Genomic DNA, 57,671 nt, shown 5'->3' with positions numbered 1-57,671 from the left:
TCCGGTATCGCTCCGTTCTACTCAGATAAATATGCAAAAATCGGTTTCCAGGTAAACGAGTTGTTCGACGATGAGCACCTGAAAGAGAAACTGAAATCCGTATGCGAAACCAAGAACATTCTGCTCGAGCATCTGTATCACAAACCGCAGTTAAATCCGGATGAGATCTATGCAGAGCTGATGGAATACAAAAAAATGGTTGAGCCATACGTATGCGATACTTCCGCATTCCTGTGGAACGCGATTCAGGAAGGCAAGGAGATCCTGCTTGAGGGTCAGCTTGGTTCCTTAAAAGACCCGGATCACGGAATTTACCCGATGGTAACTTCTTCTTCCACACTGGCCGGCTACGGCGCAGTAGGAGCAGGTGTTCCGCCATATGAAATCAAGAAAATCGTAACCGTATGCAAAGCTTACTCCAGCGCAGTAGGAGCAGGTGCTTTCGTTTCCGAGATCTTCGGCGATGAGGCAGATGAGCTCAGAAGACGCGGCGGAGACGGCGGAGAGTTCGGTGCAACCACAGGCCGCCCGAGACGTATGGGATGGTTCGACTGTGTTGCTTCCCGTTACGGCTGCAGAATGCAGGGTACCACCGATGTAGCGTTCACCGTACTTGACGTACTTGGCTATCTGGATGAGATTCCGGTCTGCACAGCATACGAAGTAGACGGAAAAGAAATCCACGATTTCCCGAACACCAGCATTCTTGAGAAAGCAAAACCGGTGCTGAAAACGCTTCCGGGCTGGAAATGCGATATCCGCGGCATCAAGAAATATGAGGATCTGCCGGAAAACTGCAGAAACTACATCGAGTTTGTAGAGAAAGAAATCGGATTCCCGATCACCATGATCTCCAACGGGCCGGGAAGAGACGATATCATTTACCGCAACAAATAATTCAGGCGGTTTTTAGAGGATTTTTATGAAAAAAGCAGGACAGCTTCTCGCAGTTCTGACAGCGGCTTCCGTGCTGCTGTCGGGCTGTGAGAAGTTAAAAGATGTGACAACGACATCTGTCTATGTGAGCAAAAATGGTGTTGTGACAGAAGCTATTGTGGAAGATTACAGCAAAGACGATGATTACACGGAAGACGAACTGAAGGTCTTTGTGGAGGATGACATCAAAAAATTCACAGAGGAGCGCGGCGATGCGGATTCCGTGAAGCTGGAAAAATGCCAGATCAAAGAGGACAAGGTGGAGATCCGGATGGAATACGGAGATTACCAGTCTTACGCGGATTATCACGGAGCAGAATTTTTCGCAGGCACGCTGGATGAGGCAGAAGAAGCGGGATATGATTTTTCCGCTTCCTTTGTCGATTCTAAAGGCAATGAGGTTTCAGTCGAAGATGCGGTCAAAGGCGTTAAGCATGTACGCGTGATTGTCTGCGAGGAGCCGCTGGAAATCGTAACGGAAGATCCGGTGCTCTGCGTTTCCGGTACAGCCGTGATCAAAGGAAAAAACACGGTGGATACGGCCGGCGAGTGGACCACAAAGTCCACAGAGAGTGATTCTGCGTCATCATCAGAGCAGACTAAGACAGAAGAAACAGAGCAGGAATATGAGCAGGACGTTCTTCTTGCCAGTCCTGTTATTGTTGTTTATGGTAAGTAAACAAATAAAATAGAGGAGTAACTAACTATGGAAAAGACAATGGACAAAATTGTGGCAGTAGCAAAATCCAGAGGTTTTGTATATCCGGGTTCCGAAATTTACGGCGGCCTGGCAAATACCTGGGATTACGGCCCGCTCGGTGTTGAGCTGAAAAACAACGTGAAAAAAGCATGGTGGCAGAAATTCGTGATGGAGAGCCCGCACAACGTAGGTGTTGACTGCGCGATCCTGATGAACCCGCAGACATGGGTAGCTTCCGGTCATCTCGGCGGATTTTCCGATCCTCTGATGGACTGTAAAGAGTGCCACGAGCGTTTCCGTGCAGACAAGCTGATCGAAGACTTCTGCGAGGAAAAAGGCATTGAAATCGAAGGCGGCAGTGTAGACGCATGGTCCCAGGAAGAGATGAAGAACTTCATCGAGGAGCATCAGATTCCGTGTCCGTCCTGCGGAAAACATAATTTTACCGATATCCGTCAGTTCAACCTGATGTTCAAAACCTTCCAGGGTGTTACAGAGGATGCGAAGAACACCGTATATCTTCGTCCGGAGACTGCACAGGGTATCTTCGTAAACTTCAAAAACGTACAGCGTACTTCCAGAAAGAAAATTCCGTTCGGAATCGGTCAGATCGGTAAATCTTTCCGTAACGAGATTACACCGGGTAACTTCACCTTCCGTACCCGTGAGTTCGAGCAGATGGAGCTGGAGTTCTTCTGCGAGCCTGGCACCGATCTTGACTGGTTCCAGTACTGGAGAGGCTTCTGCATCAACTGGCTGAAGAGCCTCGGCATGAAAGACGAAGAGATGCGTGCAAGAGACCATTCTCCGGAAGAGCTGTGCTTCTACAGCAAGGGAACAACCGATATCGAGTTCCTGTTCCCGTTCGGATGGGGCGAGCTGTGGGGAATCGCAGACCGTACCGATTACGACCTGACTCAGCATCAGAATGTATCCGGACAGGATATGACCTATTTCGATCCAGAGAAGAACGAGAAATACATCCCGTATGTTATCGAGCCGTCTCTTGGTGCTGACCGTGTCGTTCTGGCATTCCTGTGCAGCGCTTATGACGAGGAAGTTCTCGACGCAGAGAAGAATGATGTTCGTACCGTGATGCATTTCCATCCGGCACTGGCACCGGTAAAAATCGGTGTGCTTCCGCTTTCCAAGAAGCTGAACGAGGGCGCTGAGAAAGTCTTTGCAGAGCTGTCCAAGAAATACAACTGCGAGTTTGATGACCGTGGAAATATCGGAAAACGGTATCGCCGTCAGGATGAGATCGGTACTCCGTACTGCATCACCTACGACTTCGATTCCGAGACCGATGGTGCTGTTACCGTCCGTGACCGTGACACCATGGAGCAGGAGAGAATTAAAATTGAGGATCTCGATGCTTACTTTGCAGATAAATTTACTTTCTAATCTGGCTTTTTAGTCCGGAAAAAGAGTAGAAAAAAAGGATTCCCACTCGAGGGAATCCTTTTTTGTATACTTTGTATTACTCAATAATCGTACCTGTTTTTCCCTGGAATCCGGCGAGTGCGGAATCAATGGAAGTGATGACTGCGGTACGGCCGATGCCTTTCTCGAGGAAAGAAACAGCTGCTTCCATCTTCGGCAGCATGGAGTTTTCTCCGAACTGGCCTTCTGCGATGTATTTCTTCGCGTCAGCAACGGTGATGTGCTCCAGCGGTTTTTCGTCCGGGGTACCGTAGTTGATGGAAACGTTTTCCACGCTGGTCAGGATCATCAGCATGTCTGCGTTCAGCATTTCTGCCATCAGGCCGCTGGTGAGGTCTTTTTCGATGACTGCGGATGCACCCTTTAACTCTTCATTCTGTGGGAGAACCGGGATTCCGCCGCCGCCTGCTGCGATGACAACCTGTCCGGCATCGAGAAGAAGACGGATGGAGTCGATCTCTACGATATCCTGCGGCTTCGGAGCAGCAACGATTCGGCGGTAGCCGTCCTCGGTTTTCGTTACGTAGTTTCCTTTTTCTTCCTCTGCGTCAGCCTCCTCTTTGGTAAGCGTACGGCCGATCAGTTTGACCGGATTGTTGAAGGCATCGTCGTACGGATCTACTTCAACCTGTGTAAGAATCGTGGATGTGGTTTTGAAGATTCCCCTGCGGAGAAGCTCAGCACGGATGGCGTTCTGCAGGTCGTAGCCGATGTAGCCTTCGCTCATAGCGGAGCAGACAGACATCGGGGCTGCGCTGTAGTCGGTGTGCATTTTGCCGAATTCATTCATCGCCATGTGGATCATGCCGACCTGCGGCGCATTGCTGTGGGTGATGACAACATCAGCGCCGGCAGCAACGAGATCTGCGATTACTTTTGCGGAACGTTTTACGGCTGCTTTCTGTTCCGGCAGCGTCGTTCCAAGAGCTTTGTGTCCCAGTGCAACAACTATTTTTTTTCTTTTCATTGGAAGATACCTCTCTTTGCAGTTCATAGATTTTGATACGAAAAAACCAGGCATCAATATAGAACTATTATAAAGTTTATGGAGGCAAAAATCAAGAAGAAACCGACATTGCGCACATTGAAATGTTTTTCGGACTATGGTATTCTATAAAAGTATCTGAGTCGTAGGGATTTGAAACGTGAAAGGGAGGTCCCGGCATGAAAAACATGCGCACGTTACAAAAACGGATCGCATATCAGCTCCAGCAGGGCAGTCTGGATGCGGAAGTTACAGGAATCACATGCGACAGCAGAAAAGTACAGCCGCAGAACGTGTTTGTCTGCATCCGCGGAAACAGGATGGACGGGCACGTATATGCAGAAGAAGCAGTCGAGAGGGGCGCTGCTGTTCTGGTTGCGGAGCGGGAACTGGAAGGGATTCCGGAAAAGGTAACCGTACTCGTAGTAAAGGACAGCAGAGAAGCACTCGCACAGCTTTCCTGTGCCTGGGAGGACGATCCGGCGCAGCACCTTGTGACAATCGGAGTGACCGGCACGAAGGGAAAGACGACGACTGCATATATGATTTACGAAATCCTGCGAAAAGCAGGGATACGCGCAGGACTCATCGGAACGATCGAGACGAGGATCGGGGAAAAAAGCATTCCGTCAGAAAATACAACGCCGGAGCCTGTTGTGCTGCAGAAGCTGTTTTCTGAAATGATGCGGGAGGGCTGCACCCATGTTGTGATGGAGGTTTCCTCGCAGGCGGAAAAACAGCACCGGTGTGATGGAATTACGTTTGATTACGGTGTGTTCACCAACATTGGAAACGACCACATCGGCGCCGGGGAGCATGCATCGTTTGCAGAATATCTGTCCTGCAAAAAGAAGCTGCTTCGCACCTGCAGAACCGGAATTGTAAACCGGGATGACAAAAGGTTTCCGGAGATCATAAGGCAGAGCACCTGCCGTCTGGTGACATTCGGATGCAGGGAAAAAGCTGATTTTATGGCAGCAGATGCAGCACTCGATCAGGCGCCCGGCGTGCTCGGTGTCTCATACCGGGTGCAGGGCGCAGCGGATTTTCCGGTACGGGTAGATCTGCCGGGTCTGTTTTCCGTTTCCAACTCGCTTGCCGCCATTGCGGTCTGCGCGCAGATGGGAATCCCGGAAAAGGCGATGCAGGAGGCACTTTCCGCAGTCCGCGTCCGTGGGCGGTGTGAGGCAGTTCCGGTGTATCCGGAAATGACGCTTCTCATTGACTACGCACACAATGCGATGAGCCTCGAAAGCCTGTTAAAGACACTGCGGAAGTACCATCCGAAGCGCCTGATCTGTCTCTTCGGCTGCGGCGGAAACCGCGCGCGGGACCGGAGATTCCAGATGGGAGAGGTGTCGGGGCGTCTGGCGGATCTGACCGTCATCACCTCGGACAATCCGCGGGATGAGGAACCACAGGCGATTCTGGACGATATCCGGACGGGAATCGGGAAAACAGAAGGCGCTTTCGTTGAGATTGCAGACCGTAAGGAGGCGATCCGGTATGTGATCGAAAACCGGCAGCCGGGCGATCTCGTGGTGCTCGCGGGAAAAGGCCACGAAACGTATCAGATCCGGAAGGGGAAACGGTACGAGATGGATGAGCGCGTGCTGATCCGGGAAATACTGGAAGAAAGTAAGGGGAATGTATGAGCAGCGTTTACGCTGATGTAATCGTAGACATCACAAATGAAAAACTGGACCGGACCTTTCAGTACAAGGTTCCGCCGGAACTGACAGGGGAGATCAGTCCGGGAACGGCGGTACAGATTCCGTTTGGAAACGGAAACCGCACGATCACCGGCTATGTGCTTTCCGTCGGAAACGAGCCGAAATATCCGCAGGACCGGATGAAGGCCATCCTCGCGGTACAAAAGGATGCGGCGACCGTAGAGACGAAGCTCATCGCGCTCGCCGCGTGGATGCGTCATACGTACGGATCGACGATGATCCAGGCGTTAAAGACGGTGCTTCCAGTCAAAGTAAAGGCGCGCGGGAAAGAAACCCGCGAAATTGCGCTTCTTGCAGATCCTGCGAGATGTGAGGAGCTGCTGGAAAACTACAGAAAGAAAAATTATAAAGCGAGAATCCGTCTCTTAAACGCGCTGCTGGCCCAGCCGGTTCTTCCAGGGCCGGTTGTGAGCAAGAAACTGAAAATCACGGCAGATACGCTGCACGTGATGGAAGAGCAGGGCGTGTTGGAAATCCGCCGTACGAGCACCTGGAGAAATCCGGTATCTGATGCGGCAGGAAGAACAACTGCGGGAAAACCAAACGAACAGCAGCAGGCCGTGGTGGACGGCATTCGAAAGGAATGGGAAGGACAGAACCGCCCCTGCCTGATCCGCGGTGTGACGGGAAGCGGCAAAACGCTCGTCTATATGGAGCTGATGGAGCGAGTGCTCTCAGAAGGAAAACAGGTGATCGTGTTGATCCCGGAGATTGCGCTGACGTATCAGAACGTGGAGCGGTTCTGCGCACGGTTTGGAACAAGGGTCACGGTGGTCAACTCGCGGATGACACCGTCCGAGCGCGCCGACCAGATGGAGCGCGCGCGGCGCGGGGAGGTCAGTATTATGATCGGTCCGCGTTCCGCACTCTTTGCACCGTTTCCGGATCTGGGGCTGATCGTAATCGATGAGGAGCATGAAACCTCCTATAAAAGTGAAGTGACGCCGCGCTACCATGCAAGGGAGACCGCCGTGCGCCGCGCCGGGCTGGAGCATGCCCATGTGGTGATGGGTTCGGCAACGCCGTCGGTGGATGCTTCTTACGCCTGCGAGACGGGAGCGTACGCGCTGTTCCGGATGGATGCGCGGTACGGAAATGCAGCACTTCCGTCCGTATGGATCGCGGATATGCGGGAAGAATTACAGATGGGAAACCGTTCGATTCTGTCCGGAAAACTGCGGGAAGAGATCGAAAAACGGCTTGAAAAAAAGGAACAGGTTGTACTGTTTCTGAACCGCAGAGGCTATGCGGGCTTCGTCTCGTGCCGTGCATGCGGCCATGTGATGAAATGCCCGCACTGCGATGTATCACTGACAGCACACAATAACGGAAAGCTCGTCTGCCATTACTGCGGTTATGAAACACCGCAGGTACATGCGTGCCCGTCGTGCGGTTCCCCGTACATCGGCGGCTTCCGTGCCGGCACACAGCAGATCGAGCAAAACGTGAAAAAGCTGTTTCCAAAGGCACGCGTTCTTAGGATGGACGGCGACACGACAAAAACGAAAAACAGTTATGAAGAAATCCTGTCCTCATTTGCGGCGGGGAAGGCCGATATCCTGATTGGAACCCAGATGATCGTAAAAGGCCACGATTTCCCGAATGTCACGCTGGTGGGAGCGCTGGCGGCGGATCTCTCCCTGAATGCAGTCGATTACCGTGCCGGGGAGCGTACGTTCCAGCTGCTGACGCAGGCAGTCGGCCGCGCCGGAAGAGGCGAAAAGCCGGGAATGGCAGTCATTCAGACGTACCATCCCGAACATTACAGCATTCAGACGGCGGCAGAGCAGGATTACGGGACATTTTACGAGAAAGAAATGGACTACCGCCGTCTGATGGGATATCCCCCGGCGGCGGAGCTTCTGGCGATCCACGGAGCCGGGGAGGATGAAGCGCATCTGACGCAGGCGATGGAATACATTCGCAGATATCTCATCCGCATCCGGGGAAACCGCGAAGTCCAGATCATCGGCCCGGCAAGTGAGGCAGTGTCGAAAATCAATGACCTGTACCGCATGGCCGTGTATGTACGCGCGCCGCAGGAAGAGGTGCTGGCAGGGCTGCGGGAAAAACTGGAGCGGTATATCGAGATTAACAAAGGCTTCCGTACCGTTTATTTACAGTTTGACTTCAGCAGAAAGTATTAGTTTTTTCATACTGTTTACACATAGATTATTTATAATAGAAGAGCAAAAGAAAGGAAAAGAATTATGGCAATCAGAGAAATCAGAGTCGTAGGCGACCGCGTATTAACGAAAAAATGCAGACCGGTGGAGAAGATGACACCAAGAATCAGCGAGCTGATCGACGACATGTTTGACACCATGTATGAGGCAAACGGTGTCGGCCTTGCCGCACCGCAGGTCGGCATCTTAAAGAGAATCGTAGTCATGGATGTGGATGGAACCCCACATCTTCTGATCAATCCGGAAATCCTGGAGACTTCTGGAAGCCAGACAGGAGCAGAAGGATGCTTAAGCCTTCCGGGAAAATCCGGTACAGTAACCCGTCCGAATTACGTAAAGGTAAGAGCACTGGACCGCGACATGCAGCCGTTTGAACTGGAGGGAACCGAACTTCTTGCCCGCTGCATCTGCCACGAGTGTGATCACCTCGACGGACATATGTATACAGAAAAAGTAGAAGGCGAACTCTGGGACAACACGTACGATGAGTATGAGGAGTACGAGGACGAAGAGTAAGTCTTAAAATAAAGGAGATGACTTCAGATGAAAGTGGTATTTATGGGAACCCCGGATTTCTCCGTGGGAACACTTGAGGCACTCGTGGAGGCCGGTTATGAGATCACAGGCGTTGTGACCCAGCCGGACAAACCGAAGGGCCGCGGAAAACAGATGATGCCGACACCGGTGAAAGAGGCAGCCGAAAAACACGGCCTTCCGGTCTATCAGCCGCGCCGCGTGCGGGATGCAGAGGCGATCGAGGAGATCCGGAAAATGGAGCCGGATGTGATCGTTGTCGTTGCATTCGGCCAGATTATTCCAAAAGAGATTTTGGACATGCCGAAATACGGATGCATCAACGTTCATGCCTCCCTGCTTCCGGCTTACCGCGGAGCAGCGCCGATCCAGTGGGCTGTCATGAACGGCGATGAAGTGAGCGGCGTAACCATTATGAAGATGGATGAAGGCCTCGACACAGGCGATATGCTGACGAAAGTGGAAGTTCCGCTTGCAGCAGATGAGACCGGCGGCAGTCTCTTTGACAAGCTCGCCGCAGCCGGAGCAAAACTTCTGGTGGAGACACTTCCAAAACTTGAAAAAGGCGAAGTGACACCGGAAAAACAGCCGGAGATAAGCACTACAGAGTATGCGCGGATGATCAAAAAAGAAGACGGAAAGATCGACTGGACGAAGAGTGCCGTTGAGATCGAACGTCAGATCCGTGCGATGAGCCCGTGGCCGAGTGCTTTTACAAAAGTAAACGGAAAGAACCTGAAAATCTGGGATGCAAAGGTGATTGCCATGTTGGGCGGCAACCTGTTCTCGAAGATTCCGGGGCAGGATCCGACGAAGAATGCCGGAAAAGTCTGGGTGGCAGATGAAACCGGCCTTCATGTAAAGACAGGCGACGGCATTCTGGTGATTGAAGAACTGCAGCTCGAAGGAAAGAAACGGATGAAAATCGCCGATTTCCTGCGCGGCTATTCCATCGAACCTGGTACCAGACTGGGAGAATAAAGAAAAAAGCAACCTGAAGTTGAGGCGGGGAACTGCACAGCGGCTTTTTTTGCTGTGCCCAAGAAAAAGGAGAAAAACGATATGGGACTTTTTTATGACAGTACGTATCTGCTGGTGATTCTTGCCGCACTGATTTCCATGGCGGTATCCGCCCGCATGAACACGATTTTTGGCAAATATCAGACCGTCCGCTCGTACAGCGGCATGACGGGACGCGAGGCGGCGATGCGCATTCTGCATCAGGCCGGCATCTACGATGTGACCGTCCGCCACGTATCCGGTAAACTGACCGACCACTATGATCCGCGGACAAAAACCGTGAATTTATCGGATGCGGTTTACGATTCAACCTCGGTCGCAGCGATCGGCGTCGCAGCGCATGAGTGCGGCCATGCCGTACAGCACAATACGGATTACGTGCCGCTGAAAGTAAGAAGCGCCATTGTTCCGGCAGCGAACCTTGGATCCCAGCTTTTCTGGCCGCTGTTCCTGATCGGACTGATTTTCAGCCTTCCGATGCTGGTGAAAGCCGGTATCTGGCTGTTTGTGCTGGCACTGGCATTCCAGGTGGTAACACTTCCGGTCGAGTTCGATGCGTCGAGAAGAGCATTAAAAATGCTCAGTGAGGGCGGTATGGTGACAGAGACGGAACACGACGGGGTCAAGAAAGTACTCTGGGCTGCAGCCATGACATACGTGGCAGCGGTGATCGGTTCTCTGCTGCAGCTGCTCCGGCTGCTGATTTTATCCGGAGCATTTAGGAGAAATGATGACTGATACAATCAATACAAGAGAGCTGATTATGAACATTCTGCTTGAGATGGACAGGGAGAAAACGCCCTGCCATCTTGCTGTAAGGGACGCCCTCGATAAATACCAGTTCCTGCCGCGGCAGGACCGTGCGTTTATCAAGCGGGTCTGCGAGGGAACCGTGGAATACGGTATCCAGAATGACTACATCATCAATCAGTATTCCAAAATCAAGATCAACAAATGCAAGCCGGTGATTCGTGCGATCTTACGGATGTCGGTGTACCAGATCCGTTTTCTTGACGCAGTACCGGATTCGGCAGTCGTCAATGAGGCGGTGAAACTGGCGGAAAAGAAGCATTTTTACAACTTAAAGGGCTTTGTCAACGGTGTTCTGCGCACGATTGTGCGGGAGAAGGATCATCTGCCGATACCGAAGGAGAACAATACTACGCAGTATCTTTCCGTGAAATACTCCATGCCGGAATTTCTGGTTGAGGAGTTCGTATCCCAGTACGGAAAAGAAACGGCAGAAACGATGATGGCGGATTTCCTGAAAGAAAAACAGGTGACGATCCGTATCAACCGCTGGAACAATACGATCGAGGAGACGAAGAAAAGCCTGGAAAGCCAGGGGGCAGAGCTGGAAAAAGCGCCGTATCTTGGCGAGGCGTTCTATTTGAAAAACTTTGAGACGATCGCATCACTGAATGCCTTCCAGGAAGGCCGGTTCCAGATTCAGGATGTGAGCTCCATGATGGCGGCGCATCTGGCGGATCCAAAGCCGGGTGACCAGGTGCTGGATCTCTGCGCGGCACCGGGCGGAAAGAGCCTCCATGCAGCAGATAAAATGAGAAATCAGGGATGCGTGGAAGCGCGTGATCTCACCGAATACAAGGTCGATCTGATCCGGGAAAATGTGCAGAGAGCAGGTGTTTCCTGCGTCGTGCCGAAGGTAAAAGATGCGGAACAGCTCGATGCGGAATGGATCGGAAAAGCGGACGTTGTGATTGCAGACCTGCCGTGCACCGGATACGGCGTCATCGGCAGAAAGCCGGATATCAAATATTACGCTTCAAAAGAGAAAGAAGAGGAGCTGGTACGGATTCAGCGGGCAATCCTTGCAAATGCCGCATCGTACGTAAAGCCGGGCGGCACACTGCTGTACAGCACATGTACCGTCAACAGAAAAGAAAACAGCGAGAATGCCGCATGGTTTCTGGAACAGTTCCCGTTTGAAGCAGTCAGTCTGGATGAACTGCTGCCGGATGAGCTGAAAAGCGGAGAAACGGCCAAAGGACAGCTGCAGCTGATCCCGGGGGTACACAAGACAGACGGATTTTTCCTTGCAAAATTCCGGAAAACAGAGGAAGGACGGGCGTAACAGATGGATATTAAATCAATGACCTTAGACGAATTAAAGGACGCCTGCCAGCAGATGGGAGAAAAGCCGTTCCGTGCCAAACAGTTATACGACTGGATGCATCATCGTCTGGCGGGCAGCTACGATGAGATGACGAATCTCTCGCTTGCCTTCCGGGAAAAATTAAAGGAACAGTATCCGCTTACCTGTCTCGAAAAAGTGCAGGTGCAGGAGTCCAAAATCGACGGAACGAGAAAATACCTGTTCCGCCTTAGCGACGGCAACGTGATCGAGAGTGTCTGGATGAAGTACCACCACGGAAATTCCGTCTGCATCTCATCCCAGGTCGGCTGCCGGATGGGCTGCCGCTTCTGCGCGTCCACAATCGGCGGACTCGTGCGGTGCCTGACTCCGTCGGAGATGCTCGACCAGATTTACCGGATTTGGGAGGACACCGGGGAGCGGGTCTCCAATCTGGTTGTCATGGGAACGGGTGAGCCGATGGACAACTACGACAATCTGGTGCGCTTCGTGCGGCTGCTTTCGAGCCAGGAAGGACTCAACATCAGCCAGAGAAACATCACCGTTTCCACCTGCGGAATCGTGCCGAATATGTACAAATTGGCAGATGAGGGACTCCAGATCACCCTGGCACTTTCCCTTCATGCGCCGAACGATGAAAAGCGCCGCGAGCTGATGCCGATTGCCAATAAATATTCCATTGATGAAATTCTCGATGCATGCCGCAATTACTTTGCAAAAACAGGCCGTCGGATTACATTTGAGTACTCTCTCGTTGGCGGGAAAAATGACAGCGAAGCCGATGCAAAAGAGCTTTCCGCGCGGATTTCGGATATCAACTGTCATGTAAATCTGATCCCGGTCAACCCGATCAAAGAGCGCGATTACGTGAAATCAACGAAAAAAGTCGTAGAGAATTTCAAAAATAAACTTGAAAAATACGGAATTAATGTTACTATTAGAAGGGAAATGGGCGCCGATATTGACGGAGCCTGTGGACAGTTAAGAAAAAGTTTTATCGATAAATCAAACGAACAGCCGTAAAAAGCGGCTGTCAATACAGGAGAAAAAAGCATGAAGGTATTTTCTGCAACCGATATCGGACAGAAACGGACGATGAACCAGGATTTTGTGTTTGCCTCCGCCTCTCCGGTCGGAAACCTTCCGAACCTCTTTGTCGTTGCAGACGGCATGGGAGGCCATAACGCGGGCGATTTTGCTTCGCGTTACGGTGTTTCTGTACTGGTGGAATCTGTAAAAAGAGATACGAATTTCAACCCGGTGCGGATCATTCGGCATGGAATTGAAGCAGCAAACAGCCAGATTTTTGAGCAGGCAAAACGAGATATATCCATGGAAGGCATGGGTACGACGATGGTAGTAGCTACGGTTGTCGGCAACTATGCCTACGTTGCAAACGTAGGAGACAGCAGGCTGTATCTGGCAGCAGATGGCACGTTTGACCAGGTGACGCAGGACCATTCCCTGATCGCAGAGATGGTGCGCCTTGGAGAACTCACTCCCGAGCAGGCGCGGAATCACCCGGACAAAAACATTATTACCAGAGCAGTAGGCACACAGGATACCGTAAAGATTGATTTCTTTGACATTCAGCTTGAAGAGGGCAATCAATTGGTGATGTGCTCGGACGGCCTTTCCAACATGGTAACGGATGAGGAGATTTTCGAACTCATCTGCCGAGAAGACGGTGAGGACAAGGCGAAACGTTTAATTGATAAAGCAAATGCAAATGGCGGCAGAGACAATATCGCAGTCATTGTCGTTGAACCATTTACAAACGAGGTGAAAGAATGTTAAAAGAGGGCGTTATTTTAGGAGAACGATATGAGATCATAAGCCGGATCGGTTCCGGCGGTATGGCTGATGTCTACAAAGCAAAAGACCACAAGCTGAACCGCATGGTGGCCGTCAAGGTTTTAAAACCGGAATTCCGGGAGGATAAAACCTTTATCCGCAAGTTCCGCACGGAGGCACAGGCCGCAGCAGGACTGTCCCATCCGAATATTGTAAACGTGTACGATGTCGGGGAGGACCGCGGCGTTTACTATATCGTCATGGAGCTTGTCGAGGGAATTACTCTGAAGGATTACATTGACCGCAAAGGAAAACTGAGCGTAAAAGAGGCAACCAGCATCGCCATTCAGGTTTCCCTTGGTCTTGAAGCAGCACACAACCGCAATATTGTACACCGCGATGTCAAACCGCAGAATATCATCATTTCCACAGACGGAAAAGTAAAACTTTCCGACTTTGGTATTGCAAAGGCAACTTCTTCCAATACGATCAGTTCGAACGTTATGGGAAGCGTACATTACAGCTCTCCGGAGCAGGTGCGCGGCGGATATTCGGACTATAAGAGTGATATCTATTCCCTTGGTATCACCATGTACGAGATGGTAACCGGAAGAGTGCCGTTTGACGGCGACACCACCGTTGCCATCGCAATCAAGCATCTGCAGGAGGAGATTGAATCTCCATCCAAATATACCCCGAACCTTCCGTTCGCACTGGAGCAGATTATCTTAAAATGTACCCAGAAGAGCCCGGACCGCCGTTACAATAACATGGCGGAGCTGATCGACGACTTGAAGCATTCGCTGATGGAGCCGCAGGGCAATTTCGTAAAAGTAACTCCGTTAAGTTCTCACGCCGAGACTGTTATGGTATCCGCAGAGGAGTTAAGCCAGATCCGTTCCGGCGCAGCAGCAAAGGCAAATGCGCAGACGGCAGAGGAGCCGGCCCGCAAGCGCTACAGCAAGATCGAGGATGAGGAAGAGGACGAAGATTACAGCTACGAGGACGAAGAAGACGAGGATGAGGACGAAGAAGAGGATGACCGCGATTCCTACGATGAGGATGACGACGATTCCTACTACGACGATGACGACGACGATGACAAAGCCGGAAACAAACTCGAAAAGATCATCACAATCGGCGGTTTTGCGATTGCAGCCATCATCATCTGCATGCTGATCTACTTTATTGCACAGGCAGCCGGCATTGTCGGCGGAAAAGGACCGACCGCAGCTTCTTCCAGTTCCGCATCATCTTCGAGCAGCACGGAAGTTGTTTCTTCCAGCAGCAAAGAAGAGGAAAAAGTAACCGTTCCGGATCTGACCAACAAAACCGAGGCAGATGCAACCGCACTGGCAAACAGCCTGAACCTTGGTGTAGTCAACGGCGGAACCGAGGCATCGGATGTCATTGAGGCAGGAAAGATCTGCCGCCAGGATCTGAAACCGGGAACGAAAGTCGATAAAAATGCAACGATTACGTATTATGTAAGCTCCGGAAAAGAAACCGTAACCATTCCGACCGGCATTGTTGGAACACAGAAAGACGCTGCAAGTGCTGCACTGACTCAGCTGGGACTGCAGGTTTCCACAACAGAGGATTTCAGCGATACCGTTGCAGAAGGCTTGGTTATTTCCGTTGACCCGTCAGAGGGAAGTCAGGTTGCGCCGGAATCTACCGTTACGCTGGTGATCAGCAAGGGATCCAAGGACGCGGAAGAAATTGCAATCCGTGATGTAATCGGCCTGGATGAGGAGACAGCAAAATCAATCCTGAGCGATTTCAATATTATTGTAAAAACAGGAACCAGCAGCAAGGTGGCCGAGGGCGAAGTCATGGAGGTTGACCCGGCAATCGGAACCAAAGTAAAGAAAGGTTCTGACGTTACGATTTATGTCAATAGCCCGAGTGCACAGCCAACGACGCCGGATGAGAATACACCGACCCCGACACCGGCAGAGCCGGGCGCAAATACCGCTACGGATGTTACCTGGTCCTGCAGCCAGACCTTAAGTGCGCCGGATCAGTATCAGGGTGGTATTGCAAAAATTGAGCTGATCCAGGATGATGGGAACGGAAACGAGACCTCCATCACCATCATGGACGGACAGGCCATTACGAGCTGGCCGTATTCTGTCAACACCAACTGGAGTGCTTCATCGTCTGCTTCTTCTACCGGAAGAATCGTCTTCTATGAGATGGATTCGAGCGGAAGTTATCAGGCAATTGCACAGTACCCATCGGTTCCGTTGAGTGAAGGGTGAGTATGACAGGAAAGATTATGAAAGGAATTGCCGGATTCTACTACGTAGACGTAGAAGAATCCGGCATTTATGAGTGCAAAGCAAAAGGAATTTTCCGAAAGGAAGGCCAGAAACCGCTCGTCGGAGATCTTGTGGAAATCGAGATTCTGGATGAAGCGGAAAAAACAGGAAATATGACCCGGATTCTGCCGCGAAAAAATGAACTGATCCGTCCGGCAGTGGCCAATATCGATCAGGCGCTTGTGATTTTTGCGCTGGAAAATCCGACCCCGAACCTGACGCTTCTGGACCGTTTTCTTGTGATGATGGAACAGCAGAACGTTCCGACGGCAATCTGTTTCAATAAAAGAGATCTTGCGGGGGAAGATTACACAGACCATCTGCGAAGCGTCTATGAGAACTGCGGTTACCGTGTCTTTACGGTGAGTGCAGCGAAAGAGCAGGGCATGCAGGAAGTGGAAGCATACCTGAAAGGGAAAACAACGGTGGTAGCCGGTCCGTCCGGCGTCGGAAAATCTTCGATCACAAACCGGATGCAGAAAGAAATCCAGATGGAGACCGGAGAGATCAGCAAAAAGCTGAAAAAAGGAAAACACACGACGCGCCATTCCCAGATGATCCCGATCGACCATGAGACGTATCTGTGCGATACGCCGGGGTTCAGCTCGCTTTATACAACCGATATGGAAAAAGAGGAGCTGAAAAACTTTTTCCCGGAATTTCATCCGTACGAAGGAAAATGCCGTTTCCTCGGCTGTATCCACGGAAAAGAGCCGGGCTGTGCCGTCAAAGAGGCACTGGAACAGGGAAATATCAGCAAAGAAAGATTTGAAAACTATACCATGTTCTATGAAGAACTGAAAGAACAGGAAAAGAGGAGATACTAGCATGAGCCGAGTATATCAGTTGGCACCTTCTATTTTATCCGCAGACTTCAACCGTCTCGGAGAACAGATCCAAAGGGTAGAGAAAGCAGAGTGCCGGTGGCTTCATATCGATATTATGGATGGAATGTTTGTACCATCCATTTCGTTTGGAATGCCGGTGGTAAAGTCGATCCGAAAAGAAAGCAGTCTGTATTTTGATGTTCATATGATGGTAAAGGACCCGGAGCGGTACGTAGAAGAATTTCAAAGCTGCGGGGCGGATATGATCACGGTTCACGCGGAGGCATGCCGCGATCTGGCAGAAACCGTGAAAAAGATTCATGAAACAGGCGCAGATGCCGGAGTTGCCGTAAATCCGGATACGCCGCTTTCTGCGGTTACGGACGTGATGGATCAGGTAGAAATGATTCTGATTATGAGCGTTTATCCTGGCTTCGGCGGCCAGAAGTATATCCCGGAGTCGACGGAGAGGATCCGTACGCTCCGCAGAATGCTGGATGAAAAGGGACTGGAGCATGTGCACATTCAGGTCGATGGCGGCATCAACCGCGCGACCATCGATGAAGTCCTTGCGGCAGGTGCCAACATCATCGTGGCAGGCTCTGCTGTATTTGGCAGCAACATCGAGCAGAACGTGCGCGAGCTGCAGGAAAAAATTTCTTCATACAGCAAAAAGGCAGAATAAGATACAAAAAGACAGAAAAAAGAGGCAGGGAAACGTGAGAACATGTATTATTTCGGGAGGGATGATCGAACCGGATTTTGCCTTCCCATATCTTCAGAAACAGCAGTTTGATATTATCCTGGCAGCAGACCGGGGACTGGAGTTCTGCTACCATTACCAGATTATGCCGACGTATATTCTGGGAGATTTTGACAGTTTATCTCCGAAGATTTTAAATTATTACAAGGAGAACCATGTCGCACCGATCCGGGAATTTAATCCCATGAAGGACAATACGGACACGGACATCGCATTTCAGCAGGCGATTGTTCTGGGAAGCAGTGAAATCACGATCCTCGGAGCAACAGGAGGAAGACTTGACCATTTCTTAAGTATTGTGCAGAACCTGAAAACGGCATGGGAGAAGAAAATTCCGGCTTACATCGTGGACAGCCGCAATCTGATTACGATTCCGGTGGAAACTTCGTTTGAAATCCGGAAAGAAGAGCAGTTCGGAAAGTACGTTTCGTTCTTCCCGCTGGAAAAGGAAGTCGCATCCATCACCCTGGAGGGCTTCGCCTACCCGCTCGACCATCACTATCTGCCGAATACTTCGGGTGGTCTGTGCGTGAGCAATGAGATCGTCGAGGAGACCGCGCATGTATCGTACGAGGGCGGCATTCTTCTGATGGTACAGTCAAGAGATTAAAATCCATTGAAATCAAAGAGCCCGTGTGCTATAATTTATAGTTGCATTGGGCTCTTTTTGTGCATAAAAAAAACCCGAACAGAAAAAGAAGCGAAAAATAAAAACAAAGGAGATATAGATTACTATGAAATTAGGTATCGTGGGCCTTCCGAACGTCGGAAAAAGTACACTTTTCAATTCCCTGACCAAAGCAGGAGCAGAGAGCGCAAACTATCCGTTCTGTACCATTGACCCGAATGTCGGCATCGTGCCGGTTCCGGACAAGCGTCTGCAGCAGCTCGGAGATTTCTATCAGTCCAAGAAAGTAACACCGGCTGTCATCGAGTTCGTTGACATCGCAGGTCTTGTAAAAGGTGCATCCAAAGGAGAGGGACTTGGAAACCAGTTCCTTGCCAATATCCGTGAGGTAGACGCTATCGTTCACGTTGTCAGATGTTTCGAGGATCCGAACGTTATCCACGTAGACGGCAGCATTGATCCGCTCCGTGATATCGAGACCATCGACCTTGAGCTGATCTTCGCCGACCTTGAGGTACTCGAGCGCCGTATTTCCAAAACTGCAAAATCTGCAAGAATGGACAAAGAGGCAGCAAAAGAGCTCGAATTCCAGGAGCGTCTGAAAAAACTGCTCGAGGACGGAAAAGATGCCATCCTGATGGAGCTGCAGAACGAGGACGAGGAGAAATGGATCGCAGAGTACAACCTGCTGACCAGTAAACCGGTCATCTACGCAGCAAACGTAGCAGAGGATGATCTCGCTGACGACGGTGCAAACAACTCCTATGTACAGTCCGTCCGCGAATATGCAAAAGAGCACAACAGCGAAGTATTCGTCATCTGCGCCGAGATCGAGGCAGAAATCTCCGAACTCGAAGAGGATGAGAAAAAAATGTTCCTCGAGGATCTTGGTCTTACCGAGTCCGGTCTGGAAAAACTGATCGCAGCAAGCTACCGTCTGCTCGGCCTCATGAGCTTCCTTACAGCAGGAGAGGATGAGACCCGTGCATGGACCATCAAAGTCGGAACAAAAGCACCGCAGGCAGCCGGAAAAATCCACACCGATTTCGAGCGCGGATTCATCAAAGCCGAGGTTGTCAATTATCAGGATCTGCTCGACTGCGGTTCCTACGCAGGAGCAAGAGAGAAAGGCCTTGTGCGTATGGAAGGAAAAGATTACATTGTCCGCGACGGCGATGTCATCCTGTTCCGTTTCAACGTTTGATAAGTAATAATAAGAGAGAATATAAGTTATGGATATGGAAATTAATTTTCCCAATCTCGGGATCTATCTCGACCATGTGGGAAAAAACATCAGTATTTTCGGATTTTCCATTGCCTATTACGGCATCGTGATCGTAACCGGTATGATGATTGCGATCTGGATTGCCCAAAGAGAGGCAAAGCGGACAGGGCAGAACCCGGAGCAGTACCTCGATCTTGCGATGATCGGCATCGCAGCCGGTATTCTCGGGGCACGGATTTACTACGTTATATTTGCCTGGGACTATTATAAGGATGATCTTTTGAGTATTTTCAACATCCGCCAGGGCGGACTTGCCATCTACGGCGGCATCATCGGTGCCTGCATTGCGGTGGTGATTTACAGCAGAAAGAAGAAACAGAACTTCAGCCTTCTGATGGATACCGCGAGCATGAGCATCGTGTTCGGTCAGATTATGGGACGGTGGGGAAACTTCTTTAACCGTGAGGCATTCGGTGACTACACTAACAACCTGTTTGCGATGCAGCTTCCGGTTTCCGCGGTCCGTGCCAATGAAATCACACAGAAAATGTGGGATCATGTGGTGACGGTAAACGGCGTCGAGTATATTCAGGTGCATCCCACCTTTTTATATGAAAGTTTATGGAATGTGGGTGTCCTGCTTTTTCTTTTCTGGTTTCGGAAAAGAAAAAAATTTAACGGCGAAGTGTTCCTGATGTATCTGATAGGATATGGCCTTGGAAGAATCTGGATCGAGGGACTCCGCACCGACCAGCTTCTGCTTCCGGTGGTGGGACTTCCGGTTTCCCAGCTCCTTTCGGGGTGCCTTGTGGTGGGATGTACCATCCTGGTGGTATGGAAACGAAAAAAATTATCATCCGGTGGGGAGACAGCCCATTCTTAAGGATAAAACCAGTGAAAAAAACAGAATAAAAATACAGAAAAGGGGAAAACCGGCAAAAAAGGTTTTCTCTTTTTTGATACAAAATTGGTATAAAAAAGGCGGAAAATGCGCATAAAAATGTTGCATTTTGGGAAAAATCTTAAAAATGAAATAGAAAAAAGACCTTGCTATTTTCCCTGAGTTGATATAGAATAAAAATATAAGTGGTAGAAAGTGGTGAAAAGTGGTGCGTTGTGGAGCGGATGTGGCAGTCTGGCTGCGGCGCGATACATGAAGTGGTGCGTGGGGAGACCGCCATTTCAGGTGATAAGAGGGTTTTCATTATGTTCATGGGAGAGTACAGTCATACGATTGACGCGAAGGGAAGATTGATCATACCGTCCAAGTTCAGAGAACAGCTGGGAGAAGAGTTTGTACTGACGAAGGGATTGGACGGATGCCTTTCCATTTACCCAAACGACGAATGGGCTGCCTTTGAAGAGAAGCTGAGAGCCTTACCACTTACAAACAAAAACGCCAGAACTTTTTCCCGTTTCTTTGTAGCAGGTGCTACGTCATGTGAACTGGACAAGCAGGGGAGGATTCTCGTACCGGCAACGCTGCGGGAATTTGCTGGTCTGGAAAAAGATGTAGTCCTTACCGGAAATATCAACCGGATTGAAATCTGGAGCAAGGAAAAATGGAACGAAAACAGCAATTATGATGATATGGATGCCATCGCCGAATCAATGGAAGAGATGGGCATTGTGATCTGATCTGTTTCGTTGGGATACAGGAGATGACCATGGAATTTTCGCATACATCAGTATTACTGAAGGAAACCATTGAAAACCTTAAGATAAAACCGGACGGAATCTACGTGGACGGGACGTTGGGAGGCGCTGGACATTCCAGTCATATATGTGAGCGCTTATCTGCCACGGGGAGATTAATAGGCATAGATCAGGACGAAGCTGCGATAGCTGTTGCGGGTAAACGCCTGGAACCATATCAGAACCAGGTCACGATTATCCGCAGCAATTATTGCGATATGGTTCCGCGTCTTGCCGAAATCGGAGTCACCGGGGTAGACGGAATCCTGCTGGATCTTGGAGTTTCATCCTATCAGCTGGATAATGCAGAGCGTGGATTCACATACCGTGAGGATGTTCCGCTGGATATGCGGATGGATCAGAGAAATGCTCTTTCCGCGTACGAAGTCGTGAACGATTACAGTGAAGAGAATCTTTCGCGTATTCTCCATGAATATGGAGAAGAGCGTTTTGCAAGAAAAATTGCACACAATATATGCGTAAGCCGGCAGCAGGCGCCGATTCGAACAACTGGGGAGTTAATCGAAATCATCAAGCGCTCGATTCCGGCAAAAATAAGGGCGACGGGCGGCCATCCGGCCAAGAGAACCTTTCAGGCAATCCGTATCGAAGTGAACCAGGAACTTACCGTTCTGTCGGAGTCACTGGACGGCATGATTGATCTCTTAAATGACGGTGGAAGACTTTGTGTCATCACCTTTCATTCTCTGGAAGACCGTATCGTAAAAAACATTTTCAGAAAAAACGAGCATCCATGTACGTGTCCGCCGGAATTTCCGGTCTGTGTATGCGGAAAGAAGTCCAAGGGAACCGTAGTAACTCGGAAACCGATCTTGCCGGGAGAAGAGGAAATGGAAACAAATCCCCGTTCCAAGAGCGCAAAACTGCGCGTCTTTGAACGAAAAGTGTGACGGCTCGGCACGAAGGAGACAGAGAAGTTATGGCCAGACGGGCAGATGGAAGGGTAAATTCGACAGATAGAACGAAACGTTATACGCCAGATACGTTTGAGGACGGAAGTGCGGTACGGCGTCTTGCAGCACAGCCGCAGGAAGCACCAAAAGAAGCACGGCCTCTGAAATCGGGTGTGAGCAGCCAGACAAGAAGAAACCGGGCACGGGCGACACAGATCAGCGCGGGCTACGCTGTTTTTCTTGCCATTGTCTGCACACTGTGTATCGCGGCGTGTGTTGCGTATGTCAAGTTGCAGACCGTGGTTACCACGCAGGCGGAAGACATTACCAGCAAAGAAAAAGAATTGAGCGATCTGAAGGCGGACAATGACGCCTATTACAATACAACGGTTGCCTCCGAAGATCTTGAGGCAGTCAAAGAAGCAGCACAGAACCGGCTCGGCATGAAATATGCAGATGAGTCCCAGGTAATTTATTTCGATGATTCAGAAAACAGCTATGTGAGACAGTATCAGGATGTTCCGGATGCGAAATAGGTGAAAACGTGAGTAAACAGAAAAAAAATAAAAAACGAAGCGGGGCATTCCGGAGACGGAAGACAAGTGGGCGTATGAGCAGAAAACTGGTAGCACTCTTTTTGGGAGTGATGCTGGTTTTTGTTGCTTTAGCGATTGACATTACGTATGTGAATGCCACAAAGGGAGAAAAATACGAAAGACAGGTTTTAAGCCAGACGCAGCAGTCCTACGACAGCAGGACAATTCCATTCCAGCGGGGAAGTATCACCGACCGGAACGGAACGATTCTGGCAACGAGTGAGAAGGTTTACAACGTTATTCTCGACTGTAAACTTGCCAATACGACGGTAAAAGATGAAGAAAAGAACGATACCCATCCGTACGTCGATCCGACCGTAGCAGCACTGGTTGAATACTTCGGACTCGACGAGACGGATATCCGGGATCGTCTGACCGGCGAAACGACAAAAGAAAGCCAGTACCAGGTTCTCGCCAGAGAGGTCTCGATGGACGCGAAAAAAGCGTTTGAGGCCTATGTGGACGAGTACGCGGACAAAAAGAACAAGGAGCTCGATGAGAACGAGCAGGCGGAAAAAGCATACCGTGCCAACATCCGCGGCGTCTGGTTCGAGGAATCCTACCACAGAACGTATCCGTTAAATTCACTTGCCTGCGATCTGATCGGCTTTACGTATTCAGGAGACACGGCAGACTGGGGAATCGAAGGGTATTATTCCAGTATCTTAAATGGCGTGAATGGCCGCCAGTTCGGCTATTACAACGAAGATGCGGATATGGAACAGACGATCATCGAGGCGCAGCCGGGCAAAAACGTGGTTACGACGATTGATGTAAATATTCAGAAGATCATCCGCACGGCGATCGAGAATTACAATGAGCGGATTCATGTCCAGAACGGCGCGGACGAATCGGACACTGAGACGAACCGTCAGACAAAAGCGGCAAAGAATATCGGCGTTGTCGTGATGGATCCGAACAATGGAGAGATTCTTGGTATGGATTCTTCCGACTGGTATGACCTGAACAATCCAAGAGATCTGACACCGTTCTATTCGAAGGAAGAAATTGATGCGATGAACGATAACGAGACAATGGAGGCTTTGAGTGCCATCTGGAAAAACTACTGTATTTCCGATGCATATGAGCCAGGTTCCACGGCAAAACCGATGAACGTGGCGGCGGCATATTCCCTCGATGTAATCGATGATGATACCCTGTTTGACTGTGAGGGGTTTGAGACGATTGCAGGGCAGATGATCCGCTGCGGAGCTTATCCGGGAACACATGGCGTACAGACACCGGCCGATGTACTGAAAAACTCCTGCAACGCTGGTATGATGCAGATCGGACAGAAGATGGGAGCAGCGGAATTTCTCCGCTATCAGGATATTTTCGGTTTCGGCAGTCTGACAGGAATTGACCTGCCGGGTGAGGCGTACGGCCTGGTTCACACGGAGGATACCATGGGACCGACCGAGCTTGCAACGAGTACATTCGGACAGGGCTATACCGTGACGATGGTACAGCAGGCAGCTGCGTTTTCCTCTCTGATCAACGGAGGCAATTATTACCAGCCGCATGTGATGAAGACGATCACGGACAGCACAGGAGCTGTTGTTGAGAGCAATGAGCCGAATCTGGTGCGTCAGACGGTTTCCGCGGAAATCAGCGATAAAATGAGAAGTTTCCTCCAGGGAGTCGTGACCGATGGAAGCGGCCAGAGTGCAAAGGTTGCCGGTTACACGATGGGAGGAAAAACAGGTACTGCACAGAAGTATCCGCGAGGCAATGGAAAATATCTCGTTTCCTTTATCGGATTTGCACCGGTAGAAAACCCGAAAGCTGTTGTTTACGCGATTGTGGACGAGCCGGATGTAGAAAATCAGGCGAACAGTGTGCTGGCACAGGAGATCGTAAAAGAGATCTACACAGAACTGCTGCCGTATTTGAACGTATTCCCGGATGATACGGACGGTGTGACGGGCGAAGGCTCCGAGACCGGAACGGATGATCCAAACGTAGCGGCACCGGTACAGGAAGACGATACGGAAAACAGTGCTGAAAACAGCAATATCGAGAACGGCGGTCTGACAAACGCCGAGCTGGATCTCATCAATGAAGAGTAAAAAAACATAAAAAACAAAAGACATAACCCCATAGCAGTTTCCATATAGTGTTATCATAATGGATTCGGCTATGGGGTATTCTATGCGTAAAAACAAAACGTATCACCGGAAAAAGACGGTTCTTCTGTGGGTACTCTGCATGGGAATGATGGTCGGACTTGCCGGGCGGCTGGTGTATCTGTGTGTGTTCCGGTCCGTCTATTATTCCGAGAAGGCGGATGATCTGCACGAGCGGGAGCGCGGGATCAAGGCGGCGCGCGGCCGGATTCTTGATGCAAACGGGGAAGTTCTCGCGGCAAACCGCACGGTCTGTACGATTTCCGTGATCCACAGCCAGATTGAGGAGCCGGAGGCGGTGATTGCGATGCTGGTAAAAGAGCTTGGAATTTCGGAGGAGACGGCGCGGAAACGCGTGGAGAAGCGGTCTTCAATCGAGCGTGTCAAGACGAATGTGGACAAGGAGACGGGTGATACCATCCGGTCGTACGGATACGCGGGGGTAAAAGTGGATGAGGATTTCAAGCGGTATTACCCCAAAGGGAAGCTGGCGTCGCGCGTTATCGGCTTCACCGGAGGCGATAATCAGGGCATCATCGGACTGGAGGTGGAATATGAGGAAATTTTAAAAGGAATCAACGGAAAAATCCTGACGACAACGGATGCGCGCGGGATTGAGCAGAACGGCATCGGGGAGAGCCGCCAGGAGCCGGTGGCGGGAAGGGACTTAAAGGTCAGCCTGGATGTCAATATCCAGGCGTACTGCCAGCAGGCAGCGGAAAAGGCGATGGCAGAAAAACAGGCGGACAGCGTCTCGATTCTTCTTATGAATCCGCAGAACGGAGAAATCTATGCCTGTGTCAATGTGCCGGAGTTCGACCTCAACGATCCGTTCACGCTGCAGCAGGATACAACGGGACTTTCGGAAAAAGAAATTCAGGATCTGCTGAACCAGATGTGGCGGAATGCCTGCATCAACGATACGTACGAGCCGGGATCTACCTTTAAGATCATCACGATGTCGGCGGGACTTTCGGAGGGCGTTGTGTCGCCGAACGATTCGTTTTTCTGTCCCGGCTACAAAATCGTGGAGGACCGCCGGATCCACTGCCACAAGCGGACGGGACACGGAGCCGAAAACTTCGTGCAGGGCGCGCAGAACTCGTGCAACCCGGTGTTCATTGAAGTGGGGCTGCGGCTCGGTGTGGAAAAGTTCTGTGATTACTTCCGGAATTTCGGTCTGATGGAAAAGACGGGGATCGATCTGCCGGGCGAGGCATCGACGATTATGCACAAGGAGGAAAACATCGGAGAGGTTGAGCTTGCGACGATGGCATTCGGCCAGTCCTTCCAGATCACGCCGATCCGCCTGGCGGCGACGGTCTCTGCGCTCGTCAACGGTGGAAAAATGGTGACGCCGCATGTCGCAACGGATGTGCTTGATGAAGAAGGAAATGTCGTAAAGCATCTGAAATTTCCGGAAAAAGAAGGGGTTCTTTCGGAAGAAACTTCCAGGACGGTGCGCGAAATTCTGGAAAGCGTCGTTTCAGAAGGGTCTGGAAAGAATGCGTACCTCGAGGGATATTCCATCGGCGGAAAGACGGCAACCTCGCAGACACTTCCGCGGAGCGCCAACCGCTATATTTCCTCATTCCTCGGCTTCACCCCGGCGGAGCATCCGACGGTGCTGGGGCTTTGCATTATCCGCAATCCGCAGGGCGTCTACTACGGCGGAACGATCTGCGCGCCGGTGATCCGCGATATCTTTTCCAATGTACTTCCGTATCTCGGTATTGGACACAATTCTTAGGAAACCTGAGAATTGTGTCCTTCGCAGCCCTCATTTAAAGTTTTGCTTCGCAAAAGGAGGGCTGCTCACACCTGAATCACTTTCTTACGCAGCGAAACAGCAAGTGTTTCACTGCTGAGCGAACCGTAACTTGGATTATAAAAGAAGGTTGCGAAACAGAACAAAAAGCTATATACTGAATAGGCTGGAGAAAATATTTTGACATGCCTGTTCCGTACACAATCCGTACAAAAAGGAAGAGGTGCGTCTATGAAAAGAGAAATGATCCTGCCGGTTCTTCTTTCCTTTGGCATCAGCCTGGCGCTGGGGCCGGTTCTGATCCCGTTTCTGCGAAAAGTCAAAGCGGGGCAGAAGGAGCGGGAAGAGGGTGTGCCGAGCCACCAGAAAAAAGCGGGAACCCCGACGATGGGCGGCGTGATGTTTCTGGCGGCGTTTACCGCAGTTTCCCTCCTTTTCCGGAAAGAGGGAGCGGAAGTGGTTCCGGTGCTGTTTCTGACGCTTGGTTTTGGCCTGATCGGCTTTCTCGATGACTATCTGAAAGTCGTGCTGCACCGCAGCGACGGGCTGTACCCGAAGCAGAAAATGGCACTGCAGGCAGTGATTACAGCAGTCTTTCTGTGGTATTTGGCGCGTTTTTCCGGAATTTCCCTCCGGATGCGCATTCCGTTCCTTCCAGGCAAAGAGCTGGACGCAGGGATTTTTACGATTCCGTTTCTCGCCTTTGTGATTCTTGGAACGGTCAACGGTGTCAACTTTACCGACGGCCTTGACGGACTGGCGGCGAGTGTGACGATTTTAAATGCTGTTTTCTTTTCCGTGGCATCGATCGGCCTCGGAAACGGTGTTTCCCCGTCTCCGCTTGCGGTTATCGGGAGTCTGCTGGGGTTTCTGGTATTCAATGTATTTCCTGCCCGCGTCTTTATGGGCGATACAGGAAGTCTGGCACTCGGCGGTTTCGTCTCGGGAATGGCGTGTTTCTTACGTCTCCCCTTATTTCTGCCGCTTGTGGGATTCATTTATATGATGGAGATTCTCTCTGTGATCCTGCAGGTGTCATTCTTCAAACTGACGAAGGGAAAACGGATCTTCAAGATGACGCCGATCCATCACCATTTCGAGCTGATGGGCTGGTCGGAGACACAGATTGTGACGGTGTTTGCTACAATCACAGCGATACTATGCCTGATCGCATTGATGGGGCTTTAAAATATGGAGGTAATCAAACATGATTTTCGCAGGAAAAAAAGTACTGGTTTTCGGAACCGGAAAGAGTGGAATTGCAGCGGAGGAGCTGCTGCACAAGAAAGGTGCTTCTGTCGTTCTTTACGATGGAAATGACAAACTCGAAAAAGAAGAAATCTTAAAAAAATTAGAGAGCCGTGACAGCGTGGAAGTTGTCTTAGGCGAGCTCCCGGAGGAGATGCTCGACAGCCTTGATCTTGTCGTTTTAAGCCCGGGCGTTCCGACGGATCTGCCGGTTGTCCTTAAAATGAAAGAAAAAGAGATTCCGGTCATCGGTGAAGTGGAGCTGGCGTATCAGGTAAGCCGCGGAAAAGTGCTTGCGATTACCGGTACTAACGGAAAGACCACCACAACATCGCTGCTCGGCGAGATCATGAAAGCATATCAGCCGGAAGTAAAAGTGGTCGGAAACATCGGAACCCCGTACACATCCGCGGCACTCGACACGACAGATGATACCGTAACGGTTGCCGAGATCAGCAGCTTCCAGCTGGAAACCATCAAAGAGTTCCATCCGGCGGCAAGTGCGATCACAAACATTACCGAGGATCATCTGAACCGCCATCACACGATGGAAGAGTATATCCGCGTGAAAGAGTGTATCACCGAAAATCAGACGATGGATGATCTCTGTGTGCTGAATTATGAGGACGAAATCCTGCGCCCGTTCGGCGAGAAACTGATGGCAGAGAAGAAAGTACAGGTGATGTACTTCTCGAGTCTGCGTGCGTTAAAGGACGGCATCTATTATCAGGACGGCGAAATCCGCATTGCAAAGAACGGCGAGACGGAGCTTCTGACCAGAACCGACGACTTAAAACTGCTCGGCCTACATAATTTTGAAAACGTCATGGTTGCTTCTGCGATGGCACTTCATGCAGGCGTGCCGATGGAAACTGTCCGCAAAGTCATTCAGGAGTTTGCAGGGGTAGAGCACCGCATCGAGTATGTCTGCGAGAAGGACGGCGTGGCATATTACAACGATTCCAAGGGAACGAATCCGGATGCGGCCATCAAAGGCATCCAGGCGATGAACCGCCCGACTCTGCTGATCGGCGGCGGCTACGACAAGCAGTCCACCTACGAAGAGTGGATTCAGGCATTCGATGGAAAGGTACGTTTCCTGGTTTTGATCGGAGATACGAAAGAGAAGATCGCAAAAGCGGCAAGAAACGTCGGATTCAACGACATTATCATGGCAGACAACTTAAAAGAAGCCGTACAGATCTGCCACGACAAGGCAAATGCAGGGGATGCGGTTCTTCTTTCCCCGGCCTGCGCAAGCTGGGATCAGTTTAAGAGCTATGAGCAGCGCGGTGAGCTGTTTAAGGAGTACGTAAGAGCACTGTAAAAAGTCATATCAGGAAACTATCCCGCATAAGCTGAAAAAGAGCGAACGGCGGGTGTGGCGCGGATGCGGAAGGAAAAAGAGAAAAAAATAGATGGGACGCTGCTGGTGACGGTATGGATTCTGCTTGGCCTTGGCCTTGTGATTCTGTACAGCGCCAGCGCGTATAACGGCCGGGTCAGATTCCATGACCCGGCTTATTATTTCAAGAAGCAGCTCTTTGCAAGTGCGCTCGGTGTAATCGGTATGTATGCGGTTGCAAAAATAGATTACCGGCGGCTGTTTGCACTGGCACCGTGGTTTTATGCGGCTTCCCTTGCGCTCTCGACGGCGGTGCTCTTTTTCGGAAGTGAGTACAACGGCTCGAAGCGGTGGTTAAAGCTTGGCCCCTTATCGTTCCAGCCCTCGGAATTTGCCAAGATGGCGGTGATTCTCTTCCTGCCCTGGGTGATGGAGCACACGAAAGGCCGGTCCGACAGTCTCTGGTTTATGACAAAGGCGGTGCTGTGCACCCTGCCGATTGCAGCGCTTGTCGGAAGCAATAACTTAAGTACGGCGATTATTTTGCTCGGAATCTGTGCATTTCTGATCTTTATTTCACATCCGGGCTACCTGCCGTTTCTCGGAATCGGAGGCGCCGGCATCGGGTTTATTGCCGTTTTTCTGATGATGGAGAGCTACCGCCTCGAACGCCTTGCCATCTGGCGCAACCCGGAGGCGTACGAGAAGGGGTTCCAGACCATTCAGGGACTCTATGCGATCGGCAGCGGGAGAATCTTTGGCTGCGGGCTTGGAAAAGGCCTGCAGAAGCTTGGCTTTGTGCCGGAAGCGCAGAATGATATGATCTTTTCGATTATCTGTGAGGAGGGCGGACTGTTCGGCGCCTGCCTGGTGATCGCCGTGTTTGCGGTGCTGATCTGGCGCTTGATGGTTATTTCGATCCATGCGCGGGATCTTGGCGGAGCACTGATTGCGGGCGGAATTATGGGGCATATTGCGCTTCAGGTGATTCTGAACATCGCGGTTGTGACAAATACGATTCCGAATACCGGCATTACGCTGCCTTTTATCAGTTACGGCGGCACCTCCGTGTTGTTTCTGCTCGGCGAGATGGGGCTTGCCCTGTCGGTCTCGAGGGACACCGATTAAAAAGGCGGAAAAGCGCTGCAGAACGGGAACAAAACGGGAGTGTAATGCATACCGTAAAAAGAGAGGCCGGATGGGAGAGAACAGGTGGGAGTATATCAGATTCTCGGCGGAAGGCGGCTTTGCGGAACGGTAACAGTCCAGGGTTCCAAAAATGCCGTTCTTCCCATGATCGCGGCGGCGGTTCTGACAAAAGAGGAGGTCGTGCTGGAAGGCTGCCCGAAGATTTCCGATGTGGAGGATATGGCGGAGATTGTAAGAAGCCTTGGCGGAACAGTCTGGTGGGAGAGGAATGCGCTCCACCTGAACTGTGAAAAGATCGAAAAAAGCCGTGTGGAGGGAGCGCTTTCGAAGAGACTGCGCGCCTCTCTTTTGTTTCTGGGAAGTCTTCTTGCAAGGACAGGGGAGGCATACCTTGCAGGGGCCGGCGGCTGCCGGATCGGAAAGCGGCCGACGGACCTGCATCAGAGGGCAATGGAGCTTCTGGGAGCCGAGGTCTTCGAGGAGGACGGCACCATTCGGGCAAAGGCAGATCATCCGAAAGGAGCCGTGCTCTGCTTTCCGAAAAAGAGTGTCGGGGCGACGGAAAATGCGGTTCTTTTTGCTGTCGGAGCGGAAGGTGCAACAAGGCTGGAGCATTGTGCGCGGGAGCCGGAAGTGGTTCATCTCTGCCGGTTTCTTAAGGCCATGGGAGCGGAGATTACCGGCGAGGGGACGGAGCAGATTACCGTTTACGGAAGGCGGGGAAAGAGACTGCTGTCCGGCTGCCGGTATCGTGTTCCGGGTGACCGGATCGCGGCAGGGACGTATCTTCTGATGGGCGCGGCGACGCGGGGGCACCTGACGCTTTCCGGCGCGCCGCTGGACGAAATGGGGGCGGTTCTGTCCCTCTATCAGAAAATAGGTGGACAATATACAAGGAAGAGTGGTACACTGGTAGCAGACAGCAAAAACGTGCAGCATGCTGTTCCGTACGTGGAGACAGAGGAATATCCCGGTTTTCCGACGGATCTGCAGTCGCTGTATCTGGCGGCAGCGATGACGCTGGAAGGAAAGAGCTGTATCTGTGAAAATGTATTTGAGGACCGCCTCCGGACGGCAGAGGAGCTGCAGAAAATGGGCGGTACGCTGCAGATCTGCGGAAAATGGCTGACGGCCGAAAAAAGCCGTCTGCACGGTGCAGAAGTTGTTTCCCAGGATCTTCGGGGCGGCGCGGCACTCGTATCGGCGGCGCTTGCCGCAGAAGGATTTTCCACAATCCGGCAGACAGAACTGATTGAGCGGGGGTATGAACGGTTTCCAGAAACGCTCCGGGAACTCGGAGCCAAGATTATCGTAGAAAAAGAAATATGAGACAGAAAAAAAACAGAAAAAAGAAGAAAAACAGAAAAATACGGATTCTGACCGGGGTGGTGCTTGGCGTCGGCCTTGCAGGTGCCTTGTTTTTTAATGTGTTCAAAATCCGCAATATCCAGGTGGCGGGGAACACCCGGTATACAAAAGATGAAATCAAAGAGATGGTCGCGGACGACAAGTGGATGAAAAACACGGTGCTTCTTACGACGTTTCATTCGAAGGTTGATATGAGCGATATTCCTTTTATGAACTCCGTGGAGTTTACGTTTGTAAGCTATGACACCATCTGCATCCAGGTAAATGAGAAAAAAGTGGTCGGTTATGTCGAGTACGAAGGCCAGAAGGTCTATTTTGACAAGAACGGCATCGTGCTGGAGTGCGTGGACGAGGAGCAGGAAACACCTGCGGAGGGTGAGCCTTCCGACGGAACCGCCTCCGATGGAACGAGTGCGGATGGATCTCTTACGAGTGAGTCGCTTGCATCCGAAAGCGTATCATCCGATGGCACAGCATCCGAAAGCAGTACGTCCGACGGTGCGCTCTCGGCGGATACGATTAAAAGTGCACGTGTGACAACGACAGACTTTCAGCCGACCCTTTCCGATGTTCCGCTTGTAACAGGACTTACGTTTGACTATGTGACCGTGAACAAGCAGCTCCCGGTTGAAAAACCGGCAGTTTTCCGCACCATGCTCGCACTTACGAGAATGACGGAGAAATACAATATCACGCCGGACAGTGTGGAATTTAATGAGAACAGCGAAATTATTCTGCATTACTATGATACCGTGCGGATTCTGCTTGGAACCGATACGGCGTTAGAAGAAAAGATGACGCGCGTAGCAGCAATCCTGCCGAGCCTTTCCGGTCTTTCCGGAGAACTCCATATGGAGGATTACAAGGACGGCGACAGCAGCTTTGTCTTCTCGAAAGATGTATAAGAGGAAAGGAAAGCCGTCAAAAAAACGCAATAATCCTGAATTTTTTATGAAATACGAAAAAAACAGTTGATTATTTTCCGAAGAAATTATATTATATCTTTATGTATGACCATCAGAATATCAGACTATTTTGAGATAGACAGCAGTTCATAATCAAAAGGAGGAAGTTGAAATTGTTAGAGATCATGACAAATGAGGCAGAATCATCTGCAAAGATTATCGTAATCGGTGTAGGTGGTGCAGGAAATAATGCTGTAAATAGAATGGTGGAGGAATCCATCGGCGGCGTTGAATTCGTTGGAATCAACACCGATAAACAGGCGCTGACCCTCTGTAAGGCACCTACCATTCTCCAGATCGGCGAGAAGCTGACCAAGGGACTGGGCGCAGGAGCAAAACCTGAGGTTGGAGAGAAAGCAGCCGAGGAGAGCATCGAAGAGCTCAAACAGATCATGGAAGGCGCTGATATGGTATTCGTCACCTGCGGTATGGGCGGCGGAACCGGAACAGGTGCAGCACCGGTTGTAGCAGGCGTTGCAAAAGAAATGGGCATTCTGACTGTCGGCGTTGTAACAAAACCGTTCAAATTCGAGGCAAGAACCCGTATGAGCAATGCGCTGATGGGAATCGAAAAACTCGAGGAAAACGTAGATACCCTGATCGTGATCCCGAACGACAAACTTCTTGAAATCGTAGACCGCCGGACAACCATGCCGGAGGCATTAAAGAAAGCAGACGAGGTTCTGCAGCAGGCCGTACAGGGCATCACAGACCTGATCAACCTGCCGGCACTCATCAACCTCGACTTCGCAGATGTTCAGACCGTTATGACCGACAAGGGTATCGCCCACATCGGTATCGGCGAGGCAAAGGGCGACGACAAAGCGCTCGAGGCTGTACAGCAGGCTGTTTCCAGTCCGCTGCTTGAGACCACCATCGAGGGTGCAAGCCACGTTATCATCAACATTTCCGGAGATATCTCCCTTATGGATGCAAACGATGCTGCAAGTTACGTACAGAATCTGGCTGGAGAGGATGCAAACATCATCTTCGGTGCTATGTATGATGATTCTGTTACCGATACAGCGAAGATCACCGTTATCGCAACAGGTCTCAACGATGCAACGGCGAAACAGGCAAGCGTATCCCGCAAAGAGCCGGCAGATGCAAGAAAGAGCGCATTTTCCAGCAGCAGCTTCTCTGCACAGGCAGCCGCTCCGGTACACACTGCTCCGAAAGCTTCCGCTCCGGTACAGCCGCAGCCACAGGTTCAGGTGCAGCCGCAGGTACAGGCTCAGCAGACCATGACAAGCAATGTTCCGAAAAAGGACATCCAGATCCCGGATTTCTTAAGAAACCGCAGATAAGCAAAGAATAATAAGCAAATAACGAATTTACCTCGACACGCCGCAGACCGAAAATGTTGCGGCGTGTCGAAGTTTGTTGATCAAAAAAGAAGGTCATTCTTCCGAAAACGACAAAAAATTCACCCCCTTCCGTCTATAATAGGGTCTGTTAGAAATTCAGACCATGCAAAAGGCGCAGGGGGTGTTTTTTTGCACTATGAGATCTTTCTGGATCTTCTCTTTGCAGAGAATCTTCTGCTGAATTATACTATTCTGCGCCTTTCCTCCTTTCTTCTGAAACGATCTGCCACGCGAAGAAGGAGTTTTGCGGCAGCCGCGCTCGGCGCCGGTTATGCGGTGCTGTATGCCGTGTTTGCACGGTATCTGCCGGGTGCGCTGCTCGCCCTGGTCGGAATCGGAATTACAACAGGGATGGTGAAATCTGGCTGCAGAATCACGACAGTACGGGATCTTGTGGTGGGAATGGCAGGCTATATACTGTCCGGTTTTCTGATCGGCAGTGCATACCGCCTGTTCCGGGAGCTGATGCCGGGAAGGGGAATTTTTCTTTTTCTTCTTTCCGGGAGTGCCGCATATGCGGGAACACTCCTCCTGCTGAAGATCCGAAAGGAGATGCTCCTGGAACACGCCAGGCAGGTTACGGTACAGCTTGTGCAGAATGGGAAATGGAAAAAAGTAAAAGGACTGTACGACACGGGCAATACTTTGCGGGATGCCACAACCAAAAAGCCGGTCTCGGTCGTACCGTACACTGTGATACTCGAATTGTTCCCGGACGAAATGCGGACAGGGATTGCGGCGCTTGCAAGGCACGAGACGGTGCCGGAGCCGGAACGGCTTCTTGCGCTGCAGCCCCGTTACATACCGTTTCGCGGACTGGAAGGCCGGGGCTTTCTGCCGGTGATCCGGATCTCGGAAATGATTCTTGTGACAGAACATACAGCCAGGCACATAAGCGGACCGCTGATTGCGCTTGGCGGAGAAAATAGTTCATCTCCCAGGGGCTATGAAATAATTTTGCATCCAGATCTCATGGAAGGACAGGAGGAATGAAGTATGCTGCAGGCTGCACTGCCAAACGGATTCCGGCTTCGTATGCTGCCGCGGTCCGTGCCGGCTGTATTTCGTCAGACAGGAGAAATTTTTTATATCGGGGGCACAGATGTTCTCCCGGCGCCTTTGGAAGGACAGGAGGAGGCCGATGCGATTGCGGGGCTTTCCGATCCGGAAAACGAGACGGCAAGGAGCGAGCTGATCGAACACAACCTGCGTCTCGTCGTCTACATTGCACAGAAATTTGATAATACAGGAGTTGGTGTGGAGGATCTGATTTCGATTGGAACCATCGGCCTCATCAAGGCAATTAACACGTTCAATCCGGAAAAAAAGATCAAGCTTGCCACGTACGCGTCCCGGTGCATTGAGAACGAGATTCTGATGTATCTGCGGAGAAATAACAAGACACGGATGGAGGTCTCGATCGATGAGCCGCTCAATGTAGACTGGGATGGAAATGAGCTTCTTTTGTCGGATATCCTCGGAACGGAGGAGGATGTGATCTATCAGGGGCTCGAGCAGGAGGCGGAACATCGCGTGCTGGGAAGCGCAATCAGCAAGCTCTCTGAGCGGGAGCAGGTGATCGTGAAACTCCGGTTTGGCATCAATATGCCAGAGGGGCGGGAGAAAACGCAGAAAGAAGTCGCGGATCTTCTTGGAATTTCACAGTCGTATATTTCGCGGCTGGAAAAACGGATTATGAAACGGCTGCGGAAAGAGATTGCGCGGTATGAATAAAGAATAGAAAAATTTCCTTTCTCAGGGCGTGTTTAAAAAAATTTTTCAAACACGCCCTAAGCAATTGCTTGTCTTTTTCTGATAAGAAAAGTATAATAGAAAGCATAGTGCAAAACAGGAAGACAAACCGGACAGAACGGCAGAACGGTGCCGTTCTGAAATCTGAGTTTTGTACGAAGAAAAAAGGGAGGAAATAAAAGAAATGGAACGAGAGACATTCCAATCGCGCCTTGGCTTTCTTCTGCTTTCGGCAGGCTGTGCCATCGGCATCGGAAATGTATGGAAATTCCCGTACATGGTAGGAAACAACGGAGGCGGCATTTTCGTGCTGTTTTATCTGTTGTTCCTTGCCATTATGGGAGTTCCGATTCTGTCGATGGAGCTTGCCATCGGAAGAGGAAGCAAAAAGAGTACCGTGCGCGCGTATGGGGAACTGGAGAAGAAAGGGCAGAAGTGGCATATCCATGGATACGTTGCCCTCATCGGAAACTATCTGCTGATGATGTTCTATACGGTTGTTGCAGGCTGGATGCTGTATTATTTTTACAGCTTTTTAACCGGAAAATTCAGTGGCCTTAAGGGGGACGCTGTAACTGGAAAATTCAATGAGATGCTTTCATCTCCGTCTATTCTTGTCATCACGATGCTGCTGATCACGATTGCAGGCTTTCTGATCTGCTCTGTTGGTCTGCAGAATGGTGTGGAGCGTGTCACAAAAGTGATGATGATTGTACTGATGGTCGTTATGATTTTCCTTGCGGTTTACAGCTTTACAATGCCAGGCGCAAAAGAGGGTCTGAAATTTTATCTGGTGCCGGACAAGCAGCAGATTGAACAGGTGGGACTGTTCCACATTATCACAAGCGCGATGAGCCAGGCATTCTTTACGTTAAGTCTTGGTATCGGCGCAATGCTGATTTTCGGAAGCTACTTAAACGGAGGAAAATCGCTGCTCGGAGAGGCGATCAATATTGCGGTGCTCGATACGTTTGTAGCCATCACCGCAGGTCTTATTATTTTCCCGGCGTGCTTTTCCTATCACGTACAGCCGGACAGCGGCCCGAAGCTGATCTTTATGACACTGCCGCACATCTTCACCTCGATGAAGGGCGGACGGATTTTCGGAAGCTTTTTCTTCCTGTTTCTGTTCTTTGCGGCACTGTCCACTATCATCGCTGTATTCGAGAACATCATGTGCTGCTTTTCCGAGATTTTCGGTGTTTCCAGAAAACAGTCAGCAGTCATCAACTGCATTCTGATCATTTTAGGATCCCTGCCGTGTGCACTCGGCTACAATGTGTGGTCCGGATTCCAGCCGCTCGGCGCAGGAAGCACAGTTCTCGATCTTGAGGACTTTATCGTCAGCAACCTTCTGCTGCCGGTCGGTTCACTGATCTATCTTTTATTCTGTACATCAAAGTGGGGATGGGGATTTAAAAATTACCAGGCAGAGGCAAGTAAGGGCGATGGTCTGAAAGTGCCGGACTGGATGCGATTATACCTTACGTATATCCTTCCGCTGCTGCTTCTTGTATTAATTGTCCAGGGACTGATTGGATAAGCAAAAAGAGAAGAAAAAAGGTCAATATCAGATAGAAAAAAGATAAGAAAAGAACTGGAAAAAAAGCAGAAAATACGAGATAATAAAAGACAAGAAGCCAGTCATGTGCCGGAACCCGGGATTTCCTTTGGGTGTTCCGGCACATGTTGGATAGAAAAGTATGCAGGAGAAAGGGGAACAATATGGGAAAATTTACACCATTGGATTTCGAAGAATACGTAGCGCTTGCCCGTCAGGCAGCAGCAGAGGGATGTGTCCTTCTGAAAAATGACAACGAGGCGCTTCCGCTTCGCAAGGGGGATAAAGTAGCCGTTTTCGGAAGAATTGCATTCCATTATTATAAGAGCGGACTGGGCTCCGGCGGACTCGTCAACACCAAATATGTGGTTGGCATTCTGGATGCCTTAAAAGAAGAAAAAGACATCACGCTCGATGAGAATCTTCTTGGAACATATGAGAAATGGATCGAGGAAAATCCATACGACGAAGGCCAGGGCTGGGGAAAAGTGCCGTGGTCCCAGAAAGAGATGGAGCTCACCGACGAGATTGTGGAGAGCGCAAAAGGCGCCGATGCAGCTATTGTTGTTGTAGGCCGTACCGCAGGTGAGGACCAGGACAACAAAAACGAGGCGGGCAGTTATCTCTTGACAGATACCGAGCGTGAGATGGTAGAGAAAGTCAGCAAAGCGTTTGCAAGAACGATCGTTGTGCTGAATGTCGGAAATATCATCGACATGAAATGGGTGAAAGAGTGCAATCCTGCAGCTGTTCTCTACGTATGGCAGGGCGGTCAGGAAGGTGGAAACGGCGTTGCCGATGTGCTGATGGGAAGAGTCAGCCCGTGCGGTAAACTGACGGATACCATCGCAGAAAATATTGAGGATTATCCGTCGACCAGCTGCTTTGGCGATCTAGTAAGAAACGAATACAAAGAGGATATCTATGTAGGATACCGCTACTTTGAGACTTTTGCAAAAGACAAAGTATTATATCCGTTCGGATTTGGTCTTTCCTACACAACCTTTGCAGTAACCGCAGAGGCGAAAGAGAAAGACGTCGATCAGGTAACCGTAACGGCAACCGTAGAGAATACAGGAAAAACGGCCGGTAAAGAAGTTGTTCAGGTATACGTAAAAGCTCCACAGGGCGTTCTTGGAAAACCAGCCCGCGCACTCGTCGGCTTTGCAAAGACCGGTATTTTAGCTCCTGGAGCAAAAGAGACCGTGACCATCAATGTGGCAAAAGAAAGCTTCGCATCCTATGATGACAGCGGTGCAACGGGACACAAATCCTGCTACGTACTCGAAGAGGGCAGCTATGAGTTTTATGTCGGAAGCGATGTCAGAAGTGCAGCTTTCGCAGGCGCTTACGAGCAGCCGTTTAAAGTGGTTGAGACGCTGACCGAGGCAATGGCGCCGGTCGAAGCGTTTGAGCGTATGAAAGCCGTTGCAGGTGAGGACGGCACATTAAAACCGGGATACGAGGCAGCCCCGCTGCGCACCGTAGATCCGGCAAAACGCATGAAAGAGAACCGTATGGAGCCGATTCCGTACACCGGAGACAAAGGCTATAAGCTGGGCGATGTGCTGGATAAGAAAGTAACCATGGAAGAATTCGTGGCACAGCTTTCCGATGATGATCTGATCTGCATGTTCCGCGGCGAGGGTATGTGCAGCCCGAAAGTAACGCCTGGAACCGCAGCTGCTTTTGGCGGTCTGACACCGGAATTACAGGAGTTTGGCATTCCGGCATCCTGCTGTACCGACGGTCCTTCCGGACTTCGTTTTGACTGCGGAACAAAAGCCTTCTCCATGCCAAACGGTACGCTGCTTGGCTGTACGTTCGATCTTCCGCTGGTAGAAGACCTGTACGAGATGGCAGGACGCGAAATGAGACAGAACCGTGTCGATGCGCTTCTTGGACCTGGTATGAATATTCACAGAAATCCGTTAAACGGACGTAACTTTGAGTATATTTCCGAGGATCCGTACCTGACCGGATGGATCAGTGCTGTACAGATTCTTGGTATGGAAAAATCCGATGTAACCGGAACCATCAAACACTTCTGCGGTAATAACCAGGAGTCGAAGCGCCACACCGTAAATGCGGTTGTTTCCGAGCGTGCACTGCGCGAGATCTATCTGAAAGGATATGAAATTGCAGTCAAAGAAGGCGGCGCAAGATCCATTATGAGTACATATGGACCGGTCAACGGTATCTGGACCGCAGGAAACTACGATCTGTTAACCACCATTCTCCGTGGTGAGTGGAACTACGATGGATTTGTTATGACCGACTGGTGGGCAATGTCGAACCGTGAAGGATACGAGGCAACAAGAACGACACATGCACCGATGGTATCCGCCGGAAATGATGTCTTCATGGTATGCAATGACTGCACCGATATGAGCCAGGATGATGTGAAAGAAGCACTGGAAAAAGGTGAAATCACAAGAGGTGATCTGCAGAGAAATGCCATGAATGTCCTTCACTTCATTCTTGGAACACCATGTATTTTACGTTTCCTTGACCGCATCAGCGAGGAAGAAAAAGAAGCACAGGAGCAGCAGGGAGATAACGATTTTGTTGCAGCAGACCTGGTAACGTATGAGGCAGATCCGGAAACAGGTGATGTTGTCATTGACGCTTCCGCATGGGAAAATAAAAAAGGAACAAGCGAAGTCTGCGGTGTTTCCATTCTGGCAGATAAAATGGGAACTTATGATATCGAGATGGAAATGAAAGCAGACCTCGAAGACCTGGCACAGCTTTCCGTTACAGTATATATCGACAATATTGTAAAAACCGTTATCAGCATCCGTGGAACAAAAGGCGAGTGGATCAAAGAGACCAGAGATCTTGGCTTCTTCTTTGGATCTAATCACTATCTGAAACTGTATTTCGGTGCAAACGGCATGCAGCTTGGCAAGATTCGTCTGAAATTAAGAGAAGGCATGGAAGCGCTGAGCAAACACGAGGAATAAATAAAAAAAGAAATACAGAGAAAAACCGGAACCCGGGAGCCGCTGCTTAGAAGCGGTGCCGGGTTCCGGTTTTTCGTATGAAAGAAGATTTTTATGGAAGAAGCTGTTTTTTAGTGAAGCTCGTCCTCATCCACATCAATCACATTGTCATCGTGCAGGATTTTCTGCTGGTTGATCTCGGTCTGGATGACGTTTTTGATCCGGCGTTTTGCGCGGCCCATGTAGTAGGTGGTGACAAGATCGGAAATGCCGCTGTAGACAAGGCAGATACCGATGAAAATGTTTGTGGTTGCAACGGCATCAAACGGATTGGTACAGATGATGATGCCGAGAACGCTGGTTAAAAGAGCCAGCAGGAACTCAAGCCACCATTTTTCCAGCCCTGTTTTTTTGAGGTTGAACGCCTTCTGAATGCTGAGCAGTCCGTTTGCCAGAAGGATGATACCGATGACAACCGGGATGAATGCGATTACAAGGTCACTTTCAAAGATAACGAAGCAGCCGAACAGAATCAGTACCAGGGCAACGAACAGATCGTAGCGGAAGAAAAACGGCTCGCCGCGGCTTGCAATGTAGCGGATCAACGCAACAACGCCGCCAAACAGGAGCAGTGCTCCGGCGATATAACAGATCAGCAAACTCGTTTTTACGGGGTAGACGATCAGCACGATACCTAGTATAATAGAGACAGCGGCTGAAAGCAGGAAACTGTTTTTCACATCCTGAAAAAATTGTTTCATAAGGATTCTCCTTTCCACTTGAATGTGGTTTTTCGTTTGCTTTTATAGTAGCTTTTCAAAGCAGAAAAAGCAATGGACAAATTGAAAAAAATGTACGAAGAAATGGAATCGTGAAACGGAAGAAAGAGAGGGTAAAAAAGATGCAGGACGAACAGAAAAAGTTCCAGGAGAAGCTCTCCGAATTGCTGTCATACGCCAGAGACCATGAAAATAAAGTAACGATGAAAGAAGTCAGAGACTTTTTTGAAGACTTTGCACTGGATGAGCAGAAAGTCACCTTTGTCTGCGAATATCTGACGATGGAGCAGGTCGATGTGGCAGATTATGAGCCGGGCGTCGTGCCGGAGGAGACCGAAAAAGAAAAGAAAAAACCGGAGTTTTCCGAGGAGGAGCTGCGTGCCTTACAGCAGTATCTTGACGAACTGCCGGAGACAGAAACACCGTCGGAGGAAGAAACGGCAGAGCTTTACCGGAAAGCGGCAGAGGGCGATTCCCTTGCAAAGAGCATGCTCGTGCAGCTCTGGCTTCCGAAAGTTATTGAGACCGCAAAAGAAATGCACACCCGCGATTTCTTCCTGATGGATCTGGTGCAGGAGGGAAATGTCGGACTTTTAGTAGCGCTGGAGTCCGTTGTAAAAGCTGAGACGGCGGAGCAGGCGATTGATGCGGCTGTGCGTGAGACGATCAGCGATTTCATGGAAGAACACAGAGTTCAGAAACACAAGGACAATACTGTAGTCAATAAAGTAAACCGCTTAAAAGACGCCATCGAGGAACTCTCCGACGGCGATGACATGGATTTCAGTGTGGCAGAGCTTTCCGCGTATCTTGACATGTCCGTGGAAGAGATTGAGGATATTCTGCGGATTGCAGGCGAAGAGCCGTAACAAAAGGCTGGTATTTGCACAGAAACTGTGTGAATTGGCAATAAAACAAAAGCAAAGGAGAAAAATACAATGGTACATCATATTGTTATGTGGAAATTCAAACCGGAAGTAGAGGATGCAAAGAAACCGGAGCTGAAAAAAGCGATGGCAGAGAACCTGAAAAGCCTGGTCGGCAAAGTGCCGGGACTGTTGACGGTTGACTTTGTAGAAGCACCGCTTGCATCTTCCACCCATGATATGGCACTTGTCACAACACTGGAAAAAGCAGAGGATGTAGCTGTATATGCAAAACATCCGGAGCACGTAAAAGTAGCAGACACCTATGTACGTCCGTACACAACGGAGCGTGCAGCACTCGATTACGAAGAGTAAAAACAAGCACGGACTTTAGCTCGTTGCCCGTTTAAATAAAAAAGTATCCCGCTTCCCCAAAAGGAACGGGATACTTTTTTTGTGCCGAGAAGATCAATTCCTGATCTGGTGAATACGTTTCATTTAAGTGTTTTTCTGTTCTTCCTTCTGCAGTTCGTCAATTGTAAGCAGCAGCTCATCGATGGAAACCTTTTCGTCCTTCGGATTTTCCGTAAATTCTCTGACCAGTTCTTCGTACGTTCTTCTTCTGTGTTCCAGCGCTTTCCGCGACCGCTCCCGCCGGATGCGGCGGACATACCGCAGGCGGAGGACAAAGAGCAGAATCAGAACGAGAAGGACAAACGGCATCGCCAGAAAAACAGGATCTGCCTTCCGGATACGGGCAAAAAGGGATGCACCGGCCGAGGCAAGATGGCGGAACCAGGAAGCGGCATGCACAGTGCCTTTCCAGAACGCTGCGAAATGGGAAGCCACAGATGAGAAGGAAACCGTGGATGATGCCGGTGCTTTGGAAATGGCCGGTTCCGGTGTCTGGGTTATGGCCGGTGTTTCGGTCGGCGTCGCAGTGGCAGTCGGCGTCGGTGTCGCCGTCGGAACCGGTTCAAACGTTACGGCAAGGGTATGATCCTTCTGGATATCGGAAAATGTGTAGCTGTCCGGATATTCCGTCACCGGCAGATACAAGCCGTCCACCGAGAGCTTCGCGAGCCGGAAGCCTTCGTCTGCCGTGTAGGAAACGGTTTTTTCCTCTCCGCTGGAAACTTCCCCGCCCTCGGACACCGAGCCATGCTCCGCCGCGGAAGTGGAAACCGTGAACAGATACGGCACCCGGGTGCGGTAGAACTGCACGTACCGTCCACCATCTGCCTTTGTTACGTTTACAATCGCAATAAATTCCCCAGGATTTGTCTCACAGAGGCCCTCTGGTTCATTGATGGTGATATCGTCGGAAAAGCCAAAATCAACCGTGTCGTCCGCAAGCAGTGTTTTCTGCGAGAGCGAGTATGTCTGGATAAAGTTTCCGATTCCGAGATGCATCGTCAGCGGAAAAAGAAAAAAGAGATCGCCGGAAACACAGAGATCCTGAAAGTTTTCCATGTAAAAATCGAAGGGATACGTGCCCCAGTCATCCATCACCTGAAGTGAGGCATCGAGGAGTTTAAAGCCGTAGCCGCCGTCCGCATCGGTCTGGATCAGATAGCCGCCGGTGGAGGGAAGATAATCAATACCGAGAATATTGTAGCTTGTCGAGAGCTGGATCCGCTCTTTCTGCTCGAGAGTATCCGGGTCGAGGCGGAAGATACATCCGTAATTGGAAGCATCCGGGCTGCTGTAGCCGCTCACGAGGATTTCATGTGTGACGGGATTGTATGCCATACCGTTTGCGTGAGCAAAGTCTGCGTCCCTTACCTGATGCGCGAGGGAATACTGCGTAACGGGATTTCCGTCTGCGTCTGTATCATTTTTATAGTAGGCAGAGACTACGTCCGGCTCTGTCGTCAGATCATTAAAATTTTCGATGCAGATGATATAATCTTCCGTCGCACAGACGGACTGCACCGCGCCGTTGCTGCCGAGAATCGGATATTCCCCGACCAGTTCCCAGGAGGCACCGGTAAACGGCGTACTGGAGGCAAAACCAGCCTGACAGAGTATGGGATGAGCGAGGAAGAGAAAAATACCCAGAAAAAGGGCAAGAAAAAAACGGCCGGATTTCTTGCCAGTGGGAGATTTTATCGAAAAATTTGTAAATGCAAGCCGCATATGATGTGTAGGTCCTTTCTTACAGAAAAAAGGTGAACTTTTTCTGTCATCCTATCTTACCACGGAACCGGCGGAAAGTAAATGAAGGAGGGATGGAGATTTTCTTACATATCGTTTAAGAAAATGTAATAATTTTGTAGTGTTTGCCGATGCAAAGTAGTTGTAAACATTTTGCCGTCTTGGTAAAATAAACATAACAGAATTCAGAAAATTGTGAAGAAAAAGGAAAGGCAGAGAACCGATGATTAGAATCAAAGATATAGCAGACCGCGCAGGGGTCAGCCCGACGACGGTTTCGAATGTAATACACGGAAAGACAGGGCGCGTCTCAAAGGCGACGGTCGAGAAAATCAACCGGATTTTAAAGGAGATGGAGTACGTGCCGAGTATCAGCGCGCGCATGCTGGCGAACAACAGCTCCGGTCTCATTGGTGTGGCGCTTGGTTTCATGAAGAAAGGAAATGCATCTTCCTTTGAGGATCCCTTTGTGTCGGCAATGCTCGGAAATCTGGAGTATCAGATCCGGGAACACGGCTACTATATGATGCTGGTTGCGCGCCATGAGCAGGACGATATTATGCAGCAGGCGCTCGGCTGGAATTTTGACGGCATGATTGCGATGGCTCTGAAGGAAAAGGAGATTGCAGAGCTCTCGGAACGTCTCGGAAAACCGCTGGTAACCATTGATCAGTATCTCCCGCCGGAACTTGGAGTCCGCTCCATTACGATGGATGACCGCGGCGGTGCGTACCAGATGAGTCAGTACCTGATTGGAAAGGGACATAAAAAATTTCTCTTTTTATCCGACTGCGATCTCGGGGTTGACCACTATCGGTGGCTCGGTGTGCGTCAGGCAATGGAGGAGGCGGGAATTGAGGACTTTGAAAGTCGCCATATTGTGATCCCGTGGAATCCAGAGCAGAGGGAGAAGGCATATGAGGAGATGCTTCCGTTCTTCAAAAAACAGACAGCGCTCTTTTTTTCATCGGATTACTATGCACTTGAAGCATCCAACTTTCTGCAGAACAGGGGAATAAAGGTTCCGGAGGAAATTTCAATTGCGGGCTTTGATGATGTTACCTATGCGACACTTGCGCGGCCGAAGCTGACTACCGTGCATCAGATGGTGGATGGAAAAGCACGCCGTGCCGTAGAAGTCCTGATGCACTTGATCCAGGATGAGCCGGTACAAAAAGATATTCCGCCATTGCCGACAACGCTGGTGGAGAGGGAGTCGGTAAGAGATCTGACGAAGTAAATAGTTACCAAATTTACAGAAAAACTCTTGTAGAAACTGCTGGTTTTGCGCAAAACTATTGAAAAATCACCGTGAGGTATGGTAAAATGTGCTTGCAAACGACAGAATTAAAGAACCAGACACGTTCTGGGGATGAAATAAAGGAGGTAAAAAAATGGACAAAAAATGGTGGAAAGAAGCCGTAGTGTATCAGATTTATCCGCGCAGCTTCATGGACAGCAACGGAGACGGTATCGGAGATTTAAATGGTATCACATCCCGTCTGGATTATCTGAAGGATCTTGGCGTGGATGTTATCTGGCTGTCTCCGGTGTACCAGTCACCAAACGATGACAATGGATATGATATCAGCGATTACCGGGCAATCATGCAGGAGTTCGGAACAATGGAGGATTTTGACCGCATGCTTTCGGAGATGCATAAAAGAGGCATCAGGCTGGTCATGGACCTTGTTGTCAATCATACTTCAGATGAACACAAATGGTTCGTGGAGAGCCGCAAATCGAAAGACAATCCATACCGCGATTATTATATCTGGCGTGATGCAAAAGAGGGAAAAGAGCCAAACAACTGGGGAAGCTGCTTCTCCGGTTCCGCATGGAAATACGATCCGCAGACAGAGATGTATTACCTGCATCTGTTCTCAACAAAACAGCCTGATCTGAACTGGGAGAACCCGGCGGTTCGAAAAGAAGTTTTCGATATGATGAACTGGTGGTGTGAAAAAGGCATTGACGGTTTCCGGATGGACGTTATCAGCATGATCTCCAAACCGGAAGGGCTGCCGGACGGAAAAATTCCGGAGGGCGGACTCTACGGTGATTCCGGCTGCGTAAACGGACCGCACGTTCATGAGTATCTGCAGGAGATGAACAGGGAAGTCCTCTCCAAATACGATCTGATGACGGTTGGTGAGTGTGCCGGTGTCACGATCGAGGAGGCAGAAAAATATGCATCCGCAGACGGCAAAGAGCTCAGTATGGTATTCCAGTTCGAGCTGGTAGATCTGGCAAGCGGAACATACGGCAAATGGACGGACAAACGCGTACCGCTCAAAGATTTCAAACGCGTCATGACAGCATGGCAGACGGAGCTTGAGGGCAAGGCATGGAACAGCCTCTTCCTTGGAAACCACGACCAGCCGCGCTGCCTGTCCCGTTTCGGCGATGATTCACCGGAATACCGTGTGGTAAGTGCCAAAATGCTGGCAACCTGCCTTCATATGATGCAGGGTACCCCGTATGTATACCAGGGCGATGAGCTTGGCATGAAGAATGTTCCGTTCCACGATCTGTCCGAGTTCCGCGATATTGAGAGCATCAACGCGTTCCACGAGCTGACCGGTGCCGGAAAAGTAGCGCCGGACGACATGATGCGCTACCTGAACCTGCGCGGAAGAGACAATGCAAGAACTCCGATGCAGTGGGATGATACCGCTTCGGCAGGATTTACCACAGGAACACCGTGGATCAAGGTCGGACCGGATTACGAGACCGTCAATGCCAAGAATGAGATGGCGGATCCGGATTCTGTATACAATTATTACAAGAAACTGATTCATCTCCGGAAAGAGAAGGATATCATGGTTTACGGAACGTACGAGCTGCTCGATCCGGAGGACGAGGCACTGTATGTATATACCAGAACCTTAGGCGACCAGAAACTCCTCGTGATGTGCAATTTTACAAAAGAGGAGCAGGAATACACGGTTCCGGAAACCTTTGCGGGAGCAGAGGTACTGATCAGCAACTATCCGCAGGACGGCGCGGCAGCGGGGGTACGAAAACTGCGCGCGTATGAGGCGGTTGTTCTGGAGACAAAATAAAAAATGCAGAGGAATCTGAGGCAGAACGGACTTTTGTCACAGATTCCCGTTCTCAAAATAGGGCAAGAACTGGTAAGATAAGAAAGGGAAAAACAAAATATGAAACCATATCTGAAATTGGAGACACATCCACTTGCAAATCCCGAGAATGTGATAAAAGGCGATAAATACCGTATCACAGTACTGACAGAGCATCTTCTTCGGCTGGAATACAGTGAGGACGGTGAATTTATCGATGCAGCATCCCAGACGGTTGTAAACCGTGATTTTCCAGCAGTGGAATTTTCCGTCAAAGACACAGGCGATGAGCTGGAGCTGCGCACAAAGTATCTGCAGCTGAATTACAACAAAAAGGCATTCTCTGCAAACGGACTTTCCTGCAAAACAACGGCAGTCGGCATCAGTTCTGTACCGGCATGGCATTACGGAGATCCGACACAGGATCTTGGAGGAACGGCCCGTACGCTTGATCAGGTCAACGGAGCATGCGAACTGGAACCTGGTATCATGTCCTGGTTTGGTTCCGCTGTTCTGGATGATTCGAAGTCGCTTCTGATGACAGAGGACGGTTGGGTGACCCCGAGAAAGAAAGGAGTGCAGGATCTGTACTTCTTCGGCTATGGCTGGAATTTCCGCCTGGCATTAAAGGATTTTTATCACCTTTGCGGCAAAACTCCGATGCTTCCGAGATTTGCACTCGGAAACTGGTGGAGCCGTTACTGGCGTTACAGTGAAGCATCTTATATGAAACTGATGGAAGACTTCGACAAAGAGAACGTTCCATTCTCGGTTGCTGTTATCGATATGGACTGGCACCGTGTAGACGATGTGGATCCGAAATACGGCAGCGGCTGGACCGGCTATAGCTGGAATAAAAAACTCTTCCCGGATCCGGAGCGTTTTCTTGGAAAACTCCATGCACGCGGCATGAAGACAACACTGAATGTCCATCCGGCAGACGGAATTCGTGCGTATGAGGACTGCTATCCGGAAGTAGCAGAAGCTATGGGAGTGGATGCAAAAAAAGAAGAGCCGGTCAATTTTGACATTGCCGATCCGAAATTTGTCGATGTATATTTCGAAAAAGTCCATCATCCGATGGAAAAAGAGGGCGTCGATTTCTGGTGGATTGACTGGCAGCAGGGACAGAGTACCAAGATCGAGGGTCTTGATCCGCTGTGGATGCTGAATCACTATCATTTTCTTGACAGTGGAAGAGACGGAAAACGTCCGATGACCTTCTCCCGCTATGCAGGACCGGGCTCCCACCGCTATCCGGTCGGATTTTCCGGAGACACCCACATCACCTGGGAATCCCTGGATTTCCAGCCATACTTTACCAGCACAGCCTCCAACATCGGCTACGGATGGTGGAGTCATGATATCGGCGGCCATATGCTTGGCTACCGTGACGATGAGCTTGAAGCAAGATGGTATCAGTACGGAGTCTTTTCTCCGATCAACCGTCTGCACAGCTCTAACAGTGCCTTCAGTGGAAAAGAGCCTTGGAACTTCAGTATGGAAGTGCGCAGCACAATGGATGATTTCCTTCGTCTGCGTCATAAACTCGTACCGTATCTGTACACGATGAACTACCGTGCATGGAAAGAAGATACACCGATCGTTGTTCCGATGTATTATGATTACCCGGAGACGGTTTTCTGGGGCAAAAATCAGGCACCGAATCAGTACTTCTTCGGAAGTGAGCTGATGGTAACACCGGTGACAACGAAATGCATTCCGGAGCTGAAGCGTGCCAAGACGAAGGTATGGCTGCCGGAGGGAACCTGGTTTGATTTCTTCAACGGAATGATTTATGAGGGCGGCAGAAGTATGGATCTGTACCGTACGCTGGAGGAAATCCCGGTTCTTGCGAAAGCAGGTGCGATCATCCCGATGACAGAGAAGATCAGTGCGCTGGATGTAGAATCTAACCCGGATGAGCTGACGGTACGCGTTTATGCGGGTGCAGATAATACATTTATTCTGTACGAGGATGACAATACTTCCATGGCGTATGAGAAGAATGACTGTGCAAAAACGCCGATGACGCTCGAATGGGGTGCACGAAAATTTACAATTGCACCGGTTGAGGGCAATCAGAGCCTTGTTCCGGAAAGCAGAACATATTGCGTAGAATTCGGTGGAAGTAGTGCAAAAGAGGCAAAGGTCTTTGTAAACGGCGTGGAAGCGGATGCAGAAGTCAAAGAGAAAGACGGACTTCTTGCTATCGCAGTGGCAGATGTAAAACCACAGGATACCGTGACAATCTGTCTGCCGGAAGATACGGAGATTGCAAAGAACGATGTCATGACACGTGCGATGGATCTGCTGCTGCACGCCGAAATCAGCTACATCACCAAAGAGCAGATCGCAAATCTTCTTCACAAAGCGGACGGAAAGGTAGCAATTCTGGCTGCAGAGTTGCAGAGCATGGAACTTTCAAACGATCTGCGCGGTGCGCTGCTGGAGATCATTACGGCATAAATTGCTGCAGAAAAACACGATTTGATTTACAGAAAAAGAATTCTGTGATACGATACATACAAAGAAAAGGAAGAGAGCGTGGCAGTGGATTCTGTCAGGCTCTCTTCTTGAAATGTGAGACAGGAGGATTTTTAAACGTGGGAAAATACATCATGGCACTTGATGCCGGCACAACGAGCAACCGCTGTATTCTGTTTGATCAGAAAGGACAGATCGTAAGCCTTGCGCAGAAGGAGTTTACCCAGCGTTTCCCGAAACCGGGCTGGGTGGAGCACGATGCCAATGAAATCTGGTCCACGATGCTCGGTGTAGCCGTGGAGGCAATGCAGAAAGCGGGCGCGTCCTACGAGGATATCGCGGCAATCGGCATCACAAACCAGAGAGAGACGACGATCGTCTGGGACAAAAAGACGGGAGAGCCGGTCTACAATGCAATTGTATGGCAGTGCCGCAGAACATCGGAATACTGCGATTCCCTGATGGAGCGCGGACTGGTTGACCGTTTCCGGGAGAAAACAGGTCTTGTGATTGATGCGTATTTTTCAGCCACGAAGCTGAAATGGATTCTAGATGAAGTTCCGGGCGTGCGCGAGCGGGCGGAGCGAGGCGATCTCTATTTCGGAACAGTGGAGACGTGGCTGATCTGGAAGATGACAAAGGGAAAGGTACATGTCACCGATTACACCAACGCGTCCCGTACAATGCTGTTCAATATCCATACACTGAAATGGGATGAGGATATCTTAAAAGAGCTGAACATTCCGCTCTGTATGCTGCCGGAAGTCCGCCCGTCGAGCTGTGTCTACGGGGAGACGGCATCCACATATTTCGGCGGCCCGATTCCGATTGCGGGAGCAGCGGGAGACCAGCAGGCGGCGCTGTTCGGCCAGACCTGCTATGCGCCGGGCGAAGCGAAAAATACATACGGAACAGGCTGCTTCCTGCTGATGAACACGGGAGAAAAGCCGGTTTCTTCGACACACGGTCTTGTTACCACGATTGCATGGGGTATCGGGGACAAGATTACGTATGCGCTCGAGGGATCCATTTTTGTCGGCGGAGCCGCAATCCAGTGGCTGCGCGATGAGATGAAGCTGATCGAGTCCTCGGCGGATTCCGAGTACATGGCGCAGAAGGTGAACGACACGAACGGCTGCTACGTCGTACCGGCGTTTACCGGCCTTGGCGCACCGTACTGGGATCAGTATGCGAGAGGAACCATTCTCGGCCTGACCCGCGGCGTCAACAAATACCATGTGATCCGCGCAACGCTAGAGTCGATCACATATCAGGTGGATGATGTCTTAAAAGCGATGGAGGCAGATTCCGGCATGAAGCTCTCCGCACTGCGTGTGGACGGCGGAGCAAGCGCCAACAATTTTCTGATGCAGTGCCAGGCGGACATCAGCCAGGCGCCGGTGGAGCGGCCGTGCTGCATCGAGACGACCGCGATGGGAGCAGCTTATCTTGCGGGACTCGCCGTCGGCTACTGGCCGGATCAGGAGACGGTAAAACAGAACGGAGCCATTGACCGTATATTTGAGCCGGAGCTCTCGAAAGAGGAGCGCGATGAGAAGATGAACGGATGGCACAAAGCAGTCCGTTACGCCGAAGGATGGGCGAAATAGAAAAAGATTTTGGAAATGCAGAAAAGGAACGGTTTCGTAATGAAAACCGTTCCTTTTCGCGTACTGTGACTTCTTGTCTACTGATGTTAAAGAATGTCGATATGTTCGCCGTTTAAAGCTTTGTTCATGCTTCGCACGGCACAGAATTTACCGCACATCGAGCAGGTATCTTCCTGTTCCGGCGAGCGGTCAGCACGGATGGCTTTTGCAGTCTCCGGGTCCAGTGCACAGTCCCACTGTGCTTCCCAATCGAGCACGCGGCGGGCGTCTCCCATCTTGTCGTCAATATCACGCGCATGCGGCACGCCTTTGGCAATGTCGGCAGCGTGTGCGGCGATTTTGCTTGCGATGATGCCCTGCTTTACGTCATCGAGGTTCGGAAGAGCCAGATGCTCTGCCGGCGTTACGTAGCACAGGAAAGCAGCGCCGTTCATAGCGGCAATTGCGCCTCCGATGGCAGCGGTGATGTGGTCATAGCCCGGTGCAATATCGGTCACAAGAGGTCCGAGGACATAGAACGGAGCGCCCATGCAGATGGTCTGCTGTACTTTCATGTTGGCCGCAATCTGATCCATCGGAACGTGGCCCGGTCCCTCAACCATAACCTGAACGTCTTTCTCCCAGGCACGTTTGGTGAGTTCGCCGAGGCGCACCAGCTCCTCAATCTGGCAGACATCCGTTGCGTCGGCAAGGCAGCCAGGACGGCAGGCGTCGCCGAGAGAAATGGTCACATCGTATTCACGGCAGATATCGAGAATCTCATCGTAATACTCGTAGAACGGATTCTCCTCGCCGGTCATGCACATCCAGGCGAACACGAGGGAGCCGCCGCGGGAAACAATATTCATTTTCCGTTTGTGTTTGCGGATCTGATCGATGGTTTTTCTGGTGATGCCGCAGTGCAGGGTGACGAAATCGACACCGTCCTCGGCATGGAGGCGGATGACGTCAATAAAATCTTTGGCGGTCAGCGTATCCAGGTCTCTCTGGTAATGGATCACACTGTCATATACCGGCACGGTGCCGATCATGGCTGGACATTCGGAGGTCAGTTTCCGCCGGAACGGCTGCGTATTGCCGTGGCTCGACAGGTCCATGATGGCTTCTGCGCCCATATTGACCGCGGAGAGTACCTTCTGCATCTCCACATCGTAATCTTTACAGTCTTTCGAAACACCGAGATTTACATTGATTTTCGTGCGCAGCATCGAGCCGATGCCCTCCGGGTCGATGCAGGTGTGCAGCTTATTGGCCGGAATGGCAACCTTTCCGCTGGCAACGAGCGGCATCAGGTCTTCCACGGCCATATACTCTTTTTCTGCGACTTTTTTCAACTCCGGTGTTACAATGCCGCGGCGTGCGGCGTCCATCTGTGTTGCGTAATTGCGTTCCATTTGTTGTTCTCCTTTATTTTCAAAATCAGATCCGGTAAGCGTGGTTCAGCGGTCCCGAGCCGTGGCCGAGATCCATCATGCTCGCGAGTGCGCCCGAAATATACTCTTTTGCGGCGGAAATGGCATCCGGAAGGGAAAGCCCCTTTGCGAGCCCCGATGCGATGGCGCTGGAGAGTGTACAGCCGGTGCCGTGTGTGTTCGGATTGTCGATGCGTTTTCCGGTGAACCAGGTAAATGTGCTGTTGTGATATAAAAGATCGTTGGCATCATTGATACTGTGGCCGCCCTTTAACAGAACGGCACAGCCGCAGGAATCCCCGATCTCTTTTGCGGCGCGTTCCATATCGCTTTCCGACTGGATTTTGATGCCGGAGAGAACTTCTCCCTCTGGGATATTCGGTGTGATGACTTCAGCCAGAGGAAAGAGCAGTTTTTTCATCAGGTCAGGCACGCCGCCCGAAGCGAGCGCGGAGCCGCTTGTAGCGACGAGGACCGGGTCCACAACGATGTGTTTGGCCTGGTAGAAGCGAAGCCGTTCGGAGATGACTTCGATCAGTGCCGGGGAGGATACCATACCGATTTTGACGGCGTCCGGGAAGATGTCCGTAAAGACGGCGTCAAGCTGTGCGGCCAGAAACTCCGGTGTTACATCGAAAATACCGGAAACTCCGGTGGTGTTCTGGGCGGTGAGTGCGGTAATTGCCGACATGGCGTAAACTCCGTTTGTGATCATGGTTTTGATGTCTGCCTGAATGCCGGCGCCTCCGCTGGAATCACTTCCCGCGATTGTTAATGCTGTTTTCATGTTTTTCGCGTCCATGAGAATTACTCCTTTGCATTACTTTTCTTTTTGGACAGGCGACAAAGAAAGTGGTGCCCCCAGTCTGCCGCCTGGTGTGAGGATGAATGGTTACGTAAAATTATTTGTTTTCCAGCATGCGCAGAGTCTGTTCTTTCAGATCCTTCGTTGCGGAAACAATGTCTTTCTGTGCAAAAATGGCACTGATGACGGCGATGCCGCAGATGCCGCTGCCGGAAAGCTCCGTCACGTTATCGCGTGTGATGCCGCCGATGGCGATGACAGGGATTTTAACGGCATTGCAGATAGCAGTCAGCGTTTCGTGGCTGACATCCTCCGCATCCGCCTTGGAACCGGTGTGGAAGACCGCGCCGACGCCGAGGTAATCTGCCCCGCGCTGCTCGGCGAGAATGGCCTGTTCCACGGTCTGCGCCGAAACGCCGATGATCTTGTCCGGGCCAAGCTTTGCACGGACATCGCCGGCCTCCATATCGCTCTGGCCGACATGAACGCCGTCCGCATCCATCTTAGCTGCGATTTCCACGTTATCGTTGATGACGAAAGGAACATGGTATGCGGCACAGAGTTTTTTCAGTTCCAGTGCCTCTTCCATAAAGTGATCCTGGTCAAGATTTTTTTCGCGGAGCTGGATAAACGTTGCGCCGCCCTGCAGAGCCTTTTCCACCTGGCTGTACAGTGTCTCGCCGTTCAGCCAGCTGCGGTCTGTCACAGCATATAAAAGCAGGCCTTTTTTATCGCACTTCATACTTTGCACCTTTCTCCAGCGTCTCGCCGTCCATGTGGTAGATGGCGTCGATGATGCGGTTCCGGTAGGTGGAGTTGCCGTCTTCCGGTTTCATATGGCTCCAGCCGATCTCGCCGGCAAGTCCCATCGCGCAGACAGCGGCAGCAGCGGCTTTTAACGGCTCGTCCGGGTTGGCAACGAGGTAAGCGGTCATCATGCCGGAGAGCTGGCAGCCTGTTCCGGTGATGCTTCCCATCTCGGCGCGTCCGTTGCGGATCACGTAGCAGGTGTCAGCATCGGCAACGAGGTCGATCGCTCCTGTGATGGCGACAACACAGTTGTGGTCTTTCGCAAAGTTTTTTGCAAAAGCAACGGCGCTGTCGAGGTTTTCGTCTGTTACTTTATCGGCAACGTCTGCGTCAACACCCTTTGTCGTTCCGCTTCCGAGTGCCAGTGTTTTGATTTCGGAAATATTTCCGCGGATGACGGTGAACGGGATTTTTTCCATCAGTCCGACTGCGGTCGAAGTACGTAAGTGGCTTGCGCCTGCGCCGACTGGATCGAGCAGGATTTTGTGGCCGAGCGAAGCTGCTTTTGCACCGGCACGGTACATGCCGTCGATGCTCGTTCTGTGCAGCGTTCCGATGTTGATGTTCAGACCGCCGCAGATGGAGGTGATATCCTCGACATCCTCCGGTTCATCGGACATGATCGGGCTTGCGCCGCATGCCAGCAGAATATTGGCGACATCGTTTACCGTAACGTAATTTGTGATGTTGTGTACGAGAGGGGTTGTTTTTCTGACATTGTCAAGACAAGTGCCTAACATAATTTTTTGTTCCTCCTGTGTGAGTATTTTTGCAGAAGCAAATTCCCTTGTGATACTGGAAGAACCTGTTGATGATGTGTTCATAGAGATTAAAAAAGCAGATATACGTGGAGGTATATCTGCAGAAAATGTGCATATCGTATCTCCCTACGTTGGCATTACCCAAATCAGGTTCAGGGTCTAGGAGATGCATCCTACTCTCAGCCCGCTTCGCACGCGAGCTCCCCTTTGCTTTCTGCAGACAATTATATACGTATAAAAACAATTGTGCAAGAGAAAAACGGAAGATTTAAAAAAATTTCAGAAAAATAAAAAAGACATGCAAAATATTGGAAATGTAATGTTATTTGGGTTGACAGAGAAAATAATATCAGCGTAAAATGAAGTATAAAATATGCGTGGAAGACGGGTGAAACGATGGAAGAACAAAGAAGCTTGAACTCTACCAGGACAGCCCGGAATACACCTTCGACCTGATCCTCATGAACGTGCATATCGCAAAGCCGATTAATGCGGAATTACTGAAAAAGAAAATTGCAGAGTATTGCAGGTGAAAAGAAGTGCCCCTGCCCGGCATCTGATGTGTGCCGGGCAGGGGCTTTTGATGTACGAATCTTATTTTTCTTCCTCCGGGTACGTATAGCCCCAGGTTCTGCGGAAGGAGGTCATCAGATCCATGACGTCCTTCGTGTAGTCGAGGTGCATGGCAGATACATCTCCATTGATGGCGCGTTCCATGTCGGCGAGCTCATAGGCGAGTGCATCGGCGTTGTCACCGGCTTTGATGATTTTGGATTCGCCAGTGGAAGCGTCTGTGATTTTTGCTTCCCAGGCACGCGGGTACTCCATGATCTCGATAAATCCGTTCTCACAGGAAACCATGCCGCGTTTCGGCTGTTTGGAGTGGAGAGAGAGCATCACACTTGCCATCTGTCCTTCCTGATTGGTGAGAAGGAGGCCGGCCTGCTCGTCCACACCGGTCGGAGCGGGCTTTACCTGGGAAAGGAGCTGATCCGGCTTGGAGTCGAAGAACCAGCGGATGAAGGAGAGTGCGTATACGCCGATATCAAGCATCGCGCCGCCTGCGAGATTCCGGTTGAAGAAGCGGTTCTTCATGTTGTACTCTTTGAAACTGCCGAAGTTCATCGTGATCAGATTGACTCTGCCGAGACGGCCGGAGTCGAGAAATTTTTTCAGCTCTTTGTAGATCGGCATATGGTAAATCGTCATTGCCTCTCCGATGATGACACCTTTTTCTTTCGCAAGCGCTATGGCCTCGTCGAGCTCGTCACTGTTCAGTGTAATCGATTTCTCAACGAGAATGTGTTTTCCATTGGCAATCGCCTCTTTCATAAAGCCAAGATGCGTGTTGTGCGGCGTCGTGATATAAATGACATCGACCTCCGGATCGGTAAACATCTCATGGAAATCATCGTAAACTTTTCCAATTCCATATTTCTCCGCAAAAGCAGCCGCCTTCTCATGGGTCCGGTTGCCGACCGCGTAAATATTCTTTCCGTTTTTCTGCAGTGCGACCGCCATTTCATTTGCAATCACACCGCATCCGAGTACAGCCCATTTGATTTCTTTCATCGTGAGATTCTCCTATCGTATCTATTTCGCCCAGAGCGGTTCTTCGCTTCCGCTGTAGTCAAACCGTCCGTCGTTTTTCTCTTCCAGTGCTTTGATCATATGGTACGTAAATTCATTGTAAGGCGTTGGAATTCCCAGCTCTTTTCCCATGCGGATCAGCGCACCCGAGAACATATCAATTTCCGTATGGCGTCCCGCATCGAGATCCTGGAGCGTCGAGTAGCGCGCCGTCGGCGGAACCGCACTTCCGCGTCCCGAGGAGACATCCGCCTTGTTGATATCAATTCCCTTTGCCTCCGCAATCGCCATCAGTTCTGCGCGGAGTCCGTCGCTGATCGCCTTCATATGCACACTGTCGCGGTAGCAGCCGACCCCGGCACCGAGAATAGCCTGCGGCAGGTTATTGCAGACATTCAGCCGGAATTTGCTCCATATTTCCTCTAAAATACAATCGGTTGCCCGGTAATGCAGCCCTGTGCCGGAGAACAGATCCAGAACAGCCTGCACACGCTCACTGTCGTACGGCGCCGAAACTTCGCCGAAAATGATGCCGAGCGTCGCCTCAGGGTTGAAAACGTAGCCGTCATTCTCTTTATGAGAAGCTACTTTGATAACAGCATGAAGCAGATGCTCCGCACCGGCTTTTTCCGCGATGATCTCCTCGCTGTCCACGCCGTTCATCAGACTCATGATCACAGTATTCTCGCCGGTAACGGCAGTAATATCGTCAAGAGCCCCCGGCAGTGCGCCGTATTTGAGCGAGACGATCAGAAAATCCACGCCGTGTGCCTCTTCCGGTGTCCATACCTCCGGGTGATAAACCGTATCGTTAATTTTGCATCCTTTGTTTTTCAGACGCTTCGCCCGTTCCCCGGACGCGATAACGCCAAGCCGGATGTCCTTTTTCTCCGAAAGCCCCCAGATCACATAAGACCCAACCGCTCCGGCGCCCAGAACAGCAACTGATTTTATTTTCATAATAGCCTCCTTTGTAACTGTTTGAATTATCCTTACTATAACAAATTTTGCGGAGATCCTCAATTTGTTTTTCAAAATAGAAAATTTCGGAAAAGGAAGCCTAAATGTGTTGACGGAGCGATAAGGTAGATTGTAGAATGAAAAGAAAATGTACGAAGACAAAATCCGGACGAAAGAAGAACAGAAGGCAAAAGAAAAACAAGAGAAGAAATAAGAAACGAAATTCGAACGTTTCTCCTTCGTTTTTTGCACGCATTTTTACCGGGAAATCATATTCTAAGGTTAGAACTATAAATGAGCAAGTTCGTGATTTTGCATAAAAGAAAGACACCTCGATT

47 protein-coding genes and 1 riboswitch (1 of these 48 running past the window's edge) are annotated in these 57,671 nt (G+C 50.5%); of the genes, 38 read left to right on the top strand and 9 right to left on the bottom strand.

Features of this window, described 5'->3' with window-relative positions; translation table 11 throughout:
- The 3 genes in view from DWX26_RS08450 to DWX26_RS08440 are tightly spaced (at most 27 nt apart) and all read left to right on the top strand, a layout consistent with a single transcriptional unit that may run on beyond the window.
- Positions 1–897 carry the 3' portion of an adenylosuccinate synthase gene (locus DWX26_RS08450; RefSeq protein WP_055265795.1) on the top strand. It extends 384 nt beyond the left edge of the window, so only the last 897 of its 1,281 coding nucleotides appear in the window; its start codon lies off the left edge, out of view; the stop codon is at positions 895–897.
- A gap of 25 nt (positions 898–922) precedes the next feature.
- Entirely contained in the window at positions 923–1,615 is a 693-nt protein-coding gene (locus DWX26_RS08445; RefSeq protein WP_117509654.1) for a hypothetical protein, read from the top strand.
- Positions 1,616–1,642: 27 nt separating this feature from the next.
- The gene (locus tag DWX26_RS08440) at positions 1,643–3,040 is read left to right on the top strand and encodes a glycine--tRNA ligase (RefSeq protein ID WP_055265793.1); all 1,398 of its coding nucleotides are present in this window, start codon (positions 1,643–1,645) and stop codon (positions 3,038–3,040) included.
- Positions 3,041–3,116: 76 nt separating this feature from the next.
- Here the strand turns inward: DWX26_RS08440 and arcC are convergent, their stop codons facing one another.
- Positions 3,117–4,046 carry a carbamate kinase gene (arcC, locus tag DWX26_RS08435; RefSeq protein ID WP_022463144.1) on the bottom strand — a complete coding sequence of 310 codons (930 nt, stop codon included), beginning with the start codon at positions 4,044–4,046 and terminating at the stop codon, positions 3,117–3,119.
- 197 nt (positions 4,047–4,243) lie between these two features.
- Here arcC and DWX26_RS08430 point away from each other — a divergent pair, with 197 nt between their 5' ends.
- The 29 genes from DWX26_RS08430 (at position 4,244) to DWX26_RS08290 (ending at position 40,034) form a co-directional block, all read left to right on the top strand.
- Positions 4,244–5,719 (top strand): UDP-N-acetylmuramoyl-L-alanyl-D-glutamate--2,6-diaminopimelate ligase, encoded by a 1,476-nt coding sequence (locus DWX26_RS08430; protein ID WP_117760492.1) that lies wholly within the window; start codon positions 4,244–4,246, stop codon positions 5,717–5,719.
- Positions 5,716–7,944, top strand: coding sequence for a replication restart helicase PriA (gene priA / locus DWX26_RS08425; protein ID WP_117760491.1), 2,229 nt, complete (start codon positions 5,716–5,718; stop codon positions 7,942–7,944). Before DWX26_RS08430 ends, priA begins: the two co-directional genes overlap by 4 nt.
- Before the next feature lie 63 nt (positions 7,945–8,007).
- Positions 8,008–8,499, top strand: coding sequence for a peptide deformylase (gene def, locus DWX26_RS08420; RefSeq protein WP_055219778.1), 492 nt, complete (start codon positions 8,008–8,010; stop codon positions 8,497–8,499).
- A gap of 27 nt (positions 8,500–8,526) precedes the next feature.
- Entirely contained in the window at positions 8,527–9,498 is a 972-nt protein-coding gene (gene fmt / locus DWX26_RS08415) for a methionyl-tRNA formyltransferase (protein ID WP_118601223.1), read from the top strand.
- Positions 9,499–9,579: 81 nt separating this feature from the next.
- The gene (locus tag DWX26_RS08410; RefSeq protein WP_117814320.1) at positions 9,580–10,275 is read left to right on the top strand and encodes a zinc metallopeptidase; all 696 of its coding nucleotides are present in this window, start codon (positions 9,580–9,582) and stop codon (positions 10,273–10,275) included.
- Positions 10,268–11,632 carry a 16S rRNA (cytosine(967)-C(5))-methyltransferase RsmB gene (gene rsmB / locus DWX26_RS08405; RefSeq protein ID WP_117760489.1) on the top strand — a complete coding sequence of 455 codons (1,365 nt, stop codon included), beginning with the start codon at positions 10,268–10,270 and terminating at the stop codon, positions 11,630–11,632. The genes DWX26_RS08410 and rsmB overlap by 8 nt, the downstream gene beginning before the upstream one ends.
- A gap of 3 nt (positions 11,633–11,635) precedes the next feature.
- A complete protein-coding gene (rlmN, locus tag DWX26_RS08400; protein WP_055226967.1) occupies positions 11,636–12,676 on the top strand; it encodes a 23S rRNA (adenine(2503)-C(2))-methyltransferase RlmN in 1,041 nt (346 codons plus the stop codon).
- Between the two features lie 30 nt (positions 12,677–12,706).
- Positions 12,707–13,450 carry a Stp1/IreP family PP2C-type Ser/Thr phosphatase gene (locus DWX26_RS08395; RefSeq protein WP_022463152.1) on the top strand — a complete coding sequence of 248 codons (744 nt, stop codon included), beginning with the start codon at positions 12,707–12,709 and terminating at the stop codon, positions 13,448–13,450.
- Positions 13,444–15,711: a Stk1 family PASTA domain-containing Ser/Thr kinase gene (gene pknB / locus DWX26_RS08390; protein WP_118601222.1), complete on the top strand. Its 2,268-nt coding sequence runs from the start codon at positions 13,444–13,446 to the stop codon at positions 15,709–15,711. Before DWX26_RS08395 ends, pknB begins: the two co-directional genes overlap by 7 nt.
- Before the next feature lie 2 nt (positions 15,712–15,713).
- Positions 15,714–16,598, top strand: coding sequence for a ribosome small subunit-dependent GTPase A (rsgA, locus tag DWX26_RS08385; RefSeq protein ID WP_055219788.1), 885 nt, complete (start codon positions 15,714–15,716; stop codon positions 16,596–16,598).
- 1 nt (position 16,599) lies between these two features.
- Positions 16,600–17,283 (top strand): ribulose-phosphate 3-epimerase, encoded by a 684-nt coding sequence (gene rpe / locus DWX26_RS08380; protein ID WP_022463156.1) that lies wholly within the window; start codon positions 16,600–16,602, stop codon positions 17,281–17,283.
- A gap of 34 nt (positions 17,284–17,317) precedes the next feature.
- The gene (locus DWX26_RS08375) at positions 17,318–17,971 is read left to right on the top strand and encodes a thiamine diphosphokinase (protein WP_147345090.1); all 654 of its coding nucleotides are present in this window, start codon (positions 17,318–17,320) and stop codon (positions 17,969–17,971) included.
- Between the two features lie 124 nt (positions 17,972–18,095).
- Complete coding sequence (gene ychF, locus DWX26_RS08370; protein ID WP_022461456.1) at positions 18,096–19,193, top strand: redox-regulated ATPase YchF; 1,098 nt, start codon at positions 18,096–18,098, stop codon at positions 19,191–19,193.
- A gap of 28 nt (positions 19,194–19,221) precedes the next feature.
- On the top strand, positions 19,222–20,097 hold the full coding sequence (gene lgt, locus DWX26_RS08365) for a prolipoprotein diacylglyceryl transferase (RefSeq protein ID WP_022461071.1): 876 nt from the start codon (positions 19,222–19,224) through the stop codon (positions 20,095–20,097).
- A gap of 323 nt (positions 20,098–20,420) precedes the next feature.
- Positions 20,421–20,852 carry a division/cell wall cluster transcriptional repressor MraZ gene (gene mraZ / locus DWX26_RS08360; protein ID WP_022461070.1) on the top strand — a complete coding sequence of 144 codons (432 nt, stop codon included), beginning with the start codon at positions 20,421–20,423 and terminating at the stop codon, positions 20,850–20,852.
- A gap of 29 nt (positions 20,853–20,881) precedes the next feature.
- Entirely contained in the window at positions 20,882–21,820 is a 939-nt protein-coding gene (rsmH, locus tag DWX26_RS08355) for a 16S rRNA (cytosine(1402)-N(4))-methyltransferase RsmH (RefSeq protein WP_117760487.1), read from the top strand.
- A 29-nt stretch (positions 21,821–21,849) separates the two neighbouring features.
- On the top strand, positions 21,850–22,359 hold the full coding sequence (locus DWX26_RS08350) for a hypothetical protein (protein ID WP_022461068.1): 510 nt from the start codon (positions 21,850–21,852) through the stop codon (positions 22,357–22,359).
- Positions 22,360–22,433: 74 nt separating this feature from the next.
- Positions 22,434–24,488, top strand: a complete 2,055-nt coding sequence (locus DWX26_RS08345) for a peptidoglycan D,D-transpeptidase FtsI family protein (RefSeq protein WP_117760486.1) — start codon at positions 22,434–22,436, stop codon at positions 24,486–24,488.
- A gap of 82 nt (positions 24,489–24,570) precedes the next feature.
- Positions 24,571–26,295, top strand: a complete 1,725-nt coding sequence (locus tag DWX26_RS08340; RefSeq protein ID WP_117760485.1) for a peptidoglycan D,D-transpeptidase FtsI family protein — start codon at positions 24,571–24,573, stop codon at positions 26,293–26,295.
- A 249-nt stretch (positions 26,296–26,544) separates the two neighbouring features.
- Positions 26,545–27,501 carry a phospho-N-acetylmuramoyl-pentapeptide-transferase gene (mraY, locus tag DWX26_RS08335; protein ID WP_055226954.1) on the top strand — a complete coding sequence of 319 codons (957 nt, stop codon included), beginning with the start codon at positions 26,545–26,547 and terminating at the stop codon, positions 27,499–27,501.
- Positions 27,502–27,520: 19 nt separating this feature from the next.
- Complete coding sequence (murD, locus tag DWX26_RS08330; protein WP_055226952.1) at positions 27,521–28,888, top strand: UDP-N-acetylmuramoyl-L-alanine--D-glutamate ligase; 1,368 nt, start codon at positions 27,521–27,523, stop codon at positions 28,886–28,888.
- A gap of 63 nt (positions 28,889–28,951) precedes the next feature.
- Positions 28,952–30,034: an FtsW/RodA/SpoVE family cell cycle protein gene (locus DWX26_RS08325; protein ID WP_117509641.1), complete on the top strand. Its 1,083-nt coding sequence runs from the start codon at positions 28,952–28,954 to the stop codon at positions 30,032–30,034.
- 84 nt (positions 30,035–30,118) lie between these two features.
- Positions 30,119–31,384, top strand: coding sequence for a UDP-N-acetylglucosamine 1-carboxyvinyltransferase (gene murA, locus DWX26_RS08320; protein ID WP_117760484.1), 1,266 nt, complete (start codon positions 30,119–30,121; stop codon positions 31,382–31,384).
- The gene (locus tag DWX26_RS08315) at positions 31,381–32,328 is read left to right on the top strand and encodes a cell division protein FtsQ/DivIB (RefSeq protein ID WP_117760483.1); all 948 of its coding nucleotides are present in this window, start codon (positions 31,381–31,383) and stop codon (positions 32,326–32,328) included. The genes murA and DWX26_RS08315 overlap by 4 nt, the downstream gene beginning before the upstream one ends.
- A gap of 185 nt (positions 32,329–32,513) precedes the next feature.
- Positions 32,514–33,695, top strand: coding sequence for a cell division protein FtsZ (ftsZ, locus tag DWX26_RS08310; RefSeq protein WP_055219889.1), 1,182 nt, complete (start codon positions 32,514–32,516; stop codon positions 33,693–33,695).
- Positions 33,696–33,884: 189 nt separating this feature from the next.
- The gene (locus tag DWX26_RS08305; RefSeq protein WP_158554986.1) at positions 33,885–34,748 is read left to right on the top strand and encodes a sigma-E processing peptidase SpoIIGA; all 864 of its coding nucleotides are present in this window, start codon (positions 33,885–33,887) and stop codon (positions 34,746–34,748) included.
- Positions 34,749–34,790: 42 nt separating this feature from the next.
- A complete protein-coding gene (gene sigE / locus DWX26_RS08300; protein WP_330377007.1) occupies positions 34,791–35,489 on the top strand; it encodes an RNA polymerase sporulation sigma factor SigE in 699 nt (232 codons plus the stop codon).
- A 202-nt stretch (positions 35,490–35,691) separates the two neighbouring features.
- Entirely contained in the window at positions 35,692–37,050 is a 1,359-nt protein-coding gene (locus DWX26_RS08295; RefSeq protein ID WP_055265757.1) for a sodium-dependent transporter, read from the top strand.
- 182 nt (positions 37,051–37,232) lie between these two features.
- On the top strand, positions 37,233–40,034 hold the full coding sequence (locus tag DWX26_RS08290; protein WP_117760482.1) for a glycoside hydrolase family 3 protein: 2,802 nt from the start codon (positions 37,233–37,235) through the stop codon (positions 40,032–40,034).
- Between the two features lie 110 nt (positions 40,035–40,144).
- Here DWX26_RS08290 and DWX26_RS08285 read toward each other — a convergent pair whose 3' ends face one another.
- Positions 40,145–40,774: an HdeD family acid-resistance protein gene (locus tag DWX26_RS08285; RefSeq protein ID WP_022462612.1), complete on the bottom strand. Its 630-nt coding sequence runs from the start codon at positions 40,772–40,774 to the stop codon at positions 40,145–40,147.
- Positions 40,775–40,914: 140 nt separating this feature from the next.
- On the opposite strand from DWX26_RS08285, the gene DWX26_RS08280 reads away from it, so the two are divergent.
- Entirely contained in the window at positions 40,915–41,661 is a 747-nt protein-coding gene (locus DWX26_RS08280) for an RNA polymerase sigma factor region1.1 domain-containing protein (RefSeq protein ID WP_147342020.1), read from the top strand.
- Between the two features lie 69 nt (positions 41,662–41,730).
- Positions 41,731–42,033, top strand: coding sequence for a Dabb family protein (locus DWX26_RS08275; protein ID WP_022462610.1), 303 nt, complete (start codon positions 41,731–41,733; stop codon positions 42,031–42,033).
- A gap of 123 nt (positions 42,034–42,156) precedes the next feature.
- Here the strand turns inward: DWX26_RS08275 and DWX26_RS08270 are convergent, their stop codons facing one another.
- Positions 42,157–43,797, bottom strand: a complete 1,641-nt coding sequence (locus tag DWX26_RS08270; protein ID WP_117760480.1) for an InlB B-repeat-containing protein — start codon at positions 43,795–43,797, stop codon at positions 42,157–42,159.
- 241 nt (positions 43,798–44,038) lie between these two features.
- Here DWX26_RS08270 and DWX26_RS08265 point away from each other — a divergent pair, with 241 nt between their 5' ends.
- The 4 genes from DWX26_RS08265 (at position 44,039) to glpK (ending at position 50,995) form a co-directional block, all read left to right on the top strand.
- Positions 44,039–45,055 (top strand): LacI family DNA-binding transcriptional regulator, encoded by a 1,017-nt coding sequence (locus DWX26_RS08265; protein ID WP_022462608.1) that lies wholly within the window; start codon positions 44,039–44,041, stop codon positions 45,053–45,055.
- 154 nt (positions 45,056–45,209) lie between these two features.
- The gene (locus DWX26_RS08260; protein ID WP_117760479.1) at positions 45,210–46,880 is read left to right on the top strand and encodes a glycoside hydrolase family 13 protein; all 1,671 of its coding nucleotides are present in this window, start codon (positions 45,210–45,212) and stop codon (positions 46,878–46,880) included.
- 99 nt (positions 46,881–46,979) lie between these two features.
- A complete protein-coding gene (locus tag DWX26_RS08255) occupies positions 46,980–49,367 on the top strand; it encodes a glycoside hydrolase family 31 protein (RefSeq protein ID WP_117760478.1) in 2,388 nt (795 codons plus the stop codon).
- A 137-nt stretch (positions 49,368–49,504) separates the two neighbouring features.
- Positions 49,505–50,995, top strand: a complete 1,491-nt coding sequence (gene glpK / locus DWX26_RS08250) for a glycerol kinase GlpK (protein ID WP_118601221.1) — start codon at positions 49,505–49,507, stop codon at positions 50,993–50,995.
- An 86-nt stretch (positions 50,996–51,081) separates the two neighbouring features.
- Here glpK and thiC read toward each other — a convergent pair whose 3' ends face one another.
- The 6 genes from thiC to DWX26_RS08220 all read right to left on the bottom strand — a co-directional run bounded on the left by thiC (position 51,082) and on the right by DWX26_RS08220 (position 57,333).
- A complete protein-coding gene (gene thiC, locus DWX26_RS08245; RefSeq protein WP_022461338.1) occupies positions 51,082–52,389 on the bottom strand; it encodes a phosphomethylpyrimidine synthase ThiC in 1,308 nt (435 codons plus the stop codon).
- A 25-nt stretch (positions 52,390–52,414) separates the two neighbouring features.
- Positions 52,415–53,194: a bifunctional hydroxymethylpyrimidine kinase/phosphomethylpyrimidine kinase gene (gene thiD / locus DWX26_RS08240; RefSeq protein ID WP_118601246.1), complete on the bottom strand. Its 780-nt coding sequence runs from the start codon at positions 53,192–53,194 to the stop codon at positions 52,415–52,417.
- 115 nt (positions 53,195–53,309) lie between these two features.
- A complete protein-coding gene (thiE, locus tag DWX26_RS08235; protein ID WP_055226936.1) occupies positions 53,310–53,954 on the bottom strand; it encodes a thiamine phosphate synthase in 645 nt (214 codons plus the stop codon).
- Positions 53,941–54,762: a hydroxyethylthiazole kinase gene (gene thiM, locus DWX26_RS08230; protein ID WP_022461341.1), complete on the bottom strand. Its 822-nt coding sequence runs from the start codon at positions 54,760–54,762 to the stop codon at positions 53,941–53,943. The genes thiE and thiM overlap by 14 nt, the downstream gene beginning before the upstream one ends.
- A gap of 126 nt (positions 54,763–54,888) precedes the next feature.
- A riboswitch (TPP riboswitch) is annotated at positions 54,889–55,000 on the bottom strand.
- 377 nt (positions 55,001–55,377) lie between these two features.
- Entirely contained in the window at positions 55,378–56,355 is a 978-nt protein-coding gene (locus DWX26_RS08225) for a Gfo/Idh/MocA family protein (RefSeq protein WP_118601220.1), read from the bottom strand.
- 21 nt (positions 56,356–56,376) lie between these two features.
- Positions 56,377–57,333: a ketopantoate reductase family protein gene (locus tag DWX26_RS08220; RefSeq protein ID WP_118601219.1), complete on the bottom strand. Its 957-nt coding sequence runs from the start codon at positions 57,331–57,333 to the stop codon at positions 56,377–56,379.
- Positions 57,334–57,671: the final 338 nt, after the last annotated feature.

It is taken from the genome of Blautia sp. AF19-1 (genome assembly GCF_003479155.1).
In the GTDB taxonomy this organism is placed as follows: domain Bacteria; phylum Bacillota; class Clostridia; order Lachnospirales; family Lachnospiraceae; genus Fusicatenibacter; species Fusicatenibacter saccharivorans.
The sequence above is the reverse complement of the archived record's forward strand: the minus strand, read 5'-3'. Positions and strand labels throughout refer to the sequence as shown.

Excerpts from the sequence above, each read along its gene's own strand:
- DWX26_RS08290 (WP_117760482.1), top strand. The coding sequence starts at position 37,233 with ATGGGAAAATTTACACCATTGGATTTCGAAGAATACGTAGCGCTTGCC.
- DWX26_RS08325 (WP_117509641.1), top strand. The coding sequence starts at position 28,952 with ATGCGGAAGGAAAAAGAGAAAAAAATAGATGGGACGCTGCTGGTGACG.
- thiM (WP_022461341.1), bottom strand. The coding sequence starts at position 54,762 with ATGTTAGGCACTTGTCTTGACAATGTCAGAAAAACAACCCCTCTCGTA.
- DWX26_RS08220 (WP_118601219.1), bottom strand. The coding sequence starts at position 57,333 with ATGAAAATAAAATCAGTTGCTGTTCTGGGCGCCGGAGCGGTTGGGTCT.
- DWX26_RS08270 (WP_117760480.1), bottom strand. The coding sequence starts at position 43,797 with ATGCGGCTTGCATTTACAAATTTTTCGATAAAATCTCCCACTGGCAAG.
- DWX26_RS08315 (WP_117760483.1), top strand. The coding sequence starts at position 31,381 with ATGAGACAGAAAAAAAACAGAAAAAAGAAGAAAAACAGAAAAATACGG.
- DWX26_RS08225 (WP_118601220.1), bottom strand. The coding sequence starts at position 56,355 with ATGAAAGAAATCAAATGGGCTGTACTCGGATGCGGTGTGATTGCAAAT.
- DWX26_RS08430 (WP_117760492.1), top strand. The coding sequence starts at position 4,244 with ATGAAAAACATGCGCACGTTACAAAAACGGATCGCATATCAGCTCCAG.
- mraY (WP_055226954.1), top strand. The coding sequence starts at position 26,545 with ATGAAAAGAGAAATGATCCTGCCGGTTCTTCTTTCCTTTGGCATCAGC.
- murD (WP_055226952.1), top strand. The coding sequence starts at position 27,521 with ATGATTTTCGCAGGAAAAAAAGTACTGGTTTTCGGAACCGGAAAGAGT.
- DWX26_RS08410 (WP_117814320.1), top strand. The coding sequence starts at position 9,580 with ATGGGACTTTTTTATGACAGTACGTATCTGCTGGTGATTCTTGCCGCA.
- sigE (WP_330377007.1), top strand. The coding sequence starts at position 34,791 with ATGCTGCCGCGGTCCGTGCCGGCTGTATTTCGTCAGACAGGAGAAATT.
- fmt (WP_118601223.1), top strand. The coding sequence starts at position 8,527 with ATGAAAGTGGTATTTATGGGAACCCCGGATTTCTCCGTGGGAACACTT.
- thiC (WP_022461338.1), bottom strand. The coding sequence starts at position 52,389 with ATGGAACGCAATTACGCAACACAGATGGACGCCGCACGCCGCGGCATT.
- mraZ (WP_022461070.1), top strand. The coding sequence starts at position 20,421 with ATGTTCATGGGAGAGTACAGTCATACGATTGACGCGAAGGGAAGATTG.
- DWX26_RS08265 (WP_022462608.1), top strand. The coding sequence starts at position 44,039 with ATGATTAGAATCAAAGATATAGCAGACCGCGCAGGGGTCAGCCCGACG.
- ftsZ (WP_055219889.1), top strand. The coding sequence starts at position 32,514 with ATGACAAATGAGGCAGAATCATCTGCAAAGATTATCGTAATCGGTGTA.
- thiE (WP_055226936.1), bottom strand. The coding sequence starts at position 53,954 with ATGAAGTGCGATAAAAAAGGCCTGCTTTTATATGCTGTGACAGACCGC.
- rsmH (WP_117760487.1), top strand. The coding sequence starts at position 20,882 with ATGGAATTTTCGCATACATCAGTATTACTGAAGGAAACCATTGAAAAC.
- pknB (WP_118601222.1), top strand. The coding sequence starts at position 13,444 with ATGTTAAAAGAGGGCGTTATTTTAGGAGAACGATATGAGATCATAAGC.
- def (WP_055219778.1), top strand. The coding sequence starts at position 8,008 with ATGGCAATCAGAGAAATCAGAGTCGTAGGCGACCGCGTATTAACGAAA.
- DWX26_RS08395 (WP_022463152.1), top strand. The coding sequence starts at position 12,707 with ATGAAGGTATTTTCTGCAACCGATATCGGACAGAAACGGACGATGAAC.
- DWX26_RS08285 (WP_022462612.1), bottom strand. The coding sequence starts at position 40,774 with ATGAAACAATTTTTTCAGGATGTGAAAAACAGTTTCCTGCTTTCAGCC.
- thiD (WP_118601246.1), bottom strand. The coding sequence starts at position 53,194 with ATGAAAACAGCATTAACAATCGCGGGAAGTGATTCCAGCGGAGGCGCC.
- lgt (WP_022461071.1), top strand. The coding sequence starts at position 19,222 with ATGGATATGGAAATTAATTTTCCCAATCTCGGGATCTATCTCGACCAT.
- rsgA (WP_055219788.1), top strand. The coding sequence starts at position 15,714 with ATGACAGGAAAGATTATGAAAGGAATTGCCGGATTCTACTACGTAGAC.
- rlmN (WP_055226967.1), top strand. The coding sequence starts at position 11,636 with ATGGATATTAAATCAATGACCTTAGACGAATTAAAGGACGCCTGCCAG.
- DWX26_RS08275 (WP_022462610.1), top strand. The coding sequence starts at position 41,731 with ATGGTACATCATATTGTTATGTGGAAATTCAAACCGGAAGTAGAGGAT.
- DWX26_RS08440 (WP_055265793.1), top strand. The coding sequence starts at position 1,643 with ATGGAAAAGACAATGGACAAAATTGTGGCAGTAGCAAAATCCAGAGGT.
- DWX26_RS08350 (WP_022461068.1), top strand. The coding sequence starts at position 21,850 with ATGGCCAGACGGGCAGATGGAAGGGTAAATTCGACAGATAGAACGAAA.
- ychF (WP_022461456.1), top strand. The coding sequence starts at position 18,096 with ATGAAATTAGGTATCGTGGGCCTTCCGAACGTCGGAAAAAGTACACTT.
- DWX26_RS08255 (WP_117760478.1), top strand. The coding sequence starts at position 46,980 with ATGAAACCATATCTGAAATTGGAGACACATCCACTTGCAAATCCCGAG.
- priA (WP_117760491.1), top strand. The coding sequence starts at position 5,716 with ATGAGCAGCGTTTACGCTGATGTAATCGTAGACATCACAAATGAAAAA.
- rsmB (WP_117760489.1), top strand. The coding sequence starts at position 10,268 with ATGACTGATACAATCAATACAAGAGAGCTGATTATGAACATTCTGCTT.
- DWX26_RS08295 (WP_055265757.1), top strand. The coding sequence starts at position 35,692 with ATGGAACGAGAGACATTCCAATCGCGCCTTGGCTTTCTTCTGCTTTCG.
- rpe (WP_022463156.1), top strand. The coding sequence starts at position 16,600 with ATGAGCCGAGTATATCAGTTGGCACCTTCTATTTTATCCGCAGACTTC.
- DWX26_RS08345 (WP_117760486.1), top strand. The coding sequence starts at position 22,434 with ATGAGCAGAAAACTGGTAGCACTCTTTTTGGGAGTGATGCTGGTTTTT.
- DWX26_RS08280 (WP_147342020.1), top strand. The coding sequence starts at position 40,915 with ATGCAGGACGAACAGAAAAAGTTCCAGGAGAAGCTCTCCGAATTGCTG.
- DWX26_RS08340 (WP_117760485.1), top strand. The coding sequence starts at position 24,571 with ATGCGTAAAAACAAAACGTATCACCGGAAAAAGACGGTTCTTCTGTGG.
- arcC (WP_022463144.1), bottom strand. The coding sequence starts at position 4,046 with ATGAAAAGAAAAAAAATAGTTGTTGCACTGGGACACAAAGCTCTTGGA.
- DWX26_RS08445 (WP_117509654.1), top strand. The coding sequence starts at position 923 with ATGAAAAAAGCAGGACAGCTTCTCGCAGTTCTGACAGCGGCTTCCGTG.
- DWX26_RS08260 (WP_117760479.1), top strand. The coding sequence starts at position 45,210 with ATGGACAAAAAATGGTGGAAAGAAGCCGTAGTGTATCAGATTTATCCG.